Origin of the sequence: Aquisphaera insulae (assembly GCF_011064615.1) — a bacterium.
Lineage (GTDB): Bacteria > Planctomycetota > Planctomycetia > Isosphaerales > Isosphaeraceae > Aquisphaera > Aquisphaera insulae.
Map to the genome: position 1 here is coordinate 1 of NZ_JAALJH010000045.1, position 57,671 is coordinate 57,671.

The following is a 57,671-nucleotide window of genomic DNA, read 5'->3' on the forward strand; positions in this document are numbered from 1 at the left end:
GGCCGAGCCCCGGGCAGGCCGTCGATTGCGATCAGGGCCTTGGGGCTGCGGTGCCAATGATGAGACGCCGACTCGGCCCTCAGAGCAGCTCCCGCGGCGCTTGTCCGTTCTCGACCAGGCGGATCGGCCGGCCGTCGGGCGCCTCGAACTTGCGTTCGGGATCGATGCCGAGCTTGAGATAGATCAGGGCCGAAAGGTCGGCGGGGGTGATCGGGCGATCGACGGGGAGGTCCCCGCGCGCGTCGGTCTTCCCCAGGACCAGGCCGCCCGGGATGCCGGCGCCGGCGAGGATCAGGCTGGAGGCGCGGCCGTGGTGGTCCCGGCCTGCGTTGGGGTTGATCTTCGGGGTCCGGCCGAACTCGCCCATCATCACGACGAGCGTGTCCTTCAGGAGCCCCCGGTCCGAGAGATCCCCGAGCAGCGCCGTCACGCCCCGGTCCAGCGGCGGGGCGAGCGTGTCCTTCAGGGTCGGGAAGTTCTGCTGATGGGTATCCCAGCCGAGCGGCCCGGCGCCGCGGTCGTTGAGGGTGACGAACGTCACGCCGGCCTCGATGAGGCGGCGGGCGAGCAGGCACGACTGGCCGAACGGATTGCGGCCGTAGCGATCGCGGGTCTCCGGCTTCTCATCGGCGAGTCGAAACGCCGCCTGGGCCGCGTTGCTGGTCATGAGGGAATAGGCCCGCTCGGCGAACCGGTCCCGGCTGGTCGTCAGCGTGGTGGGGGGGACGTCGCGGGAGAAGTCGTCGAGCGCCTGGACCATCGCCCTGCGGCGGAGCAGGCGATCGAGCGTGAGCCGATCCGGGGGCGTCAGGTTCTGGACGCGGAAGGTGTCCAGGCTGGGATCGCCGCCGACCGTGAACGGATCATAGGCCGGCGACAGATATCCGGCGCCCGAGGCGGCCGGGCCGTCCGGGATCGCGACGTAGGGGGGCATGACGCCGCCTCCCGGCAGGGACTCGCGGACCCGGGCGACGACGCTGCCGTGGCTCGGGTAGACGAGGGCGGGGCTGGGGCGGTATCCGGTCAGCTTGTGGTGCGAGGCCCGGTCGTGATCGGCCTCCGGCGAGGTCATCGAGCGGATCAAAGTCAGGCGGTCCATCACCTTCGCCAGCTCGGGGAAGATCTCGCCGATCGAGACGCCGGGGACGGACGTGGCGATCGGCTTGAACTCGCCGCGGACGTCCGCCGGGGCGTCCGGCTTGGGGTCGAACGTGTCGATGTGCGAGGGGCCGCCGGCCAGCCAGATCAAGATGCAGTTCCGCGCCGGGGGCGTCGCGGCCGACGGCGACCCCGCCAGCGATCTCAGCCGGAGCAGGTCCACGAGCCCGAGCCCGAGCAGGCCGAGCGAGCCGGCGCGGAGCAGGTCGCGCCGATGGAGTCCGCGGCGATCCGTCGACTCGCGAGGTGTGAACATGGGGCCGGCTCCCGGGACGATCGGTGTCGCATTAATGATTGAACGCAAATTCACGCGAATTGAGGAGCGACCAGAACAGGTCCTCGGCCGCCTCGCCGCGATGGCCGGCCTGCTTCAGCTCCGCCGACCACCGCGATCGTTCCTCGGCGGTCGGGAACCGGCAGACCGTGCGGAGATAGAGGCTCTCGACGAGCTCGTCGGGCTCCAGGTCCAGCTTCAGGGCGCTGGCGAGATAGCCGTTCAGGTTCGAGACCTTGCTGTCGATCGCGTCGCCGCCGATCAGCAGGAGAGATTGCTTGAGGCTCAGGGGCGGGGTCTGGACCGGGGCGCAGGCCGTCGCGCGGGTGCAGCGGCCGAAGGTGTCGAGGATCGCGCTCGGGACGCCCGGGTCGGGGACGCGGATCGCCAGCCGGGTGCCGAGCGAGCCATACGTGTTGGGCACGTCCGTCGCCTGGGCCAGCGCGTCGGCCATCTGGTGGGCCGTGAGAGGGCGCGGGAGCTGGTGCGAGAAGAGCCGGGTATCGCCTTCGTTGCCCGGGACGGTCGCGGACGAGAGGCCGTAGGCGTCCGACACGGCGATCGTCCGGATCAGGTCGCGGAGGTTGAACTTGCCGGCGATGAAGTGCTTAGCCAGGGCGTCGAGGAGCTCCGGGTGGACGGCCGAATTGGACCGGCTCATGTCGTCGGGCGGGTCGACGAGCCCCTTGCCGAAGAGCTGCGCCCAGGCCCAGTTGACGGTCGCCCGGGCGAAGAAGGGATTGTCGGGGGCGACCATCCACCGGGCCAGCTCGCGGCGCGGGTCGGCGTTTTTCTCCACCGAGACGGCCTTGCCGCCGGGGAGCCTCGGCTCGGCCGGCTTCCCGGTCCGCAGGTGGCGGATCTCGCCGGCGGGGTTGATCGAGACGACCGTCCGGTTGTCCATCATCATCCCGGGCTGCATGCCGCCGCGGCCGATCCGGGCGAAGAAGGCGGCCAGTCCGAAGTAGTCGTCCTGGGTCCAGACGTCGAACGGGTGGTCGTGGCACTGGGCGCATCGCATCCGGAGCCCGAGGAATCGCTGCGCGGCCAGCTCCGCCTGGCCGGTCGGGTCGGGGGGATCGATCGCGTAATTGACCGGCCCCCCCTTCTCTCGATCGTTGGGGTCGCCGACCGAGGTCAGCAGCCGGGTCACCACCTGGTCCCAGGGCATGTTCTCCGCCAGGGAATGCTCGACCCATTCCTGGTATCGGTAGGCGCCGTTGCCCTGGCGGGCCTGGCTGATCTGAAGCAGGTCGCCCACCTTGATCCGCCAGAAGAGGACGAACTCCGGGCGAGCGAGCAGCCGGTCGACGAGCTTCGTCCGCTTCTCGGGATCCCGGTCGCCGAGGAATTCGCGGACCTGCTGCGGCGTGGGCTGCTCCCCCGTCAGGTCCAGCGAGACGCGGCGCAGGAAGGTCGCGTCCGGGGCCTGGGGGCTGGGCGGGACCTTGAGGGAGGCGAGGCGCCGGTACAGCTCGCGGTCGATCAGGTTGCGAGGCTTCAGCGCCCCGAAGTCGTAGGTCAGGTCCGGATTGAAGGCCGTGCTCAGCCGCACGGTGGCGACGGCCGACTGGTAGCGGACGATGACGTCGGCCTCGGCGCGGCGGGCGAGGGTGGCCAGGCCGGCGGGCGTGACGCGAGCCGCGGAGTCGTCGGTCACCCGGAAAGCCGCCTGGCGGGTGACGTCCCGCGCGTGACCGTCGGCGTAGCGGGCGATCACCCGGAGCTGGCAGGGGCCGGGCTCCTCGAGGAGGGCGGCGCTCGGCTCGACCTCGATCCCGGTCAAGGCGCCATGCGACTTGCCCTGGGTCCGCGGCGAGCCGGCGCGGAGCCAATCGAGCAGCAGGCGGAATTCGGGCGAGCCCTCGGCGACCCGCATTCCGCCGCCGTGGGGGCTGCGTCCCGTCGCCCGGGTGAGGAACAGGCTATCCTCCGGCCGGAAGGCGGAGACCCGGCGGGCCGCCCCGTCGCGGACGATCGCGGCGTAGTCGCCGTCGGGATCGTAGCCCAGGAAGGAGAGGTGGAAGCCGTTCTGGCCGTCGGCCTTGCCGTGACAGCCGCCGGCGTTGCATCCCGCCCGCGTGAGGATCGGGACGACGTCCTCGGAGAAGTCCCACGATCGCCCCTGGCGCGGCTCGATCGTGACTCGAGCGGTCGCGGATCGGCCTTCGTGCTCGGCGAGGACGACCACGCTCCCCGCCTTCAGGGGCCGGAGATACCCGCCCGGCTCGATCACGGCCGCGGCGGGCGGATCGACCTTCCAGGAGGCTCGTCGCGACAGGTCGCGGATCGCCCCGCCGGGCAAGGCGACCGCGGTCCGGAGTTGCACGCCGGGGTCGTCCGCCGTTATCGTGATGGGCTCGGGAGTGACCGCCAGCGGCGGCCCGGCCGGGACCTCGAGCGGCGCCGCGGCCGTGGCCGGCCCGGGGACGACCGGCGTTTCCGCCACCGGACGCGGTGCCGCGGGCCCGACACGGCGCCCGCAGCCCACCAGGGCCGGCGGGAATGCCAGGAGGGCCAGGGCCAGCAGGCGGCGGGACGTCACCACGGGCTCCTCCCGCACGGGCCGAAAAGGACGGGAACCCGACAAACGTCGGATGCTCGTATCCTAGCGGCGGCCCGTCGAGATCACAAGCGAAAAGCGACTCACCGGACCGGGCGAGCCGACGTCACGGCTCGACGATTCTCAGCAGAGGGAAGGGTTAGGACGATGGGCAAGGGCGACAAGCGATCCAAGCGGGGCAAGATCTTCAAGGGGACTTTCGGCAAGCGGCGGGTGAAGCCGCAGACGCTGGCCAAGGAGGCGAAGAAGGCCGCCGCGGCCGCCGCGACGTCGTAAGCCCGGCGCGCCCCGCCGAGGGATCGCGGCGGTCCTCGACAGGCCGGGCGGATTATCCTAGGATGTCCCTGACAGGTTCGGCCCGATGCATCGCCAGCGGAGAAGGAGGTTCCCCCGATGGCCAAGCTCCGACTGCTCAAGACCGGTCACGGAGACCTGACGCTCGCCGAGTGGGAGAAGACCCGGCCGGATACCGTGGCGAATGCCGAGGCGCTCTTCGCCGAGCACGTCACGCCCGGTCGGCTGGCCTTCCGCCTGGACGGGCCGGGGAAGTCGCGGGTGATCGACCGGTTCGACGCCACGGCGCCGGAGATCCTCATCGTCCCGGCCATCCAGGGCGGCTGAGTTTCGGCGGCGGAGGGCCAACGGACCCATGCAGCGAGCGGCCAGACGATGATCCGGACCGGCTATCTCCGCTGGGAGATCGAGGTGGAGGACGTCCGCAGCCCGGCGGATGCGCAGGCGCGCGAGGTTGTCTTCCTGGCCCGGCCATCCCACCGGGTGGTCCGGATCAAGAGCAACCGCCACGCCGAGGCCGCGGAGCAGTTCACCCGCGGCGAGGCGTCGTACGATGCGGTCCTGCGGTCGCTCGAGAAGGGGGCAAGCCAGGTCGAGCTGACCGTCCCCGACGTGGGCCCGCACCGGTTCCGCTACTCCGAGGCCGACCGCGCCAGGATGCTCCGCTACTGGCTCGAGAAGCTCCACCGCGAGGTCTCGGCCTTCGCGCACGAGGTGGTCCGGGCGGCGGCCTCGTTCCCCCAGCTCGTGATCGCCAGCCCGGCCCTGCGGGCCGGCTACGCGCGGATGGTGGAGGCGGAGACCTTCAAGGTCATCGAGGGGAAGAGCCGGCCCCAGCCCACCTCCGACGAGCCGATCGACATCGACGCGGCCGCGTATCAGCAGGGCGTGCCCGAGCTGGTCGCGGCGGAGCTGGTCCGCAACGTCGTGGAGCCGAAGGAGTTCCACGAGTTCTGCCAGTTCGACATGATCACCGTGAAGGCCGGCGACAACTACTACCGCATCCCCCGCCGGCCGCACGGGTTGATCGAGGTCTGGGACGCGAAGACGAAGCGGCCGGTGGCCCGACTCTGCGTGGTCTTCCAGGACGCCGGCATGCCCCCGTCGGACGAGGTCGTGATGAAGTACCTGCTGGCCAAGCACCAGCCGGACATGCTCTGGCAGGTGGGCGTCCGATTCAGCCCCCCCGCGGGCAAGTTCGAGATGACCGCCCCGAGGCGATGGACCGTGGATTGACGGCGGAATCGGGCGGGCCCTCCGGGGACGGAGCCCTCCCCGGCCCTCCTTGTCGGGCCGAGGCCGAACTCCTATAGTGCTAGGAAGATCGACGAGGCGGGACCGACCGACCTCGTCCCCGTGGGTCGGTGCGAGAACGACGCAGGGATCCTCAGGCCGGCGATCGACCGGCTCGCTCCAGGGATTGCGATGACCTTGATGAAGCCTGGCGATTCGCTCACGCGTGTGGTGATCCTGGGCTCGACCGGGTCGATCGGACGCAACGGATTGGACGTCATCGAGCACGACGCCGGCAAGCGGCTCCGCGCCTGGGGCCTGAGCGGGCACCGGAGCCGGGAGACCCTGCTGGCCCAGTGCCGGGCCCACCGGCCGCGATTCGTGGCCGTGACCGATCCCGATTCGGCCCGGGCGATCCGCGAGGATCTCCGGGGCCTGGACCTGGACATCCTGGAAGGCCGCGACGGCATCATCCGGATGGTCCAGGATCCGGCCACGGACCGGGTCCTGAGCGCCATCGTCGGCGTCGCCGGGCTCGAGGGGACCTGGGCGGCGCTCGAGGCCGGCAAGACCGTGGCCCTCGCCAACAAGGAGAGCCTGGTCGTCGCCGGGCCGCTCGTGATGGAGCTGGCGGGGCGTCGCGGCGGCCGGCTCCTGCCGGTGGACAGCGAGCACTCGGCCATCTTCCAGGCCCTCCGCTCGGGCGAGCACGCGGAGGTGAAGCGGGTGATCCTGACCTCGTCCGGCGGCCCCTTCCGGGGTCGGTCGCGTCGAGAGCTCCAGTCGGTCACGCCCGACGAGGCCCTCCGGCACCCGACCTGGAAGATGGGACCGAAGATCACGATCGACTCCGCCACGCTCATGAACAAGGCGCTCGAGGTCATCGAGGCCCGCTGGCTCTTCGGCCTGGAGCCGGACCAGGTGGAGGTCGTGATCCACCCGGAGAGCGTGGTCCACTCGATGGTGGAGTTCGTGGACGGCTCCGTGATCGCCCAGCTCAGCCCGCCGGACATGCGGCTGCCGATCCAGTACGCCCTGACCTATCCCGACCGGGTCCCCTGCCCCGGCCCTCGCGTCGACCTGACGAAGGCCCTCGCCCTCCACTTCGAGCCGCCGGACCGGGACACCTTCCCCTGCCTGGACCTCGGCTTCGAAGTCATGAGTCGCGGCGGGACCGCGGGCGCGGCCCTGAACGCGGCCAACGAGGCCGCCGTGGCGCGGTTCCTCGGCTCCGAGATCGGATTCCTCGACATCCCCCGGGCCTGCCGGGCCGCGATCGACCACCATACCTTTGATCCCAGTCCCTCGCTCGACCAGCTCTGGAAGGTTGACGCGGCGGCTCGCCTGGAGGTTCAGCGTTGGCAACCCTGAGCACGTTCTGGAACATCGCCCAGGTCGTCCTCGGCCTCGGTTTCGTGATCTTCTTCCACGAGCTGGGCCACTTCCTCCTGGCCAAGTGGAACGGCGTCAAGGTCGAGAAGTTCTCGATCGGATTCGGCCCCACGCTGCTGGGCTTCACGCGCGGCGAGACCGAGTACGTCATCGCCGCGATCCCCCTGGGCGGCTTCGTGAAGATGCTCGGCGAGGGGACCGAGGGCGAGGCGACGAAATCGACGGATCCCCGGGCCTTCCCGAACAAGTCGGTCGGGGCGCGGATGGCGATCATCTCCGCCGGCGTGATCATGAACGTCTTCCTGGGCCTGGCGTGTTTCGTCTTCGCCTACGGCCAGGGCATCTTCGAGCGGCCGGCGAAGGTCGGCAAGGTGGCCGCGGGCTCGCCGGCCTTCGCGGCCGGGATCCGGCCGGGCGATGAGATCGTCGCGATCGACGGCCGCCGCGAGATCAGCTTCGAGAATCTCATGCTCAAGGTCCGGCTCAGCGGCAGCGGCCAGTTGGTTCGGTTCGAGGTGAAGCGATCCGGTCGCGATGAACCCCTGGTGATGGACATCCAGCCCCGCCGCGAGCCCGGGATCGATTACCCGACGATCGGCGTCGTCCCCTCGTGGAGCCTGAAGGCCTTCCGCTACCGGCGCCCGGCCGGCTCGACCGGGACCGCCACGATCCCGGATGGGCTTCGGGAGCCGGATCGCGAATCCTACGAAGCCCTGGTCGCCGTCGGCCCCGAGGGCGAGGCGCCGACGCCCGTCGCCGATTACCAGTCCTACGAGCGGATCCTCCTGCGGTATGCGGACAGGCCGCTCGTCCACGTCTTCGAGCATCACGAGACGCTGGAGGCTCCGGCCTCGGGCAAGTCGGAGGTCATCCTCCCGCCCGCCCATTTCGTCGACTTCGGTTTCACCCTGACGACCGAGCCGATCGCGGCGATCCAGAAGGGCTCGATCGCCGACCAGGCCGGTTTCCGGATCGGCGACCGGATCGTCCAGGTGGACGGACGGGCGGACTTCGACCCGATGCGCCTGCCTTTCGACTGCGCCCGGAACGCCGGCAAACCCATGACTTTCGAGGTCGAGCGGGGCTCCGGCGCCGACGTCAAGCGGGTCACCCTGACGGCGACGCCCGACGACAGTCCGGTCTGGACCGTGCAGACCTCGCCGAGGGAGCCGCTCGATGTCCCCGGCCTGGGGCTCTGCTATCCGATCCGGGCGAAGATCCAGTCGGTGCGCCCCGAATCGCCCGCGGCCCGCGCCGGCCTCAAGGCCGGAGACGAGCTGACGGCGACCCGCTTCCCGGCCCTGAAACCGGAGGGCAAGGATCCCTCGGCGAAGGACGCAGGCAAGGCCGAGGAGGGGGAGACGATCCCGCTCGAGGGGGATCAGTCCGTGGCCTGGCCGGCCATCTTCTCGTCGATCCAGTTCCGCGGCGGGCCCGTGGAGCTGTTCGTCAACAAGGGATCCAGCCCGGTGAGCGTCACGGCGGAGCCCGTCGCCGACTGGTATCTCCCGGATCGCGGCCTCGTCTTCGGCGACCTGATCCGCAAGCTGCCGCCCCAGAGCATCGGCCCGGCGATCCGCCGGGGCTGGGACGACACCGTCGAGAACATGCTCAGCATCTACGCCATGATCCGCAGCCTGGCCCAGAAGCGGGTCGGGACCAAGAGCGTGGCCGGCCCCGCCCGGATCGCGGGGATCGCCTACCAGGCGGCCTCCTCGGGCCTCACCGACCTGATCCGGTTCCTGGGGCTCATCAGCATCAACCTCGCCGTCATCAACTTCCTCCCCATCCCGCCGCTGGACGGCGGCCAGATGGCCTTCCTGATCGCGGAGAAGGTCCGCGGCAAGCCGCTGCCGGAATCGGCCCTGACCCCATTGGTCGTCGCGGGGATCGTGATGATCCTCTGTCTCTTCGTCTTCGTGACGTATCAGGATATCCTCTCCTACTTCGGCAAGTAGGCGGGGCGATCGACGGATCACAACGGAGATGAGGCCATGCGGGACGATTACGCAGCGATCGGCCTCGGGCGGGACGTGGTCCTGAGCCATCTCGAGCAGGGCAAGCCCCTGAACGAGCTGATCACCTCGCCGGAGGCCACGCCGGTACTCGTCGTGGGCGGCATCGCCGCCATCGCGCTCGAGACGAGCGACGGCCTCGGGCCGACGCTCGTCCAGCACGCCCCGCCCCGCCCGAAGATCGAAGGCTCGCTGTCCGCGGACTCGCTCGCGGCCCTGTTCCCTCGGGGCTCACGCCGCGGCCTGCTGGCCCTCTCCGCCGGCCTGCTCCAGATCCACGATTTCTGGGACCAGAGCCACGCCGCCGCCCAGGAGGCCGACGACCTGGGCGAGCGGGAAAGCTCGGCCTACTGGCACGCCATCGCCCACCGCCGCGAGCCGGACGCCTGGAACGCGGCCTACTGGTTCCGCCGGGTGGGCCAGCACATCATCTTCCCTGTTCTTGGTAAGAGGGCACGGGACATCCTCAAGGACGATGCCGAGCCGGGTGTCCGCGGTCGGCTTCTCGACGCGACGATGTGGAACCCCTCGGCGATGATCGACCTCTGCACGACGGCCCGCCCGGGCACCACCGCGGAAGCCCTCGCCAAGCGGCTCCAGCGGGCCGAGATGGAAATCCTCCTCAAGTCGACGGCCGCGGCGCTTCAGGCCGATTGACGACGTCCCCGTAGGGACTTACGATCAGGGCCATCGCCCTTGACCATCGCGACGACCTCGCGCCCATGACCGGCTTGCGAGGCCGTGAGTTCGCGACCCGCGCCAGCCCCCCTTCCGAGCGAGGAGCCCGCACCATGCCCTCTCCCACCAGCAGTGGCGCCATCACGAGCGTCCTCCACGAGACGCGGGTCTTCCCGCCGCCCGCCGAGTTCGCCCGCAAGGCTCACGTCTCCAGCCTCGAGCAGTATCAGGAGATCTGGAACCGGGCCAAGGACGACCCGGAAGGCTTCTGGGCCGAGCAGGCCAACCGGCTGATCTCCTGGTACAAGCCCTGGGACAAGGTGCTCGACTGGAATCCGCCGTTCGCGAAGTGGTTCGACGGGGCGAAGGTCAACGCCAGCTACAACTGCGTGGACCGGCACTGCGAGGGCCCGAACCGGAACAAGGCCGCCCTGATCTGGGAGGGCGAGCCCGGCGACCGCCGCGTGCTCCGCTACCAGGACCTCCAGCGCGAGGTCGCCCGGTTCGCCAACGTGCTGAAGAACCTGGGCGTCCGCAAGGGGGACGTCGTCGCGCTCTATCTCCCGATGATCCCGGAACTCGTCATCGCCGCCCTGGCCTGTGCCCGGATCGGCGCACCCCACACGGTCGTCTTCGGCGGCTTCAGCGCGGAAGCACTCGCCGGCCGGATCCAGGACTGCAAGGCCAAGGTGCTGGTCACGGCGGACGGCGGATACCGTCGCGGCAAGGTCGTCCCGCTCAAGGAGAACGCCGACGGCGCCGCGGCCGTCTGCCCCACGCTCGAGCACGTCGTCGTCTATCGTCGAACCGGACTGGACGTGGCCTGGTCTCACGGCCGTGATCACTGGTGGCATGAGCTCGAGGCCAACGCCACGGCCGACTGCCCGCCGGAGCCGCTCGACAGCGAGCACCCGCTGTTCATCCTCTACACCTCGGGCTCGACGGGCAAACCGAAGGGGATCCTCCACACGACCGGCGGCTACCTCGTGGGGACCGCGCTGACGAGCGAATGGGTCTTCGACCTCAAGGACACCGACACCTACTGGTGCACGGCGGACGTCGGCTGGGTCACGGGGCACTCGTACCTGGTCTACGGCCCGCTCGCCCTGGGGGCGACCTGCGTCATGTACGAGGGAGCCCCCAACTGGCCCGACGAGGGGCGGTTCTGGAAGATCATCGAGGACTACCGCGTCACGATCCTGTACACCGCGCCCACGGCGATCCGGGCCTTCATGAAGTGGGGCGAGCATTTCCCCCGCCGCCATGATCTTTCAAGCCTGCGGCTGCTCGGCTCGGTCGGCGAGCCGATCAATCCCGAGGCCTGGATGTGGTACCAGAAGGTCATCGGCGGCGGGCGATGCCCGGTCGTCGACACCTGGTGGCAGACGGAGACCGGCGCCATCATGATCTCGCCGCTCCCCGGGGCGACCCCCGCGGTTCCCGGCTCGGCCACGCGACCGATGCCGGGCATCGTCCCGGAGATCGTCACCAAGGACGGCAAGGCCGTGGGCGCCAACGAGGGGGGCTTCCTCATCATCCGCCAGCCCTGGCCCTCCATGCTGCGGACCCTCTACGGCGACGATGCGCGGTACAAGGCCCAGTACTGGAGCGACATCGCGGGCGTCTACTTCACGGGCGACGGCGCCCGCCGGGACGAGAATGGCAACTTCTGGATCATGGGCCGGGTCGACGACGTGCTCAACGTCGCCGGCCACCGGCTCTCCACCATGGAGGTCGAAAGCGCCCTGGTCAGCCACAAGGCCGTCGCCGAGGCGGCCGTCGTCGGCAAGCCGGACGACCTGAAGGGGCAGGCGATCGCCGCCTTCGTCACCTTGGAATCCGGCTACACCGCCAGCGAGGAGCTCCGCAAGGACCTGAGGAATCACGTCGTCAAGGAGATCGGCGCCCTCGCCCGGCCGGACGACATCCACTTCACCGACGCCCTCCCCAAGACCCGGAGCGGCAAGATCATGCGCAGGCTGCTCCGGGACATCGCCGCGGGCGTCGAGAGCGGCGGAGACACCTCCACGCTGGAAGACCTGAGCGTCATGGTCCAGCTCCGCCGCCACGAGAAGGCCGGCAGCGACGAGGAGTGAGCCGCACCGGAAACGACGAGGCCCCGGGCGATCACTCGCTCGGGGCCTTAGTTTCGGGAACGTCGATCGAGCCGGATCCGCGCTCAGATCGGGTACAGGTTCTTGTTGGCCGATCGGGCCGCCTGGCTCCCCTTGGAAGCCTTGATCAGGGGGAAGGTCTGGACCTTGCCGTCGACCTCGAGGGTCAACTGGCCGGAGCGGATGACCGAGGTCGCCACCCGGACGTAACGGGTGGTGCCGTTGGGCAGCCAGACGTGGATCCACTGGAGATTCGGCTTGAACGTGCGGCGGCTGATGCCGGTGGTCTTCTTGCCGACGCCGCCGAGGTACTTGGCCTTGCCGCGCTCGGTCTTGTGATTGCCGAACGAGGTCTTCTTGCCGGACACTTCGCACTCGCGACCCATCGAACCGTCTCCTCACCGCCGCGCGATCCCGCGGGCTCGAAAACAGGGACCACCGCGGGCGGACTGACCCTCGCGGCCCGGCGCTCCCCGGGACTTACTTCTTGACCTTTTCCTTGGCGATCGGATTGTGCGGCTTGGAACGCTGGATGTTGCCGCATTCCTCCACGAGCTCGCACACCTTGTGGGGAGGGACCGCCAGCTTGCACTGCGGGCAGATGTTCAGCGCGGGAGCGACCAGGAAATCGTGGCTCCTTCGCATACCCTTCGCGGACTTTGACTTACGTCTCTTTGGTACGGCCACGAACCTGTTCTCCAGCACGAAACCACGGGCATCGGCATCGATCGAAAAATCCTATTATCCGTTTCCGGCCGCGGCTTTCAAGACGGACCTGCGGGAATTCACGGGGAGGCCGTCTCCTTGCGATCGCTCGCGTCGCGCCTCTATCCTACAGGCCAGGTTATGAGTTATGACGTGCGAGGCGGCCGCGGGAACGCCACGCATCTCGCCGGACGGAGCATGCGCCGATGGGAACGCGGAGGGAGCTGGTCCTCTTCGGGCTGACGCTGGGCGTCCTGGTGGCGGCGTTCTTCCATGAATCGCTCTTCCTGGGGAAGGTCCTCAGCCCGGCCGACGTGCTGCTCGTGGAGCGGACGTTCGGGGATGACGGCGCGGGCCGAGCCGTCGAGCATGAGCCGCTCAATCGGCTGCTGATGGATCCGGTCCTCCAGTTCCAGCCCTGGCTGGAGTTCAACCGGGCGATGCTCCGCCGCGGCCGGATTCCGCTCTGGAACCCGCATTCCGGCATGGGCGCCCCGCACCTGGCCAACGGCCAGAGCGCGGTCTTCGACCCGATCAACGCGATCGCCTACGCGACGACGATCCCCTTCGCGCTCGGCTGGATGGCGGCCATTCGGCTCTGGATCGCGGGCCTGGGTGCCTTCCTGCTGGCGAGGTTCTGGGGGCTGGGGGCGTGGAGTCGCTGGTTCGCCGGGCTCGCCTACCCGTTCTGCGGGTTCCTCGTCGTCTGGCTCCTCTATCCGGTCACGCCGGTGGCGATCTGGCTGCCGTGGATCTTGCTGGCGAGCGACCGCTCGCTCGAGGATCCGCGGCCAAGGTCGGCGGGGCTGCTCGCGATCGTGGTCGCCCTGGCGATCCTTGGCGGGCACATCCAGACGGCCGCCCATGTCCTGCTGGCCGCGCTGGCGTTCGCGGCCTGGCGGCTGGCGGTCTCGGTTCCCTCGTGGAGCGAGCGGACGCGGCGGTTGCTCGTATGGTCGGCGGGGATCGGCCTGGGAATCCTGCTGGCCTCGGCCCAGATCCTGCCGCTGGCGGGCTATCTCTCGAGGAGTTCGGTCTGGGGCGATCGGCGGCAAGAGACCCGGCCGTTCTGGGCCTTCTCGCGGCCGCGGATCCTCGATACCGCCTGCATGGCCTTCCCCTATGCGTACGGCAGCCAGCGGCGCGGGCAGCCGAACCTCGCCCGGGCGCTCGGAGTCCACAATCTCAACGAGTCGGCGGGGGCGTATGCGGGGCTCGCAACCCTGATCTGGCTGGCCCCGCTGGGGCTCCGTCGCCGCGGCTGGTCGCGCGAGCCGGGCTTCCTCGCGGGCCTGGCGGGCTTCGGGGCGCTGGCCGCCTACCGGCTGCCTCCGGTGGACAACCTGCTGAGGGCGATCCCGGTCCTGGACGTGACCGACAACCGCCGGATGGGCCTGTGGGTCGCCTTCGGCCTGGTGATGCTCGGTGCGGCCGGGATCGAGGCGCTGGCCCAGGGGACGCGGATCGCGCGGTGGTGGATTGCGGGATGGCTCGTCGCCGCGGCGGTGCTCGCGATCGTCGCCGGGACGATCCCGCGCCTTGAGGGCACGCTCCGCGATCGCGCGGGGCGGCACTTCCAGAAGGCCGTCGAGGCGAGGCGCGGGGATGAGGTGACCGCCAGGGAACGGGCGGATCGCCAGGTCCGATCCGCCGTCCGGTTCCTGCCTCGCTATTACGGGCTCTGCGCGCTGGAGCTTGCCGCGCTGGCCGGGCTGGCCCTCGCCGCGCGATCCGGCCCGCCGCGGAAGGCATGGCCGGCGGCCGCGGCGCTCTCGATCACGATCCTGGAGCTGTTCGCCTTCGGCCTGGGCCTCAATCCGGCGATCGACCGGGAGATTCAACGCGGGGAGCCGCCGGCGATCTCTCGACTGCGCGAGGTCCTGCCCCCGGGCGCCCGGGCCCTGGGCACCGGCGAGGAGCTGCCGCCCAACGTCCTGATGCGATTCGGCCTGTCCGACCCGAGGAACTACGACTCGGTCGAGCTGGCGCGCAGCCTGGGCTGGCTCGCCCCGCTCTACGAGCCCTCCGCGGAGTCCCCGAGCAGCCGGCGCGAGGTCACGTGGGAGGGGGTCGCCCGGGCCAGGGGCCGGCTGGAGGCGGCCTGCGTCGCCGCGGTCGTCGGAGCCTCGGAGCCGCCCGCGGGCGCCTTCCCCGCCGCGGAGCGGGCCGGCCGCGTCTGGATCGCCCGGCTGGATCCGGCCCCCTGGGCGTCGACCGCCTCCGGGTACGCCCCGGAGCCGGCCCCGCGCCAGCCCGGCCGCGTCCGCATACCCGTGCACATGGACAGGGATGAAGAACTGATCATTCGCGAATCATGGGATCCCGGCTGGCGGGCCCGGGTCGACGGCCGCGCCGTCGCGATCGCGCCGCGGGAGGGGACTTTCCTCTCCGTGTCGTGCCCGAAGGGCGATCATATCCTGGAGCTAGAATATCTGCCCTCGGAGTGGCTGTGGGGCTGCGTCGGGACGATCGCGGCGGCCGCCGTCGTGATAGTCGCCTTGACAGGATTGCCGCGTTTTTGAATTCCTGGAATGGCCAAGACGAGACAGGGCTTGGACGGATCCAATCCCTGTGGTTAGAATCGAGTTCGTGAGCTTGATGAGCGGGCGATTGGCACCGGCTCAACCAACCTGAGGATGAAACGCTGATGGTCCACTTCACGTGTGATCTCTGCGGCAAGGACATGACCGCCTCCGGGGACCGCCGGCACGTGGTGAAGATCGAAGCTTACCCCGGTTTCGACCCCAACGAGATCAAGGAAGACGACCTGGACGAGGACCCGATGGAGGCCATCACGAAGGTCCTGGAGCGCGACAAGGCGCTCTCGTCCGAGGAGATCACCGCCTCGCTCCACAAGAGCTTCCGCTTCGACCTCTGCCCCGAGTGCCACCGGAAGTTCGTCAGCGATCCGCTCGGCAAGGAGACGGTCCGGCTCTTCGACTTCAGCAAGAACTGAATCGACGCGACGCGACGCCTTGCCGACAAGACAGCACCTCACCGCTCGCCCGTTCGACCTCCTTCAAACGCCACAATCCGGATCGATGCAAGGCCGCCACCGCAGGACCCGGTGATTGGCTGCGCAGCGGAATCGGAACCCTCCGCGGGCGACCTCGCGAGCCTCGGCTCGCCCGGTCGCCGGACGGAGCAGGCCCCTCCGGCAGGGCCGTCGGACGAGGCTAGGGTAGGAGCGACCATCCGCTCGCTTAACGGACGGCGAGCAGGATCACGTTGGTGATCACGGACACCGCCAGCAGCATCGCGACGGTGGCGATGATCGTGTTCCGGTTGTTGACGATGCCGGCGAGCTCGATCATCTGCTCCTCGCTCGGGCCGGGCCCGACGCCTTCGAGCGCGTCGGATTCACCCTCGGCCAGGGCCTGGAGGCTCTCCGGCTTCTGGCCGGCGATCATCGGGCTCTCGCCCTGGGCAAGGCACTTCAGGTCCAGGATCAGGTCGTCGGGGTTGGCGTAGCGGTGCTCGCGATTCTTCATCAACATGGTCTCGATGACCATCCCCAGCCCGCTCGAGAGCCCGGTGTTCAGGTGGTCCGGCGGCACGAGCTGGACGCGCGGGTCCACGTGCTTGCGCATGACCTCGGAGGGGTTGTCCCCGCCGTAGGGGACCTTGCCGGTGACCATGTGGTAGAAGGTCGCGCCCAGGCTGTAGATGTCCGCCCGGATGTCGATGTCGGTCTGGCCCCGGACCTGCTCCGGGCTGATGTAGTAGGGGGTGCCGATGGCCATGCCCGCCTCGGACAGCCCCCACTTCTCGTCGTCGGTCAGCCGGGCGAGCCCCAGGTCCGCGAGCTTGACCCCGCCGTCCTTGGTGAGGATGACGTTCTCCGGCTTGATGTCCCGATGGATCAGCCCGCGCTGGCTCGCGTGCTTGAGGGCCTCGGCGACCGCGGTGACGATCCGGACGGCCTCGCGCTCCTCGAAGATCCGGTTCTTGTCGAGGAAGTCCTTGATCGTCGGCCCCTCGACGTACTCCATCACGAAATAGAAGCGGCCCCCCGCCTCGCCGGCGTCGATGGCGTTGACGATGTTATTGTGGGAGAGCTTGGCGGCGATCTTGGCCTCGCGCTCGAACCGCTTGATGAATTCCTTGTTCTGCGCCAGGGAGTCGAGCAGGACCTTGAGCGCGACCAGCCGATCGACGCTGATCTGCTTGGCCTTGTAGACGACGCCCATCGAGCCGCGGCCCAGCTTGTCCAGGATCTGGTAGCCGGGCACCTCGAGCTTCCGCGCCGGCTCTCCCTTTTCCTTGAGCAGGCGGACCATCTGGCTGCGGGTCAGGACCTTGGCGTCGACCATGACCTCGAGCAGGCTCGGGGAAGACTCCTTGTCCTTCACCGCGATCTTCGAGCGATGGGCCTTGCACGCCTGGATCTCCGCATCCGTGGCGAGCCCGCGCTGGATGATCGACTTCTCCAGGCTCGCCTCATCGACGGCCGAGAGGGCCTTGACGTCTTTCCCGCTGGTGCTGCCTTCGACAGATGTGGCCATCACGCCGTCTCCGTGCCCCACATTCACGAATCAGGACCGCGGACGGGGCGGAGCCCGTCCAGGACGAGCAACCCGATCGTTGTACCGGTTCTGTGGAGGTTTCGAGCGCTAACTGGACGTGTTCCGATTTCGCGCAGGAGCTTGCCCACGCTGCTTCTAAGTATGAGCCGTCGTCCTCGCGTGTCAACGGGTTTCTCAACGAAGCTTGTCGTGGACGACCGGCCTTTCGGCCCCTCCGGTCGGGTCGCGTCGAGGCGGCCGGGTTGCTTGTGATGGCATGCCCGGCCGGCTATCATCAGGCTCCGATCCGCCGTCCCCCATACGGGCGATGTGGCCCGCCGGTGACCGCGGATCGGGACTTATGGTGAATCCGGAAACACGAAGACGACGGAATTCGACGGCGCGTCGGCCGGGAGGGGATTTTGGTCAAGATCGGTGTCATCCCGGGCGATGGTGTCGGCCCCGAGGTCACGGCCCAGGGGCTGGCGGTGCTGGAGGCCGTGGGCAAGCTCGACGGTTTCCGCTACGAGCTCGAGAGCTTCGACCTGGGAGGCGAGCGCTACCTGGCCACCGGAGAGGTCCTCCCCGAGGCCGCGATCGGGAAGCTCCGCGGCTGCCGGGTGATCCTGCTGGGGGCGGTCGGGCACCCGGGCGTGCCGCCGGGGGTGCTCGAGAAGGGGATCCTGCTCAAGCTCCGCTTCGACTTCCAGCAGTACATCAACCTCCGACCGGTCCACCTCTACCCGGGCGTCCAGACCCCGATCCGGGACAAGGGCCCGGACGACATCGACATGCTGGTCGTCCGCGAGAACAACGAGGACCTCTACGTGGGCGCCGGCGGCTTCACCCGCAAGGGGACCCCGGAGGAGGTCGCGATCCAGACCTCCGTCAACACCCGGCCGGGCGTCGAGCGGTGCGTCCGGTTCGCCTTCGAGCAGGCGCGCAAGCGGGCCGAGGCCGGGGCCTTCCGCGGGCTCTCGAAGGCCGCCAGGGATGCCGGCCTGACGCGCCAGGTCACGCTCGTCGCCAAGACGAACGTGCTGACGTTCGCCCACGACCTCTGGATGCGGACGTTCGAGGAGGTCGGCCGCGACTACCCGGACATCCAGCGCGACTACCAGCACGTGGACGCCTGCTGCATGCGGATGGTCGTGAGCCCGGAGAAGTACGACGTCATCGTCACCACCAACATGTTCGGCGACATCATCACCGACCTGGGTGCGGTGCTCCAGGGGGGCATGGGCCTGGCCGCCTCGGGCAACCTGAACCCCGAGGGGACGGCGCCCAGCATGTTCGAGCCGGTCCACGGCTCCGCCCCGGACATCGCGGGCAAGGGGATCGCCAACCCGCTGGCCTCGATCCTCTCGGTCGCGATGATGTTCGACCATCTGAAGGTCCCGGCCGCCGCGGACCGGATCCGCCGCGCCGTCGCCAGGGTGCTCGAGCAGCCGGGCCCGCGGACGCCGGATCTCGGCGGCAAGGCCAGCACCGCCGAGGTGGGGCGTGCGGTCGTGGAGGCCCTCCACTGAGAGGCCCTCCGCTGATCGGCCGGGGCGGGACGAACGGGCCCGCCCGACGATTCCTCCATGCCTCGTTGGCATCGCCGCCGGAGTTTAGTATGCTGCACATAGGGTCGTCGTTCGAGTGCCCGTCCGGCGATCAGTTCAAATCTCCGGGCAGCCGCAGGTCAGGGGTGTGATGATGCATCGCAAACCGGTTTCGCGTCGTGGGGCGGGCTTCACGCTGATCGAGCTGCTGGTCGTCATCGCGATCATCGCGGTGCTCGTGGCCCTGCTCCTGCCGGCCGTGCAGTCCGCCCGAGAGGCCGGGCGCCGCGCCCAGTGCCAGAACAATCTCCGGCAGCTCGGACTGGCGGCCCAGCAGTATCACGACTCGTTCAGCTCGTTCCCCTCCGGCTGGTACTGCATGGTGCCGCAGTACGACCCGGCCAACGGCACGACCTTGCTGTCCGGCGACGTGAACTGCGCCACGCCATCCACGCCCTACCAGCCCAACATGTGGGGCCTGCTCCCCAGCCTCTTCGGCAAGCTCGAGGCGGGCAACCTGTACAACGAGATCAACGTCAACCTGCCCCCCAACAACATCGAGAACACGACGGCGGTCCGTCGCACGATCGACTTCCTGGTCTGCCCGTCAAACCGGCGGCCCGAGGCCCAGACCCAGGCGGGCACCACCGCCAAGACCGGCCCGTCCGACTACCGCGGCAACATGGCCGCGGGGATGGTCCTGCCGGGTTCCAACGCGAATTGCCCCACCCAGGACCCGACCAACGTCTACTGCCTCTACTACGACAACGGGATGGCCTATCAGAACTCGACCGTCACCATGGCGGACATCACCGACGGCACCACGAACACCATCCTGATGGGCGAGTCGCTCACCGGGAACTGGTCCCAGGCCACGAGCTGCTGCGTCCGCACCAACATCGACCGCACGATCAACAAGCCGATCGTGGTCGGCGGGCAGAACTACTACACGTACTGGATCAGCAAGCACCCCAGCCAGGTCAACTTCGTCAACTGCGACGGCTCCGTCCGGCTGGTCAACCAGACCATCAACAAGGTCGTCCTCAACAAGATCATGACCCGCAACGGCGGCGAGACGGTCTCGGCCGAGGAGACGCGCTGAGCCGGCCTCGGCCCGCGCCCAGAGACCACGCCCTTCCCCGCTCATGCCGGCTGCGTCGAGACCCCGAGCACCCGACGGATCTCGGCGGGCGAGGTGGCTCCGGACTCCACCGCCTCATAGGCGCGTTGCCAGCGGGTGACCATGCCCGCCTCGCGAGCGAGGCGTTCGATCTCGTGGACGTCCGCCTTGGCCAGGATGGCCGGGCCGATGGCCCCGAGCCGGGGCAAGAGGAGCTCGGCCAGGATGATCCGGCCCTGATAGCCGGTCCGGCCGCACGAGTCGCAGCCGACGGGGACATGGGCCTGGTTCACGGGCAGCCCGAGGTGCTGCTCCCGGGCGCCCGCCGGCACGGAGCAGATCGGGCAGAGCCGCCGGGCGAGGCGGAGCGAGAGCACGGCGAGGAGGCCGCTCCGGATCGCGTAGGGCTCGAGCCCCATGTCGAGGAGCCGGCCGACGACCTCGCCCGCGGATCCGGCGTGGAAGGTGGTCAGCGTCAGGTGGCCGGTCAGCGCGGCCTGGAACGCGAGCTCGGCCGTGGCCCGGTCGCGGATCTCGCCGATCGCCAGGACTTCCGGGTCCTGGCGGAGCAGCGACTTCAATCCCGTCTCGAGCGTCAACCCCGCGGTCGGATTCACCTGGGCCTGCGAGACCCCGGGGACGGCGGACTCGATCGGGTCCTCGATCGTCGCCAGGCTCCGCTCGCCCTTCGTCCGCGCGGCCAGCTCGCGAAGGCAGGCGTAGATCGTCGTCGTCTTGCCGCTCCCCGCCGGGCCGGAGAGCACCACGGCACCGGACGTCTCGTCGAGCAGGCCCGAGAGGGCCTCGCGGATCTCCCCCGGCAACCCGAGGTCCTCGAGCCGGAGGAATGAGCCGGGCGTGGCGAAGACGCGGACGACCGCGCGCTCGCCGTGGAGCGTCGGGAACGTGGAGATCCTCATCTCCACCTCGCCCGGTGCCGCGCGGATGCGACCTTCCTGGGGGACGTCGGTCCGGTACGAGAGCAGTTCGGCCAGCACCTTGAGCCGGGCCACCACATTGGGGGCGAGCTTCGCCGGCAGGATCGCGACCGGATGGAGCACGCCGTCGAGCCTCCATCGGACCTCGAGCCCGACCTGCCCCGGATGGAAATGCACGTCGCTGGCGAGGGCCTGGCTGGCGTGCGAGAGGACCAGCTCGACGGCATCGGTCGCGTATCGGGGACTCGTCGGGTCGAGCTTCCCGAGTCGTTCCGCGAGCGCCGCGGCCGCGACCGGAGATGACGCCGTCGACGAACCCGCCTTGCCCGCCGTGGTCATCCTCGCCCCCTCATCTCGGCCGAGAGCCGGCTCCGTCCGGCGACCGCGCCAGCCCGTCAATGCGTTCGCCGATCGGAGTCGGCTCCTACCTGGAGTCTTACGCGGTGAAACGGGCCGGATCAAGGCACTTCCTCCCGGGCACGAAATCCCGGCAGGGCCACGGCCCTGTCGTCCCCTTCTTCCAGGAGATACCCGGCGTCGGCCTTCAGATTCACGAATCGCGAGGACCTCCCCGACGGCCACGCGATCTCGACCGAGTCGACGACCGACGCCGTCCCCAGACCGAAATGGAGCCGCGGATCGGACGCCGAGAGGTAGCTGCCTCCGCCGGTGAGCCAGGCGGTTTGCCTTCGACCGGACACCTCGACGACGGCCCGTGCGCCGACCGGATCCCGGGCCCGGACCGATCCCCGGAGCTGAAGCGTCAGCGAGTGCCCCCCCTTCGTCCGATTGCGGGCGTACACGAGGGGCTCGTTCCGCGGCACGATCAGGACATCGAGCCGGCCGTCATTGTCGAGATCGCCGACGGCGAGCCCCCGGCCCAGGACGGGCCTGCGCCAGGGCGGGCCGGCGGCCTCGGAGGCATCGACGAGGCGGCCGCGACCGTCCCCCAGGTAGAGCCGCGCGGGCATGGCGTAGGGGACCTGCGGACGCTCGTCGTTGACGTGACCGTTGGCCGTGGCCAGGTCGAGGAGGCCGTCGTCGTCCGCATCGAGGAAGGCCGCGCCGAAGCCGAGGAAGAACCGGCTCGGTGCGGCCAGCCCGGCCGCCGCCGTCGCGTCGGCGAAGGCCCCGCCGCCGAGGTTGCGGTAGACCGTGGTGGACTCGCCGTAGAAATTGGTGACGGCCAGGTCGATCCGGCCGTCGCTGTCGTAATCGCCGCTCGCGACGCCCATGCCCGCGCGCGAGACGCCGTCGGCCGCGCACGCCGCCCCCGAGGTGAGTCCCACCTCCTCGAACCGAAGGCCGCCGAGGTTCCGGTAGAGATAATTGCGCGATTGATCGTTGGCGACATAGAGGTCGATCCGACCGTCGCCGTCGAAGTCCGCCGCGACGACGCCGAGGCCGCGGCCCTCGGACTCGAGCACCCCGGCCGGCCCGGTGACGTCGACGAAACGGCCGCCGTCGTTGCGGTAGAGGCGATCGGACTCGGCCTCGAACAGGAGGGGCAGGCACGAGACGCTCCGCCCGGGGATCCGTGCGGACGGACATCGCGGGGGATGGGCCTCATCCCATTTGAGATAGTGGCAGACGTAAAGGTCCAGGTCGCCGTCGCCGTCGAGATCCGCGAACGCCGCCGAGGTGGGGAAGCCGCGGTCGCCGTCGAGGCCGGCGGCGCGGGTGGCGTCCTCGAACGTCCCGTCGCCCCGATTGCGCAGGAGGGCATACGACCGCCAGCGAGTCACGAAGAGGTCGGGCTGACCGTCGCGATCGTAGTCCCCCCGCGCGACCCCGAAGCCGAAGCCGCCCGGCAACACCGAGATGCCGGACGCGTCCGAGACGTCCTCGAACGTGCCGTCGCCCCGATTGCGGTACAGGCGGTCGCCGCTCCGGCGGGGACCGGGATCGGGCGGGAACCGCGGGCCCCCCTGGACCAGGAAGACGTCGAGCCAGCCGTCCCCATCGAAGTCGAGCAGGGCGACGCCGCCGCCGATGATCTCGGGAATCGGGTGCAGCTCGCTCTCCGGCGCCTGGTAGCCGCCCGTCAGCCCGGCCGCGGCCGTCTCGTCGCGAAACGAGGGGCGCCGGAGATCCGATGCCGTCTCCGGGCCCCGGCCGCTCCTCTCGGGCAGCTCGGCCAGCAGCCCCGCGAAGCCGGCGGCGTCCTCGTGTCGCGGCTCCAGCTTGATGCGCTCGAGGGCCTCCCTCGCCGTCCCGTCCCCGCCGTCGAGCGACAGGGCCACGGTCCACCAGCCTCGCGCCTCGAAATACCGGCCGAGGGCCTCCGCCCTCGTGGCCAGGTCGACGACCTCCGGACGACTCGGTTTGGCGGCGACGCGGAGGATCCTCCAGCGATAGTCCTGCTTCCGGCGATCGATCTCGGCCTTTCGCCGTCGGAGCTCGGCCGCCGCGGTATCGTCGGCCCCGGCCGCGAGCGCGGCGAGCCGTTCGAGCGATGCGGTATCGGCAGGCTCGACGGCGACGACCCGATCGAGGAATCGGCGTTCGGACGCCGGGTCGCCCCTGGCCGATGCGAACGTGGCGCGGAGCCGGAGCATATCGGCGGTCGAGAGATCGCGCGGCGAGAGCCGCCTGATGGCCGAGGCGGCGTCCTCCGGGCGGTTGGCGACGAGGGCGATGGCCAGGCTGACTCGCCAGACGGCGACGTCGTCGGGATGGTCCCGCTCCGCCGTCCGCAGCGGCTCGCTCGCCTCGTCGAACCGCCCGTACGAGGCCGCCAGCCATGCCCGGATCAACCGGACGTGAGGGTCGTCGGGCGCGAATCGGGCCGACGCCTCGAGGACCGGCCCGACGTCGGATTCGTCCACGACCACGCTGTCCAGCCGCCAGTGCTCGCGGAGCAGCGCGATGCGATCGCCCTCGGGGCTGCGACCCCAGCCGGCCTCGAGGAGGTCACGGGCTTCGGCGGTGCGCCCCTCCCAGACGAAAAGCTCGGCGAGCGCCCAGCGAGCCTCGGAGGCGATTGTGGCGGGACCGCCGAGCGCGGACGCGAGGACGGTTTCCGCCTCGGAGACCCGCCCGAAGCCTCGGATCAGGAGTTTGCCTCGCCGCACGGCCGCCTGCAGTCCGAATCCCGAGCCCGGCGAGACCGAGGCGAAGGCCCTCTCGGCCGCCTCGGGCCGGCCGAGCGACTCCTCCGCGGATCCCAGGCGGAAGAGCGTCTCGTCGTCGTGAGGTCGAAGATCCGCGAGCCTCGCGAGGATCTCGCGAGCCGCGGCGGCGTCCGTCAGGGAGGCCGCGCGGGCCCGCTCGCTTCGGAACCGCCAGGCCGCGAGCGGTCGGTAAGCCAGGTAGGCCAGGGCCGGCGCGAGGAGAAGGACGGCGAGGAGCCGAGCACCCCTGCGGCTCACTTCGCCCCCTCTCCATCCTTCGGGGGCCTCGCCTCCGCGAGTCGAAGTCCGAGGCGATGAAACCCCTGCTGGGCCTCGGCGTCGACCGGGTCTCGAGAGAGGGCGAGCTTGTACCAGGCCCGGGCCTCGAAGAGCCGGCCGGCGGCCTCGCAGGCGGCGGCCAGTTGGTCGGGCAAGGCCCGGTCCTTCTCGCCTTCGTCCGTCGAGGCCCGCGTGATGAGGGGGGTAATCGCGTCGTGAAGTCGGACCGCCTCGAGATAAGGCGCCGCGGCCTCGAGCTGGCCGGCGAGCCGCAGCGCGTTGGCGAGCCCTGAGTTGAGGGAGCGATCCGCCGGCTCGGCGGCCTGGGCGATCCGGAAGAACCGGACGGCCGTGGGGCCATCCCCACGCTTGAGGGCGAGGTTGCCGCGGAGCTTGGCCAGCCTCGGGTCGTCCTGGGGGGAGTCCGCCAGGAATCGATCGAGCGCGTCCAGCTCCCCGCGGTCGAGCAGGAGCCAGCCGCGGAGGGCCAGGGCCTCGGGGTCGGTCGCCGGGAGGGGCTCGATGACCTTCTCCGCCTCATCAAGCCGGTGCATCCGGCGGAGGCCCTCGACGAGCGCGATCCGCGATCGCCGGTCGTCGGGATCGGCCTCGATGAACCGGGACAGCTCATCGCAATCGCGCTCGGGACTCCAGACGACGTTGCGGGTCTTGCCCCAGTGGTCCAGGTAGGCGAACTCCAGCGAGTCCCGCTCGGAGAGCTCGTGTAACTGGCGATCGAGATCGGCTTGCCGATGCTGGACGCTGTAGATGTAGACCAGCTCGCGACGCGCCTTCACGGCGTCCGGCTGGATCGCCAGGCAGGCCAGGTATTGCGCCTCGGCGGCGCCGACGCGTCCGCGTTGCATCTCGAGCCGCCCGGCGACCATCCGGGCCACGGGCGCGACGGGATCGTCGGCGGGGATGCGTGCCAGCTCGTCGAGCGCATCGATCGGACGAGAAAGGGCCTCGTCGATCTGGGCGTGGAGCAGGCGGTCGAAGCCGGTGGGAGGGCGTCTGGCCGCGAGCCGTTCGATGGCCGCGGCGGCCCGTTCGGGATGGCCGGCGGCGAGCTCGGTCCGGGCGCGATCGAAGAGCCGGTCGGGCGACTCTCCGCCACCTCGCCAGGCGATGGAAGCACCTACGGCCGCGAGCAGCAACCCGACGATCCAGAAGCGACGGCGCGAAGCGAGGGGCATGTTCGATCGATCAAGCATCAGGCGGTACGGGAGACCTCGATGCCCCGGCGATTCGGACGCCGGGACATCGAGCATGGCAGAGAGCGGGCGCGAAGCGGCCTCAGTTAGCCGGCTTCGTCGTCGCCGCCTTGTTGATGTAGTTCTTCGATTTCACGTTCTTGATCATCATCTTGCTCATGTCGTCGAACTGCTTGGTGTCGGTCGGCTTGAACTCGACCTCGGTCGGCTCGCCGCCGCAGCCGGCTGCGAGGATGCCGATCGGGACCAACGCGGCCGCCGCGATGAGAGAACGAAGGCTCCGCACGGGAACTCCTTGGGTAGGACGGATCGGGAAGGAGACGTCGGGCGCGGACCGATCCGGGCCCGACGCGGCGAATCGTCGCGTCGCGGTCAGTACGCGTCGGAGCTGATCACCTCGCCCATGTTGCGGGTGCCGAGGGCCCACCAGGTCGGGATGGCGATCGTGTCCTTGATGAATTTCACGGACCCGTCCGCGAACACGATGTTGACCCCGCCGGGGTGGTTGCTGCTGGGCGGGAAGGCGTCCTGGAGTGCGCCGTAACCTCCCGTGTTGCCGTCATTGGTGTTGTAGCAGCCCGCGCTGTTGGGAGGCATGAAGTGATTGTACGCATCCCAGAGCATGCATGAGCCCGGATTGCCCGCCAGCCAGATATTGCCGTTGGGCGGCACCAGTGTCCCGTATCCCGGGGTGTTGCCCGGCAGCCCCTTGCACTGGGTGACCAGCGCGGTGGCGCTGGCGATGCCGGCGGCGCCACCCTGATCCGGCGGGGCGTTGATGGTCGTCGGGAAGAGGTAGGTGCTCTTCCGCTTGGTGCTCCCGATCGTCACCTGGTTGGCCGGCAGTCCCGACCCGATCAGGGATTCGCTGATCAGGGCCGTGTTCGAGGTCCCGTCGATGATCGACGCCAGGTCCACGGGGCGGCCGGAATTGAAGTTGACGTAGACGCCCGCGTAGCCGTTCTCGTCGTCCTTGAGGGCGACGAACGTCCCGTTCCACGCCGAGATCATCGCCGGGCCGCCGACGTTCGCCATGTAGTTCTTGCGCGTCCCCGGCCCCTGGGCCGTCTGCTTCATGTTCTCCGACGGGCAGAGCAGCGAGGCCACCTGGGCCCGGAGGACGGTCGTGTTCTGCATGTCGCTGCCGTTGAATCCGGAGCTGACATTGAAGTTCAGCGCGTTGTACAGGGCCTGCTGCTCGATCTGGGGGAGGATCGACGCCGTCCAGTCGAGCGGCCAGGGATCCCAGTACGGCTGGCCGAGTCCAGCCGCGGCCCAGACGGACTTGCCGCCGTTCTGGACCTGCGGCGGCAGGGTCTCGTTGGTCGAGATGTAATTGTGCATGGCCAGGCCCAGTTGCTTCAGGTTGTTGACGCACTGCGCCCGACGGGCGGCCTCGCGCGCCGACTGCACCGCCGGCAGCAGCAGCGCGATCAATACGGCGATGATCGCGATCACCACCAGGAGCTCGATCAGCGTGAATCCTCGACGCCTCGCGGTCATGGACGACCTCCGGAACAGGACAGGAACCTGATGACGGGGAAAAACGAGATCATGCACATGCGACAAGATAGGAAAATCTGACGACCCGTCGGCGCAATCCCGGGGATCCCGGCCCTCGACTGCGGCGCGAGCCCACGGCAGGCGCGGAGGATCCCCCGGCGAGCATGGACTGGCCACCGACGAGGCTGTGCCCGGATTCCCGAATTCACTCGGACAGGTTCGATGGCACGCGGATGACCCTGAACGCCGCGTGCCCGATCGCATGTCATACTATCGGACAAAGGTGATAAGACCCCGGCATACTATTTACAAGCAGATTCAAGATCAAGCAGTTTTCGGATTTTCTTCTCGCCGGCCGCGAATGGGTCCTGTAGAAGGGATCTCGCCGTGCCGACGCCGAATCCGGGCGCCCCTCCCAACCCCGCAGCAAGGCAAGACATCAAAGTCATGAACACGCCTGATATCAATGAGAAACGACCGATGAAGCTCGCGGCGGCGGGGGGGGCGGCCGCCGCCCTCTCGCTCCTCGCCGCGGCCCTGGCCTGGGCCGCGGGGGAGTCGGGCCGCCTCGACTTCGCGCCGGCTACGGCCAAGGTCAACGTCATGGGGACGGTCGGCGACAGCACCACCTCGGAGACCCGCGCCGCGGCCCAGGTCCGGAGCACGGCCGTCGTGTATGCGATCTTCGGCGGCCTGCTCGGGCTCGGGATCGGCGCGGCGGTGGCGCTCGTGGGGCTGGTGGGGCGCGGAGGCCGCGCGGGTTACCTGCCGATGCTCGCCGGCCTGGTCGCCGGGGTCGTCGCGGGCGCGGCGGGCCCCATCGTCGTGCTGCCGCTCTATTCGCGCCTGGTCCTCGATCGGGCGGGAGAGTTCCTCCCCTCGATGGCCACGCACGCCGCCCTCTGGCTGGGCTTCGGGGTCACGGCCGGCCTGGCCTGGGGGCTGGGGGTCGGAGATCGGCGCGGACTCGTCCGGTCGGTGCTGATGAGCGTGCTCTGCGTCGCGCTGGGCGCGGTGATCTATGAGGTCCTCAGCGCGATCGCGATGCCGACGTCCGTGACGACCGACCCGGTCCCCGCGGAGGCTCCCGCCCGGCTGATGGCGCTCGCCTGCGCGGCCCTCTCGGCTTGCCTCGGGGCCGTCTTCTCCGGCGCCGGCCGGGCCGCGACCTGAACGGAGGCGGCCCACGGTGGTTCGGAAAGCAGGCCTTCGCGCGGTCTCACTCGCCCTGGTCGTCCTCGCGATGTTGGTCGGGACGTGGATCTCCTGGAAGGCTCGGCCCGCCCGCTGGCGCGGGCCGCGGGTCGGCCCCATCGTGGCCCGCCCAACCGCCGGGAGCTCGTCCTCGCCCTGGCTCAACGCGCGGCCCGGCGTCGCCTATGTCGGCGACGCCGCCTGCGCGCGATGCCATGGGGAGATCGCCGCCTCTTACAGGGCCCATCCCATGGGCCGATCGATCGCGCCCGCGGATGAATTCCCGGGCCTCGGGGCGATCCCTCGTTCGGGGGCGACCTTCGAGGCCGCCGGTTCGCATTTCCGGGTCGAGCGGTCCGGCTCGACGATGACCCACGTCGAGGAGCGTCGCGACGGCCAGGGCGGCCGTCCGGTCGCGTGCTCGGCCGAGGTCGCGTACGCCATCGGCTCCGGGGCACGGGCGACGTCCTTCCTCATCGAGCGGGACAATCGGATCTTCGAATCGCCCATCACGTGGTATGCGCGTGACGAGCGGTGGGGGCTCTCGCCGGGGTACGGCCGGATCAACTCCCACTTCGATCGGCCCGTGGTCCCCCAGTGTCTCTTCTGCCACGCCGACAACGTGCAGCCGATCTCCGAAACCGTCAACGCCTACGAGCCTCCCCTGCTCCGGGGCTCGTCGTCGATCGGTTGCGAGCGCTGCCACGGGCCCGGCGCGCTCCACGTCGGGTCGCCGGGCTCGGCCGGGGATATTGACCGGACCATCGTCAACCCGGGGCACCTCGAGATCCCCCTCCGCGAGGACGTCTGCGCCCAGTGCCACCTCCTTGGCGACCAGCGCGTCGAGACCTCTCGTCATGACGTCTTCGACTACCGGCCGGGGCTGCCGCTCTCGGATTACGTCGTCGTCTTCGACCGTCAGCGCGAGGGGAGCAAGCGATTCGGCGGCCACTTCGAACAGATGCGATCCAGCCGCTGCTACCTCGCGAGCGATGGACGACTCGGCTGCGTCTCGTGCCACGATCCTCACGCCACCCCGGCCGCCGCGGCGCGGTCGGCCTTCTTCCGGGGGCGGTGCCTCGCGTGTCACGACTCCAGGCCGTGCAGCCTGGCTGAGCCCGAACGGCGATCCCGGAGCCCTCAGGACGACTGCACGGCCTGCCACATGCCCCAGTTCCCGAGCACCGAGATCGCACACACCGCCACGACCGACCACCGGATCCTGCGCAAGCCCGATCTCGACGAGAAACCGGTGCCCCCCGCCCCCTCGGGCCGGCCACTTCGGGCCGTCCAGCTCGCGAACGAGCCCGCGCCGCGCCGCGAGTTCGCGATCGCCCAGGCGATCGAGGCGATGATGGCCCCGGACCAGGCCGACCGCGCGCGATTCGGCGCCGAGGTGCAGTCCGCGCTCGAGCCCGTGATCGCCGACGACGCCGACGACCTGCCCGCTCGCCTCGCGCTCGCTCGCTCCCTTCGTCTCCAGAATCGCAACGTCGAGGCCCTGGCCGCCTACGATGAACTGCTCCGCAGGTCGCCCGGGGCCGAGACCGCCCTCGATGAGGCGAGCTCGATCGCGCTCGACCTCGGGGACCGCGCGGCCGCCTCACGCCTCACGAAACAGGCGGTGCGGAAGAACCCCTGGTCCCCTGCCCTCCTCGAACGTCGGGCCCGGTTCCTCGCGGTCGATGGCCGCATCGCCGAGTCCGCCGGGGCCGCGTCGGCCGCCCTCGGGCTCAATCCGTTCCTCCCCCTGGCGCGGACCATCCGCATTCGCGATTCGCTCGAGCGCAGGGACTCCAGCCAGGCGAGGAGCGACCTCGACGCCCTGATCGCGATCAACCCCGCCAGCCGCCCGGTCCTGGAACGATGGTTCGCCGATCAGGAACGGCAGGTCCGCCCGCGATAACGAAGCAACCCCGATCAGCCCCGTCCCCCCTCGCAGCACGTCTCGCATATCGTCCGGCAGCGCGAGCAGATCAGCTTCCCCTTGCGCTCCTCGAGCTTGCCGCCGCAGACCGGGCACGCGGGGCGGCACGGCTCCGAGGGATTTGGAGGACGGTCCGGCTTGTGATCGTGGTCAGCCATGATGAACGGATCCGCCTGGTACGAGCACCGCGGGTCGACCGCATACAAGTGTATCATGGGGTCGGTCGAGGCTGACCTGCGAATCAGGGTTCATTTCCCGAGGAGCACCTGAGCCTTCGCCGCCGAGCCCGGCTGATCCTCGAGCGTGACGCGGAACGGGGCGGCCGAATCCCCGAGGCTGAGGGCCAGCCAGAGCGTGTGCGTCCCCGCCGAAAGGTCGGCCCGGATCGCTGCATCCCGGATGTCGACGCGGCGGTCGTCGATCCAGGCGGTCGACACCGGCCCGGACACGGCGATCCGCACGGGTCCGGGATCGATGACCTGGAGCTGGGTCCGCACCAGGCCGAGCTTCGCGGTCCCCCCGGCGGACTTCACGGCCGGGACGTCCGCCGACGGCAGGGAGCCGCCGACCGTCGTGTAGAGCGACGACCAGCCTTCCTGGATCGGCTTGCGGACCAGGGCCTCGGCGCCTTCCCGCGCAACGATCGAGGCGGCCTCGGCGCCCACCGTGGGGGTCTGCCAGCGGCGGAAGATCCGGTCCTTGCTCACGGAATAGGGGCCGATCTTGCCGAGCTCGGAAAGGAACCGGACCAGGTCCGCGAGCTCGCCGCGCGTGAGCGAGTCGGTCAAACCCGTCGGCATCAGGGATCCCCCGGGCTTCTGCTCCTCGATCTGGTTGAGCGGGATGGCGACCTCGCGGTCCTCGGCGTCGCGGAGGACGAGCTCGGTGTCGGTCTGACGGACGCGGATGCCCGTGATCAGGCGGCCGTCGTCGGTGGCGACGACCGTGGCGTGGAAGTTCTCCTTGACCGCCTTGCCGGGCTCGAGGATGGAGTCGACCAGGTAATCCGGCTGGGCACTCGCACCGATGCTCTCGAGGCCCGGCCCGACCTGCCCCCCGGCACCGGCGATCGAGTGGCATTTCAGGCAGGTCATCTCCTTGCTCCGGAAGATCCGCTCCCCCCGCGCGGGATCGCCCGAGTTCGCGACCTCGGCCAGGAAGGCGGCCATCCCGGGGGCGTCGATCCGGCGCGTGCCGGCCTCGAGCTTACCGGCCTTCGCGACCGCCGCGACGAGGTCCTCGACGGGCCGGCCCGTCGCCCGGGCGGCTCGCACGCACAGCCGCGCCACGTCGGGCGCGAGGGCCTTACCCGCCAGGGCCTTCGCCAGCAGGTCCGGACCGTCCTTCCGTTCCAGGACGCGATCCAGGACGGACACCGCGACCGCGCCCTGATCGTCGGCCAGGCCGGAGAGCCAGCCCGCGGCGCGCGAGACCGCCGCGCCGTCGTGGGCGGCCAGCGAGCCCAGCGCCAGGGCCTGCCCGGCCCGATCGGCGGACTTCGAGGCGATCTCGTCGACCACCGTGCGCGCCTCGGACGTCCCGATCGCGATCAGACTTTCGATCGCCTCGGCCCGGACCTCGGCGGGCGTGGAGGGGTCGCGGGCGAGCTCGACCAGCCTCGGCACGGCGGACTTCACCTTCCAGAGTCCGGCCGCCCGCACGGCCGCGACGCGGAGGGGGACCTCGGGGGCGTCGATCAGCCGGCCGAGCCTTCCCAGGTCGCCCGAGGGCACGACCTTCCGGTCCCGCGTCGCCCGCGTCAGCGCACCGAGCAGGGTCGCCCGGCGCGAGGCGTCGAGCTTGGGCTGATTCTCGGCCAGGTCCAGCACCAGGGCGAGCTCCGGGGGGCCTCCCAGCGAGGCGATGAGCGTCTCGACGCTCTCATCCTGGTCGGCTGGCACGCGGCCCTCGCGGAAGAGCCTCAACAGCGGCTTGAGCACGTCCGTGGAGCCCGCCGCCCTGAGGGCGAACACGAGCCGGCGGGCATTCCCCTCGAAGGTCCCCTCACCGGCCTCCACCGCCGGTAGCCAGTCGCCGCGGAGCTGCCGGGCGGTCAGCCAGAGGGCGTAATCCAGGAAGACATCCGTGGGCCTGTCGAGCGCCCGCAGCGCGACCTCGGCCGACCGCCGCGACGGCAGCATGACGAGGGCTCGGACCGCTTCCAGTCGGACCCGGGGATTCTCGTCCTCGACCCGCCGGGCCAGGAGGTCGGGGGCATCGGGGAAGCGATCGTGCCGCAGGCTGAGCATCCGGACGGCGGCGGCCCGCGCCCGGGCGTCGGGGGACTCGATCACGGCCCGCAACAGGTCGGGGTCGATGGCGTCGATCGCCTGGTAGGTCCAGAGGGCTTCCAGACGGAGCAGCTCGAATTCCGGTGCCTTCGGGTCGAGCCGCTTCACCCAGGCCTCCAGCGCCGGGGCGACCATCGCCGCGCCTCGCTCCTTGAGGACGCGACGGGCCTGGTGGCGGGTCCAGCCCTCCGGGGCCTTGAGGGCATCGAGCAATTCCGCCACGGCGGCGGCGACGAGCTTCGGCCGGGGGACGAGCGGGCGGCCCTTGGCGGTGACCCGCCAGATACGGCCGCGGGTGTGATCCCGGCGGTCGTCCCGGAAATCGACCTCGCCGTGCTGGATGATCGGGTTGTACCAGTCGGCGATGTAGATCGCGCCATCGGGGCCCATCTTCACGTCGATCGGCCGGAAGGCGACGTGGCGGGTCTTGATGAGCTCCGACTGCTCGCGGGCCGCGAACCCGGCGCCGGCGTCGCTGACGACGAACCGGCAGACGCGGTTGCCGCGGAAGTCGTTGGTGACGAGGCTCCCCTGGTAGTCGTCCGGCAGGTGGCGGCCGCCGACGATCTCGAGCCCGCAGTACTTCGGGCTCCCCGGGTTGAGCCCCCGGAGGATCCGGACCGCGTCCGGGGCCGTCGTGTAATACGCCCCGGGGAGGCAGTAATTGATGCCCTCTCCCCCTGCGCCGTCGGTCGCGAACGACTGGCCCCAGCGGTCGACGTGATGGCCCCAGGGGTTGACCAGGCCGCGGATGAAGACGTCGAGCTCCATCGTCTCGGGCCGGAATCGCCAGATCCCGCCGCCCCCCAGCCGGCGGACGCCGTGCGGGGTCTCGATGTGGCTGTGGATGTAAATCGACTGGTTGAAGTAGAGCATGCCGTCCATACCCCATCGCAGGGTGTGGACGATGTGGTGCGTGTCCTCCGTGCCGAAGCCGGAGAGCATCACCCGGGTCTGATCGGCCTTGCCGTCGCCGTTGGTGTCCTTGAGGTGGAGCAGCTCCGTGCTGTTCCCCACGTAGCAGCCGCCGTCGCCGGGCTCCACGCCGGTCGGGATCAGCAGGCCGTCGGCGAAGACCGTGGTCTTCTCGGCCCGGCCGTCGCCATCGGCGTCTTCCAGGACCAGGATCTTGTCGTTGGCCTTCTGGCCCGGCTGGATCTGGGGGTAGACCTCGGAGCTGGCGATCCAGAGCCGGCCCGCGGGGTCGAAGTTCATCTGGATCGGCTTCGAGATGAGGGGGTCCGCGGCGTAGAGATTCACCTCGAATCCGTCGGCCACGATGAAGGACTTCCGCTCGATCTCCGGGTCGGGATCGGGGATCGCGAACGGGGCGCGCTGGGCCTTCGAGGCGGCCGGGGCCAGGAGGACGATCATCGCGACCAGCGCGGGTCGAATCGGGTTGATCTTCATCGGGCAACCTCCCCCTCGCGGACGATCTCGTAGACGTGGCTCACCGGCTTCTTCAGCTCGGCGATCTCCTTCTCCTTCGCCGCGACGAGCGGATCGAATCGCGGGATCTCGACGGCGTTGTTCCCCTGCTCGTGCTTGCGAAAGCCGAACAGGTAGGTCTGGTTCTGGGGCCGCCAGCGGTGGAAGAAGAGCTCGTTCTTGGCGTTGATCGTCTCTCGGAGCTTCTCGACGCGTTCGAAGTCGGCCGCGCGATCGAGCCGGATCCCCTTCGCCAGCGCCTTGGGGTCGCCGCGGAACGCCACCTTGCCGTCGATCCGGAGGAGATAAGTCCCGGCCGGCAACTCCTCGACGCGGAAGTTGGGCGAGCGGTCCCTCGCGAAGTGCGGGCCGTCCGGAATCTCGACCGGGGGCGAAGGGATCGGGAGATACCGGTCGCGTAGGACGAGCCGGTAACCGCCCGGTACTTCCTTCCGCTCCAGCACCTCGACGTTGAACCGCCTGCGGGGCTGGCCGTCGGGTCCGAGGGCGAGGTCCCAGCCGAAGCCGGCCCGGCGAAAGAGGCCCAGCCGCTGGGCGACCAGCATGCCGAACTCGCGATAGCTCGCGGGCGTCAGGTGAATGCCGTCGTCGGTGTAGTGCCAGGCCGGGTCGCTCGGCCTGAAGCTGTCGAGCTGAGAAACGTAGAGGCTGTCCGCCCGCGCCTCGGCGAGTCTCCTGATGACGTCCGAGTAGCGGACGAGGTCCCGATTGTGGGGGGCCGGATCGGGGAGCGGGGGGCCGAGTCGCTCGTGGGGGATCGGCGAGAGGAGCAGCAACCGGCCCGGCGCCGGCGCGATCGCCCCGAGGAGCCGGTTGAATCCGGCCTCGAAGCGGCTCAGCCCCGCCTCGCCGTCGAACGAGTCGGCCATGCCGTAGCCGACGATCAGGACCGTCGGCTTCGCGGCCTTCACCTGCTCGACGAGCGCCTTGAAGCCTGCCTCCGGGGGATCGAACCCGGCCCGCGACAGGCCGGCCACCGTGTCACCGCTCCAGCCGAGGTTGCGGAACGTCAGGTTCAGCTCGGGATTCAGGAGCGTCAGGCAGGTCTCGAGGTAGCCGTAACGCTGGTCGCGCTCGACGAGCGTGTCGCCGACGAGGACGATGCGATCGCCGTCCCGGAGGGGCCAGGGCTCCGGCTCGGAGAAGCCCTGGACGCAGGGAGTCATTCGCCAGAGGGCCAGGGCGAGAACGAGCCAGGCTCCGCCCCTACGAGCGCGAGTCGAGTCAAATCGCGATGTCGACAAGGTCGATCTCCGGGGGCGAGGCGGGGCGGGGGTGGACCTACCGCGTGCTGGCGACCATTGGAGGCGGGTTCATGTGCGGGCTATCATGATACTCGTGTGGATCGACGATGCAACCCGCGCGGGCCGTTCCGACGATGATGCTTCCCCACCTGCGAATCCCGGCCCGACTTCGCGTCTATGCCCGGTTCAACCGCTACCTGCTCTGGGAATTCCGCTGGGCGCTCGGCGTTTTCGCCTCGCTGGTCGTCGGCGGCGGACTGCTGCTTCACACCTGCTACCATCATGAACCGCTGAGCTTCCCGCGCGCCTGCCACGCCGTCTTCCTGATGATCTTCCTCGAGAGCTCGATCGAATTCCCGGACGAGTGGTATCTCCAGCCCCTCTTCTTCCTGATCCCGATCGTCGGCCTGGGCGCGATCGCGGACTCGGTGATCCGCCTCGCCTTCCTGATGTTCAGCCGCAAGCAGAATCAGCCGGAGTGGAACCGCATGCTCGCCTCGCTCTGCCGGGATCATTTCGTCGTCGTGGGCGTCGGCATGGTTGGCTATCAGGTGATCCGCGACCTGCTCGAGATTCGCGAGTCCGTGGTCGCGATCGACAAGGCGACCGACGACCCCCTCCTGACCGACCTCTTCGATCGCGGGATCCCCGTCATCCTGGGGAACGCCCGGATGGAGACCATCCTGGAGCAGGCGAACGTGGCGCAGGCGAAGGCGATCATCCTCACGACCGCGGACGACCTGACCAACATGGACATCGCCCTGACCGCCCGCGACATGAACCCGACGGCCCGGATCGTCCTCCGCCTGTTCGACGAGACGCTCGCCGCCAAGGTGGTCGGCGCCTTTGCCATGCCGGTGATCTCGACCTCGCGAGTCGCCGCGCCGGCGTTCATCGCCGAGGCCATGGGCCGCAAGGTCTATCACCCGTTCCAGCTATCCGGCAAGTCCGTTCACCTGACCGACCTGGTCGTTTCCGAGGACGGAGGGCTCGTCGACCTGACCGTCGGCGACCTCCAGGGTGACAAGATCGTCAACGTCGTGATGCATCAGGGACGATCGGGCGTGCAAGTCAATCCGAACAACGACATCGTCCTGTCGCCGGGGGACACCATCCTCGTGATCGCGCCGATGGAGCCGCTGCTCCGCCTCGAGTCCCTGAATCGGCCGGGTGCAGGAGGTCGAAATTAGGTCGAGCCCGGCGCAGGCCGGTGATCCCCTCCGAACTTGGTTCCCGACCGCGGTTCGGGCTGGCGGACGTTCGAAATAAAAAACCGGCCAGTGAACCAACACGGTACGGCTGCCTCTCCCTCAGCCGTACTGTGATGAGTCAACTGGCCGGTTAGACTCGGGCGGGTCTTCGGGAACCCACCTTCGTGTTCACTCGGCTGGTTGCCGGTGTTTTAAAACCGACCAGAGAACCAGCAGGGTACGACTGCCTCTCCCTCAGTCATACCCTGATGAGTCAACTGGTCGGTTAGCTCGGTGCGGATCGTCGAGACTCCGCGATTGTGTCCTTCGGATTTCCTGCGTGTTTTGAACCGGCCAGCGAATCGGTGCAGTACGGCTGCCTCTCCCTCAGCCGTACGGTAACGATTACACTGGCCGGTAGCTTGGGAGATCCTGCCAGACCGGTCGTCGACCGATCGAGGATCGCGGTGGAAAAAACCGGCCAGAGAATCAGCAGGGTACGACCGCCTCTCCCTCGGTCGTACCTCACCGAGTCAACTGGCCAGTTGGCTTCTGGCCGGCATCCGGGCCTATCGGGCCCGGTGCCACTGCGTGTGAGAAAGGGCGAGCGGGGGGTCGTGCGAGGCATCCCGCTCGCCCTTTGGCGGTGAGCCAGTTCACCGAGGTGAACCGACCGTCGCCAGTGGGGTGGTTCCTTGTAAGTTGTCAAGTGCGGCGAGGACTTCGATTCGCTAGCTGCTCATCTTGTCGTCCCCTGCGTCACACGGGATAGGTAAAAAGCAAAGCCAGTGCCAGATCGATTTCAGCCCCCGTCGGACGCCCGAATTCCTCCAAAGCCGGCCCTGTCCTCGGGCCGATCATTCAAGAGAACTCAGCACTTACGTCGAGCGGAAAATTCCAGGGAAATCGCCCGCGGCGGCCAGCTCCCGGCCCCTGTCGAGTCCAGGCTCCAGCCCAGGGCGTGTGTTTCCTAGGCAGGCCCGCTCAAGAATCCAGCAGCTTCCTGTTCCGTGATTCCTGTTGCGGATCAAGGTCTGCCAGCCCCCCTGGAAAACCCGCTCGTGGACGGCATAACGTCTCTCGATTCTCGTCTCTCGAAGGCGCTCGAGGCCTGGACCGACCGAAGCCGATCGTCGCCCCTCGAACGATGGCTGGAGCAGCAGCTTGACGACGATGGCGGCCCCGGCCGGCTCCCTCTCCCCTCTCTGGCGCCCGTGATCCGTCGGCTGCTCGAGGCCCGCGATCGACGGCCGGGATGGCCGGGCCGGATCGACGACGGCCTGACGAACCTCGTCCGCATCCTCCTGAGGACCTCCACGATCGACCGAAGGCCCGCCACGGGCGATTCGGCCGGGGCCGAGAGGGATCTGGTCCAGGATGTCCTCCATCGGTTCGCCCGACTCTTCCCGAAATCCGCGGAGGCTCGGGTCATCGCCTGGTGGGTCCCCGGGGTCGCCTCCGCACACGTCCCGCCGCCGCTCCCGGCCTGGTCGAGCGAACGCAGGGTGCTCGCCGTCCTCCGGCCGGGCTGGCAGAAGGGCGACGACCTGATCGCGGTCGATCACCGCCAGGCCGGGCCGAGCACCCAGTTCGGTCTCGTCGGTGCGGGGGTCTCCTGGCTGGGTCACGACTGGAGCCCCTCGACGGCTTCCGAGGGGAAAGCGACCGCGGCCCGGCCCACCTGCTGGCAGTCCTCCTCGGCGGCCGACCTGGCCGAGTGGACCTACACGGCCGGCGGACTCCGCCATACGAGGACGGCCCTCCTCCTCCGGGGCCGTTCCCTGGCCCTGTTCGCCGACCAGGTCGAGGGGATCCGGGCCGCCCAGCCGGATGCGCCTCCCATCGAGTCGACTTGGCAGATCCCCGAAGGAATCGTGACCGCGCCCATCCCCGGCTCGCGCGGCCTGCTGCTTCGCCCGACGGGGCCTCGAAAGTCCGCCCAGGTCCTCCCGATCTCGCTTCCTTCGCTGGATTACCATACCGATCGCGGAGCGTTCTCGATCACTCCCGAGCGGAGGCTCTCCCTATCGGTCGCGCCGGTGGGTCGACGGTGCTGGCTCCCCCTCCTGGTTTCCTGGGATTCGCAACGGAATCGCAAGCCGTTGAGCTGGCGGGTACTGACGGTCTCTCGGGATTCCAAGGTCTGCGGAAGGGACGTCGCCTTCGCCGTCCGCGTAAGTTGGGGGCGCGAGGAGACCCTGGTGATCTACCGGAGCCTGGCCGCGCCGGCGTCGCGCGTCTTCCTGGGACATCAGACGACGGCCCGGTTCTTCGTCGGCCGATTCACGAGCGACGGGGACGTGGAGCCGATCCTGAGCGTGGACTGACGGGACGATGAGGACGAGGAAGTCCGGGCTCCGGCTCGCCCGACCTCAGTTGATCCGCGGTCTGGTCAAGAGGGAGGTTAGGGAAAGGGCGATGTAGGCGAGCGTGACCAGAACCATCAGGGTCCCGGAGTGGAAATGCGCCGTCCGGAGGCCGACCGAGGCCTCGCCGGTGCGGATCAGCATGCCCATGACCAACTGGGCCACGACCAGGATCGCGGACAGGACGCCGAGGAGAATCGTCGCGGCTCTCATGAAACGCAGGTCCTCTCACGATGCGGGGAAAGCAACGAAGGGAAGCCCCGTTCATCCGGGGTTGAGTCGCCAGGGGATCGCCTTGACGGCCGCCCCCGGGCATCATGGAGAATAGTCGATCGTCGTGCCCTCGTCACCTGCCGGCCCCCCAGTCGCCATGCCCGAGCTATCCTCCGAAAACGACTCCCGGATCGTCCAGAACCTCGCCCGGGTCCGCTCGCGAATCACGGATGCCGCCCGCAGATCCGGACGCGCCTCGGATTCGATTCGGCTCGTCGCCGTCACCAAGAAGTCCCCCGTGGAGCACGTCCGCCCCCTGCTTGCGGCCGGCGCCGTGGACCTGGGAGAGAACTACCCCCAGGAGCTCTGGCGGAAGGCCGAGGCCCTTTCCGGGTCGGCGCCCGCCCCGCGCTGGCACCTGATCGGCCATCTCCAGTCGAACAAGGCCCGGCGGACCATCCCCCTGGTGAACATGGTGCACGCCGTCGATTCGCTCCGCCTGCTCCGGGCCCTGGACGAGCTGGCGGCGGACCTGCCGCGGATGCCCGGGATCTGCCTGCAGGTCAATACCTCGGAGGAAGAGGCCAAGCACGGCTGGTCGCCGACGGCGATCATCGAGGAGGCGGACGCCATCGCCTCCTGCCGCGCCGTGCCGATCGTCGGCCTGATGACGATGGCCGCCTGGGGGACGGATGCCGAGACGGCCCGGCCGTCATTCGTGCTCCTTCGCCGGACCCGGGACACGCTCCGCGAGCGGACCGGGCTGGAACTTCCGGAGCTCTCGATGGGCATGTCGGGCGACTTCGAAACGGCCATCGAGGAGGGTGCCACGCTCGTCCGGGTCGGCTCCGCGCTCTTCGAGGGAGTGGAAGCATGATCGGCCTGACGCCACACGCAAACGGGACGATCGTCCCCGTCCACGCCCAGCCCGGCGCGAAGCGGAACGCCGTGATCGGCGAGCGGGCCGGGTCCCTCCGCGTCGCCGTGACCGCCGCGCCGGAGAAGGGGAAGGCGAACGCGGCCATCGGCGAGGTCCTGGCCGAAGCGCTCGGCTGCCGGTCGTCCCAGGTCGGGCTCCTCTCGGGCGAGACCTCGCGGCAGAAACGCTTCCTGATCGCCGGCATCGACCCCGACGAGGTCCGCCGCCGCCTGGCCCCCCTGCTGCCGAACCCCGAACCGGGTCCAACTCTCCCCCTGCATTGAACCGACAGAAAGCCGACTCCCACGATGCCCGACTATCCGAGCGAGCTGACGATCGAACCCTGGACCGGCGAGCCCCCGAAGGCCGCGATCCGCGTCCCCGGATCCAAGAGCCTGACCAACCGCGCCCTCATCGTCGCCGCCATGGCCGAGGGCCCGAGCACCCTTTCCGGGGCGCTCGACAGCGACGACACCCGGGTCATGGTGCAGGCCCTCCGCGCGCTCGGCGTGGACGTCCAGCATGGCACGAAGGCCGCGACGATCCGGGTCCTGGGCTGCAACGGCCGGCTGCCGGCGCGCGAGGCGACGCTCCACCTCGCCAACTCCGGGACGAGCCTCCGCTTCCTGACCGCGATGGTGGCCACGGGGGTCGGGACCTACCACCTGGACGGCTCGCCCCGGATGCGCGAACGGCCCGTCTCGGACCTCATCGAATCGCTGAACGGCCTGGGCGCCCGGGCGAGCAGCGACCTCGGCACGGGTTGCCCCCCCGTCACGGTGGCGGCCCGCGGGCTGGAAGGGGGCTTCGCCATGGTCCGCGGGGATGTCTCCAGCCAGTTCCTCAGCGGGCTCCTCATGGCGCTTCCTTACGCCCGCACGCCGACCACGATCGAGATCCAGGGCGAGCTCGTCTCGAAGCCCTACGTGGCGATGACCCTGGCCGTCATGCGCGACTTCGGCGCGAAGCCGAGCGAGCGGAAATTCCGCCGGTTCGACGTCTATCCGTCGCGTTATCAGGGGCGCGAGTACGCCGTCGAGCCGGACGCCTCCGCCGCCAGCTACTTCATGGCCCTCGCCGCGATCACCGGCGGCACGGTGACAATCGAGGGCCTGGGCACGCGGAGCATCCAGGGTGACGTCGCCTTCGCCGACATCCTGGAGCACATGGGATGCACGGTCGTCCGCGAGCCCGAGCGGATCACGGTCACCGGCGGCCCGCTCCGGGGGGTGGACGTCGACATGAACGCGATCAGCGACACGGTCATGACCATGGCCGTCGTCGCCCTGTTTGCCCGGGGCTTCACGCGGATCCGGAACGTCGGCCACATTCGCCACAAGGAGACCGACCGCATCGCCGCGATCGCCGCCGAGCTCCGCAAGCTCGGCGCGACGGTGGAAGAGCTGCCCGACGGCCTGGTCATCACGCCGCCCGACGCCGGTGCGACCGGCCCGGCGACGATCGCCACCTACGACGACCACCGGATGGCCATGTCGTTCGCCCTCGCCGGGCTGAAGGTCCCGGGCGTGACGATCAGGGACCCGGGCTGCGTCGCCAAGACCTATCCGGGGTTCTGGGAGGACCTGGGGGCGTTGCGGCGGTCATCATCCTGAGCGGCGGGATTCCTGGCGTGGGACTTGCCCCATCGGAGGGCGACTTCGGTTACGAGCTGGGCCGTGCGATCGAGGGCGCCGGGGTCGATCGTCGCCGTTTCGCCCTCGAAGTGACCGTCCCCGAGGATCACGGCGGACATGGGGAGAAGCGTCGTGATCACCCGGTTCCTGCGATGGGGAATCCAGAGGTCTCTTGCGGCCTCGAGGACGAGGTCGCTCCGACGACCGGCGATCAGGATCCCCCGGCCCACGCCGGGCGCGAGTACATCCAGGAGAAGGGTCGGCCTGGGGTCCAGTTCGGCATCTGTCATGTCGCGGTCTCCTTCCGGGACGGCCAGGATCAGGTCCACGCGACTCGATCGCGAGCCGGGCCACGTCCTGGCCAGCTCCATCAGGAACCCGAGCCCGGCGCACGTCCCGAGATCGCTGCGGTCCGGCGCCTCGATCTCGCGCCCTTGAATCCAGGCGAGCGCTCGACCGAGGCGCCATCGCCACATCCCCAACCGCGTCGTCACGTGCGGGATCTGCACCACGACCCGAGCCGGAGCCGATGAGGGACGAGAGGCGACCACGAACCCGCCGGGCCGATTCACGCTCCAGCCAAGGTCACGGAATCCCTCCTCGACAAGCCGCACCAGTTCCTCCTCGCGGCCGTCGTTTCGTCGCCGGAAGCCACCGAGCCATTCGGCCATCTCGATCACGCGAGCCGCGTCGAATCGCATTCGTCTCCCTCCGCGCCCGGCATGCCGCCTCCTCTCCAGAACATCGATGACTGGGCGATGTCCACGGACTCGCATTGCGCGGCCGACCTGCTATCGTAAACGGAAGCATGCCGATTCTCCCCCCGAACGATCCTACCTCTTCCCCCAGATTCACTCCGATGCGTCTGAACACACTCTTCACGGCGGCTTGCCATGCGTTCCTCCTGGCCCTCCCTTTCCCCGCGGCACTCGCCGCCGATCCGCTGACCGTCCGCGTGGACGCGGCCCATGGCGCCCCGCGGATCGTGGTCAACGGCAAGCCCGTGAGGCCCCGGATGTTCTTCGGCATCCCCGGCTCGGCGCCGATCGCCGCGGCGGCCGGCCCGCGCGAGGTCGCGTTCGAGTTCCGGGCCCGGGACACGGCCGACACCGCGACCATGCACTTCCGCTTCGGCTCGAAGCCCGGGACCATCGACCTCGACGACATCCGCGTCGTCGACCTGGCCGACGGCCGCGAGATCCTGCCGCGCCGCGGATTCGAGGACGGCCCCGGCTCGTTCGCCGCGGACTGGTCGGCCTGGCCTCCCGACGAGAAGAACACCGTGGGCAAGATCGCCGTGACGCCGGGCGCGGGGAAGGACGGATCGGCGGGCCTGCGGATCGAGCTGACCGCGCCCTCGAAGCCGGGCGACGCCTGGCCCGACTTTCATCTTCATCACCATGCGAACCTGCATTTGAAGCGCGATCATCGCTACCGCGCGACGTTCTGGGTCAACGCGCATCAGGCTCGCGACCTGATGGTCGCCTTCTATCGGCCGGGCGAGACCTACGTCCACCTGGGCGGGCCGGAGGATCCGTTCGCGAAGCAGATCAAGCTCGCGGCGGGCGTGGGCGTCGATTTCGTCAGCTTCCCGTTCGAGGTCCCGTGGCCCCGCCCGGGCCGGCCGGCGGACTGGTCGGCCGTGGACCTGGCCTGCCGGGAGGTCCTCGACGCCAACCCTCGCGCGCTCCTCCTGCCGCGGATCGGGATGATGCCCCCGGAATGGTGGCTCGACGAGCATCCGGGCGAACGGATGCAGTGGGAAGACGGTCGCCGGGCCCTGGTCGTGGTCGCCTCGCCGGAGTATCGGCGCGATGCGGCCGAGCGGCTGCGTGCCCTGGTCGAGCACATCGAGGCCACCTTCGGCGAGCACGTCGCCGGCTATCATCCGTGCGGCCAGAACACGGGTGAGTGGTTCTACGAGGGGACCTGGAACCCGGCCCTCTCCGGCTACGCCCCCGCCGACCTCGCCGCCTGGCGACGCTGGTTGACCGGTCGCTACCAAACCGACGCTCGCCTGCGAACCGCCTGGAATGAGGGCACGGCGAGCCTGAAGGAGGTCCTCGTGCCGTCTCCGGCCCTCCGCCATGCCTCGCCCTCGGGCGTCTTCCGCGACCCGTCGCGCGAGCAGGCCCTGATCGACTGGGCCGACTTCCAGCAGTATGCGATGAGCGACTGCGTCCGCGACCTCGCCCACGCCGTCCGGGTGGCGTCGAAGGGGAGGAAGCTCGTCCTCTTCTTCTACGGATACCTGTTCGAGTTCGGCCCGGTGGCGAACGGGTCGGCGGTCTCGGGTCACTACGCCCTCCGGCGGATCCTCGATTCGCCGGACGTCGACATCCTCTGCTCGCCGATCTCCTACTTCGACCGGGGCCTTGGCCAGAGTGCCCCGGCCATGACGGCGGCGGAGAGCGTGGCCCTGGCCGGCAAGATGTGGCTCTACGAGGACGACACGCGCACCTACCTCGGGACCGGCGATTTCCCCGGCGCGATCGACGCCGTCTCGACCCTCGAGGACACCAACCGGGAGTTGCTCCGCAACGTCGGCCAGGAGGCCGTGCGGAACTTCGCCACCTGGTGGATGGACCTGGGCGCCACGGGGTGGTTCAACGACCCCGGCATGTGGCGTGAGATGGATCGACTGCGGGCCATCGATCAGCCGTTGCTGGACCGCCCCGGCCCGTACCGGCCGGAGGTGGCGGCGGTGATCGACGAGCGGATGATGATCATGACCGCGCCGGCCGGCGTGGAGGTCACCCGCCCCGGCCTTTACGAGGTCCGTGCCGCGCTCGGCCGCCTCGGGGCGCCGTACGGCCAGTATCTCCTCGACGACGTCCTCGCCGGGCGGGTCCGGGCGAAGCTCTACGTCATCCTCAACGCCTGGCGCCTGAGCGAGGCGGGGCGGCAGGCGCTCGTCAACCAGCTCCGCGGCGCCGCGGTGATCTGGTGCTATGCCCCCGGCTATTTCGACGGAGCCCGGCCCTCCCTCGGGGCGATGAAGGACCTCACGGGCTTCGACCTGGTGACCGTCCCGGCCCACGCGAAGTCCGTCCCGACGGACGCCGGCCGGAGGCTTGGCCTCGTCACTGCGTTCGGTCCCGACCGGCCGATCCGACCGCTTTTCGCCGCGACGGGCCTCGATCACGCTGGGAGCCTGGCAACCTATGCCGACGGTTCCGCGTCGGTCGCCAGGGTGGATTCGCCCGACGGCCCGCGTTACTTCGTCGGCACGCCCGGCCTGTCCACCGAGATCCTCCGGTTAGCGGCCCGCGCGGCGGGGGTCCACCTCTACACCGAAACCGACTGCAACGTCTACGCCCGGGCGCCGTTCGTCGTCCTGCACGCCTCGCAGGACGGCCCGATCACCGTCCGGGGGCCGGTCCGTCCCGTCGGCTCGGCTCGCGGCTCGTCCTGGACGTGGACCGATGCGCTGACCTCGGAACGCCTGGGCGACGGGCCGAGTCTGAAGCTGGAATTGAAGCGCGGGGATACACGGATCCTCCGGCACGAATGAGCCCCGTCCAGCAGGAGCCGGCGCCTCCAACAAACGAACCGAGCCCGCTTCCCCTGGCGAGGAGGCGGGCTCGGTATGGTCTGCGGCGGCTTGCGGCCGCTCAGGACTTCGGCAGCGGCGGTAGGCCGATGTCCGCGGGAAGCTCGGGCAGCTCTTCCGAGGCCGCCGGGGCCGGAGCGGCCGGGGCGGACGCCGGAGCCGGCTCGGCCGTGGCCGGGGGCAACGGCGGCAGGGCGGGCTCGGCCGCAGGCTGGGCGGCGGGGGCCGTGGGCGTCGAGGCCGCCGGCGGGGTCTCCGCCCGGGCCGCCGCGGGGATGGACGCGGGCGTGGTCGCCGCGTCGGCCGCCGGCCGCAAGGTCGGGAACATGGCCGGGGCGCCCGTCGGTGAGGTCGGGATGCCGCCTGCGCCGGGGATGCCTTCGCCGCCGCCGTTGGCCGGCTTCTGCGAGAGGATCGGCGGCTCGCCGGCCGGCCGGAACGGGGCCGACGGGGTGGGCGGCGGGCCGAGCGGGCCGACCGGGGCCGGCATCGCCGGGACGGGCCCGGGGTTCACGCCCGGGGGCGGGTTCGGCGGGACCGTGTCGGGATTCACCGGGCCGGAAGGCTTGGGATCGTACATCGGGCCGTCGTGCGGGATCGGCAGCTTGCGGTGGGCGTTCTGGATGTCTCGGGCCTGGACATACGCCTTGCGAGGCAGCGGGCCCTCCGCGACGGCGATGTTGTTGTAGGCCAGGAGCGTCCCCTTGGACTCCTCGAACACGATGATCGAGATGTTGTAGAGAGTCTTCCACTCGGCCTCGGTCGCGACGGCCTGTGCGTATTGGCTGACGGCGTCGAGGAACCGGTCGATCGTGATTCGGCCTTCCTCGTAGTAGGCCCGCTGGGCGTCCAGCCGCTGGGCGGCCGCGGCCCGGAGTCGAGAAGCCGTCTTGAACTGCTTGTAGTTGGCGTCGATTTCCAGGTAGTACCGGCTGAGCTGGTGGACCCGCTGGTGGACCATCTGCTGGAGGAAGGCCCGCTGCCGCAGCAGGCCGTACTGGGCATACCGGGTGTTCGCCAGCGGCGACCGATTGCCCAGCGGCATCTGGAAGGTGAAGCCCACCTGCCAGGTGTGGAAGTTGTTGTAGAGGCCGGCATTGCCGGGCAGGCCCGCGGCCCGCTCCTTGGCGGCCACGACCGGCTCCAGGGCCTTCATCGTGGCACCGGTCATCACCGCCTCGGCGCTGTCGAGCTGCTCGCCCAGGCCGTTGAGCTGGTAGAGCAGGTTCAGGTTCAACTGCGGGAGCAACTGGTTGCGGGCGATGACGAGCTGGAGCTCCGCCACCCGGACGGCGATCTGCTGGCGGACGATGTCCGGGTAGAACGTGAGCATCTGGGCCACGCTGGAATCCCAGTCGGGCTCGAGCCGGGCCTCCGTCGGGGGCGTCACCGGGATGATCCGGCGATTGTCGGCCGGCGGCAGCCCCAGCAGGTTGCGGAGCTGACGCTCGGTGGTCAGCAGGTCCGAGGTCCGCGTCACCAGCTCCAGGCTGAACTGCTCGAGCCGTTGCTGGGCCTCGGCCACGTCCGCCACCGTCCCCTTGCCGACGACGAGCTCGGCCTGCTCGCGATTGACGATCTCGCGGGCCAGGTCCACCGCCTTCTCCGACGACCAGAGCTGGACGTGCTTGCGGGCGAGGATCCAGTACTGCTGCTCGATCGAGCGGACGTGCTCCATCACGTTGAGCTTGAAGTTCCAGACGCTCTCATCCGCTTGCAACCTCGCGATCACGATCGGCGCCCGGTTGGCCTCGAGGCCCACCAGGTTGCTGAAGTTGTTCACCGGCTGGCCGGGGAGCGGGGCCGAACCCAGGAGCGGCTGGGTGATGCTCATCTGCAGGTTCGTGGTGTAGACCGACGGCGTGACCAGGAACGTGCTGTTCTGGTAGAGCCAGTTGATGTTGTGCACGATGCTCATCTGGGTGCCGGTCGCCCCGCGCTTCTGCAGGCCGAACTGGTAGTTCACCGTGTCCTGGATCGAGACGACCGGGGTCTTGGGCCCGGAGAGCGTCAGCGATCCGCCCTGGATCGCGTTATTGAAAGGCTGCGTGTTCTTGCCCCAGTTGATCTGGGTCGTGAACGCGGTGTCGAAGACGGAGAGCGCCTGGGCGATCTGGGTCTCCTGCAGGGCCGGGTCGTAGACGCTGGCAAGGCCGCCGCCGCCGAGGACCGCCTGGCCGGCGGAGCCCGCGGCGAGCGCCGGCGACAGGAACGTCGGCTCGAAGCCCTCGATCGGGATGCCCTGGGCACCGAGGTTGATCACGCGGATGACCTCGGCGTTGTCGAGGCCGATCCGGATGGCCTCCTGCAACGTCAAGGGCCAGAGCTCCTGCGCCTCCGGGTCGTTGGTCGTGCGCGGCTTTGCGATCTTCGGGAGCTGCATGGGCAGGCTGCTGCTCAGGAAGTCGGCCTGCTTGACGTCCCGGTCCTCCAGCGCGATCTTCCCCATGTTGTCGTGGGGGACCTGCTTGGACTGGTCGATGTAAGGAAGCCTCTGGCAACCGGAGGAGAACAACCAGACCGCCGCCAGGGCAGCAGGAGTCCACCGGTTCGTGCTTAGAGTCAATCGCATGGCCCGCCGTCCTTGACAAAGTTCGCCATGTGACGCGTCACTCAAGCCGCGGGATCGCGCCGCGCCGTCCTTGGCTTGGCTCCTCGCCGGTTTTCTTGTCCCTGCTCCGAGATCCCTGCTCGATGGATCTCGAATGCCCCGCATCGAACGACTCGCGGAACCGCCGAGGGCCGGGAAGACGTGCTGACTCCGGCCCAGAGCCTGACCTGATCGGGACTGTCACCAGAGCGACGCATCACACCCTGGCGATGATCTCCGGCCACTGGCCGGAAGATCCTGACATCGGTTTGTATCGGAACTACGAGTCGTGGGACTTGAATCGATGCGGGGGATCTTACGGATTATCCGGATTCTCTCCTAGTCCAAACTTGTCGTCAGTCGAAATCGGCTGAAGACACGAGCCGACCGGCCGCGCAGGCCACGCGCCGCGAACTCAAGGGGACGGGCCGAGGCGCGTTCTTCCCGATCGCTTTTCCGGCCCGCGGAGCCACGACCTGAGCGGGAGGGAGGACTCGTCGAGACTCAACCCGCGGCGGCGGCCGGCTTGCCCGTGCTACGGTCGGCCGCGGAGGGCGGCGCCGGGGCCGCACTGCCACGCTGGGTGGCGAACTCGACATAGGGGAGCCCGAGCTTCTTCTTGAAGAAGATGACCTCGCCGGGATCCGTCCCTTCCAGGAGGTGCCCCGCGAACTGGAGGGCAAAGCCGCCGAAGAAGAGCGACAACGACAGGATCATGATCGGGACCGAGAGCAGCCCCACGTAGATCGAGAAGAGCAGGACGCCCAGGATCGTCGGCGGGATGCCGATCAGGTGGAAGACGAAGCTCACCGGGTGGCGATGACGCTCCATCCAGTGGGCGATCAGGGGGCTGGGCTCCTGGGGGGGGTAGACCATTGAGGCTGGCTCCGGAAGCGTCCCAAGCGCGCGGCTTGACGGGCCTGGCGGCCTCGTTTAGCCTGTCGGCCCGTCCTCAACATGGTAACCCTGGCGGGACGTGAATGCCAGCGTTCTTGAGGAAATCCGGGCGAGTCGTCAACGGTTCGGGGCGGATCGCCGTCAGGACCGAAATGGGGCAGCGTGAGCAGGCTTGATCCGCAATGGTTCCTGCGGTTGGTGCGGGGCGAGATCCACAACCCCGCCGCGGCCGTCGCGCGGCTGGGCCTCGGTGCGGTTGCCGTCGGGTACGGAGCAGCCGTCCGCGCCCGGAACCTCGCCTATGATCGGGGCTGGAAGCCGGCATCTCGCGCCCGGGTCCCGGTGATCTCCGTCGGCAACCTCACCCTCGGCGGGACGGGCAAGACCCCGATGGTGGAATGGCTGGCCCGCCGGTATCGACGCGAGGGCTGGCGCGTCGCCCTCATCAGCCGGGGCTACGGCCACGAGGGGGGGATCAACGACGAGGGGCTGGTCCTCGAGGAGAACCTCAACGACGTCCCCCACCTCCAGGATCCGGACCGCGTGAAGCTCGCGGAGATCGCCGTCGAGGAGCTCGAGGCCGAGCTGATCCTCCTCGACGACGGCTTCCAGCATCGCCGCCTGGCGCGCGACGTCGACCTCGTCATGCTCGACGCCCTCGATCCCTTCGGACTGGACCGGCTCTTCCCGCGGGGCTTGCTCCGCGAGCCGGTGAGCTCGCTCCGGAGGGCGTCGGCGGTCATCCTCTCGCGGGCCGACACGATCGACGCGGCCGCGGTCGAGGCCATCCGCCGCCGGGTCGAGCGGGCGGCCCCGGGCATCCCGTTCATCCGGACGCGGCACGCCCCGATCGACCTGCTGGACGCCGAGGGCCCGGCCGGGCCGATCGGCGATCTCGCCGGCAAGCATGTGCTGGCCTTCTGCGGGATCGGCAACCCGATGGGCTTCCGGCGGACGCTCGAGCCGCTCTGCGAGCTGGGCGACCTGGAGGTCTTCCCCGACCACCATCCCTACGGCGCCGGCGACGTGGCCGAGCTCACCGAGTGGGCCCGCCGCGGCGGGGCGGATCTCGTCTTGACCACCCAGAAGGATTTCGTCAAGCTCCGCACCTCGACACTCGGCGCCGTCCCTCTGCGCGCCCTCCGCATCGGCCTGGAGATCACGGAAGGTCTCGAGTCCCTGGAGCAGGTCCTTGGCAAGGTCCCCCGCCCCGCCCCCTGCGGCTGAGCGGGCGGGACCAGCGGACGCCGCGTGTCGCCGGAGGCCGACGGAATGGCCGGAAGGCATGCCTCGCCGATGAAGATCGTGGTCTTCTGCCCGAACCTGATCGGCGACACCGTGATGGCCACGCCGACGATCCGCGCCTTGCGGGAGCACTTCCCCGCGGCCCGCCTCACGGCCGTCATCCGGCCCCAGGTCGCGCCCGTCCTCGACGGCAATCCCTGGTTCGACGAGGTGATCCGGGCCCATCACAAATCCAACCGGGTCGAGGAACGATCGCGGGCCGTCCTCGGCCGGCTCCGAAGCGGCCGGCATGACGTCGCGGTCCTGCTGCCGAACTCGTTCCGCTCGGCCTGGACCGCCTGGCGTGCGGGGATCCCCCGGCGGATCGGCTATGTCCGCTACGGCCGCGGCCTGCTCCTGACCGACCGGCTACAGCCGCCTCGGGATGGGGCAGGCCGCTATCTGCCGACCCCCATCGTCGAATACTACCTCATGCTCGCGGACGTGCTCGGCGGCCGGGGAACCTCGGTGCGGCTCGAGCTCGCGACGACCAGCGAGGACGAGGCCGAAGCCGATCGGGCCTGGGCCGCACTCGGACTGACGACGGATCGGCCGGTCGTGTGCCTGAACACGGGGGGCGCCTTCGGACCGGCGAAGAACTGGCCCGCGGAGTCCTTCGCCGGATTGGCCCGGCGGCTCATTGAGGAGCGAGGCGTCTCCGTCCTGGTCCTCTGCGGGCCGGCCGAGCGGGATTCGGCCCGTGCGATCGTCCGCCTGGCCGATCATCCCGACGTCGTCAGCCTGGCCGACCTGCCGCCCAGCCTGGGCCTCTCCAAGGCGTGCGTCCGCCGCGCCGCGTTGCTGGTGACGACGGATTCCGGCCCGCGACACTTCGCCGCGGCCTTCGGCACGCCCGTGGTGAGCCTCTTCGGCCCCACCCACGTCGCCTGGACCCGGACCTACCACCCGCGGGCCGTCCACATGATCCGCCCGGTCCCTTGCGGCCCCTGCCAGCGCCCGGTCTGCGCCGAGGGCCACCACCGCTGCATGCGCGAGATCGACGTGGAGTCCGTGTTTCGCGCCGCGTGCGGGTTGCTCGATCGGGAACGGGAGAAGTCATCCGGCGAGGGCTCGCGAAGTCGGCCCTGCACGCTCCCCGAATCGAGCTACGTTTCTCATTAGGGAAGTCCTCCTGAGGATTGGAGCCTGAAGCGATGGCGACGTGGCTGATCACCGGTGCGACGGGCTTCCTGGGCCGCCACGTGGTCAAGGAGCTCGAGCGGACGCTGGCCGCGAGCGGCCACGCCGAGGACGTCGTCCTCACGATCGGTCGGCAGCCCCTGCCGGCGATCTACCCGGCGCGGTCCCTGGTCGCGGACTTAACCAGGCCGGACCAGGTCCGCGAGGCGATCCGGGCCGCCTCGCCCGATTTCGTGATCCACACCGCCGGCCGCACGCCGCCGGCGCCGGACGAGGAGATCTACCGGGCCAACTTCTGGGGGACGATCCACCTCCTGAAGGCCCTGGGGACGCTCAGGAAGCCCGTGCGCTTCGTCCTCGCGGGTTCGGCGGCCGAGCTCGGACCGGTCCCCGAGGCGGACCTGCCGGTCGCCGAGGGCTACCCCTGCGACCCGATTGGCGCCTACGGCCGGAGCAAGCACATGGCGGCGGTCGCGGCCCTGGCGGAACCCGCGCCGCTGGAGGTCTGCTGTGCCCGCGTCTTCAACCCGATCGGCCCCGGCATGCCGGAGTCCCAGGCGTTCGGCGAATTCGCCACGCGGCTGGCCGCCGACCCCGGCGATCCGCTGATTCTCCCCGTGGGCGAGCTCCAGTCCCGCCGCGACTTCGTGGACGTCCGCGACGTCGCGCGGGCGATGGTCGCGCTGGCCGTCCGCGGCAAGCCCGGCAACGTCTATCACGTCGGCACGGGCCAGTCCCGGACCGTCACCGAGGGCCTCGAGCACCTCGTCCATCTGAGCGGCCGGGCCATCAGGATCACCAGCGACCCCGCCCGAATGACCCGCCGCGGCCCGGCCGACTCCCGGGCGAATATCCGCCGCATCGGGGAAGACGTCGGTTGGAGTCCCGAAATTTCGTTCGAAAAGAGCCTTGGGGACCTCTGGACCGAACGGCAGGGAAAGGTCGCAACGGTCCGTGCGGACATCAGGCCCGTGGCGTCCCTGTCGGCGTAGCCGGTAGAATGATCCAGTCAGAAGGCGAGATGCGTGTTTCCTTTGCTCAGCCGCGCCGAGATGCGCCATTCGCGATAGGATAGCCCCCCATGGAGCCGTCTCTCGGTCATTTTCACGAGGTCCCTCCCTTGACGGGCACACTGCCCGTCATCCGAGAGCACATCGTCTCGACGCCTGACATCTGCGGCGGCAAACCCCGAATCGCGGGGAGCCGCATCCAGGTCAAGCACGTGGTCATCATGCACGAGCGAGAGAGCAAGAGTCCCGAAGAGATCGTCTCCGAGTTTCCGCACCTCACCCTGGCATCGATCTACGCGGCACTCGCGTTCTATCACGACCATCGCGAGGCGATCAACGCCGAGATCGCCTCCGATCGTGCGTGGTACGAGGAGCAACGAGAGAAGCAGCCCTCCAAGCTCAAGGATGCTCTCAAGGCACGGACGGCCAATGCCCAGGACGATACGCTTCCACCTGGATGAGAACTGTACCAAGGCCATCGCCGCGGGCCTTCGTCGGCATGGCGTCGAGGTGTCGACGACACCAGAAGCAGGCTTGCTCGGCGCCGTCGATGATGATCAGGTCGCGTTCGCACTATCGCAAGGTCGTGTCATCTTCACTCAGGACCGGGATTTCTTGAAGATCCACGCAACCGGCACACATCACCCGGGTATCGCGTATTGCGAGAAAGACACTCGAAGTCTCGGTGAGATAATCTCGTCACTGGTTCTCGTCTGGGAAATCTACGAGCCCGAAGAGCTGGCCGATCGAATCGAGTACCTGTGAGGCTTCACGATGTTCATGGCGAGCCCGTTGTGACCCTGCCGCCCTGATGCTGGTTGACTCCCGATAGAGCCTCGCCAGCTCGCCCGGGCTGACGAGCACGTAGTCCGGCGGCAGCTTGCGCTTCAGGTCCATGATCCAGGTCGGGTTGTATCGCCAGCAGAGGCCCACCACGTTCAGGAAGGCCGGGCGGCGGGAAGGGGGAAACCGACGCAGCTCGTCGAGGATGTAGGCGTTCTCGCCGTCCATCGTCCAGGTCCGGAAATCCTCGTTGGCGGCCCAGGTGTGGATGCTGTTCACCGTGTGGAAAACGACCGTGTCGTCGAGCTTGTAGGTGCATTCATCGGTCGGGATGTCGGCGCGGGTGCCGCGGCCGATCTCGGCGACGATGTAGTTGAGATTCTTGACGCCCTGGGTGTACCTGCGGAGGACGCCCTCGCGGGGGAGATTCGGTCGGCGGACGCCGCTCCAGAGGAGCTCCACGCCGTCGAGGTCGAGGAGCCGGCAATGTTCGTCCACGTAGGCAATCCAGCGAGCCCAGATCCGCTCGCGATCCTCCTTGCGGAACCGATTGGCGAAGAGGGGCTCGTTGAAGTAGACGAGGCCGTAGAAGGTCTCCGCCGGGGTCATCCGGTCGTAATACCAGCGCTGGACCAGGGGCATCAGGTCGATCGTGCCGAGCTGCATGCCGCAGCCCATCGGCACGGCCCCGCGGAGCGGGTCGGCGAAGATCCGCTGCCAGAAGCCCTGCCAGCAGCCAATGCCGTCGCAGTCCATGATGCTGAAGGCGACGTAGACCTTGTCCGGCTCGAGCTTGGTGCGTGGTGGCTGTGCCCGGGACTTCTGGCGGAAGACCGCGTCCTGGCCCTCCAGTTGGATCGCGCCGTGGACGCTCGCGTTGGACATCAGGTCGGTGCCGGGGATGAACTTGCCGTACTCCGAGCAGAGGTGTGCGAACGCGTATTCCGTCAAGTAGGCCTGCTTCGGGTCGTCCCCCGCGACCCAGCCGAACATCGGGATGGCGCCCGGCGTCGCCGCCAGGATCTCGTGGGCGAAGTCCATCTCGGCGGCCGGGTCTCCCCCCTTCTCGCGGTCATCCGGGCTCGAGACCCAGAGCTGGAAGATCCGGTGCTCCACCAGGTAATCCTGGGTGCCGAACCGCCTGCTCGGCGGGAACTGCCAGGCTAGCGCATGGTGGCTCATCCGGTCCCAGTAGTTCTCATAAACGAACCGGTACGCGTCCACGTTGCGCTTCCAGCGGCCGCGGAGGTCCATCACGACCGGCAGGTTCAGCGCCTTGCCCAGGGCTGAGGCCGTCTCGGGCGAGGCGGGGAGCGCATCGAGCAGGCCGGCCAGCATCCATGAGGCGTTGATCGACCCGGGAAGGTCCGGATCGATGACGATCAGGCCGCGGACGCGGTCGCGGAACCGACGGACGATCTCGACGGGATCGCCGAGCCGCTCCTCCTCGTCGGTGTAGCCCTTCTCCTTCATGTACGCGAGCCACATCTCGTCGATGAGCGCGGGGTCCGTCGTCCGGCTGATCAGGTAGAGGCTCGGATCCTCGCGATTGACGATCCCCTGGAGCGCGACGAGCGGGCGGATCAGCTCGTCGGGGAGCTTCGTCGTGTCGCAGACCAGGAGGTGGCGGCCGACCTTCCCCCGCGACCGCGGGTACATGCCGGAGAAGTCCCGGGGATAGGAACGCTCGACGAGCCCGGCACGCCTCCGCGCGGAGATCGTCATGGAGACGTCGTCGATCCAGAGGGCCTCGGTCGGGCCGTCGGCGAGGATGTGGATCCTCAGGGTGTGCTGGCCGGGCTGGGTCGCGGCCGTCAGCGTGACCTCGCGCCAGTCGTACGTGCCGGCTGGGAGTGGCTCGCGGAAGGTATCGCCGGCCTCCATGTCCACGCCGATCGAGCAGTTCGCGAGCTTTCGCGCCTTCGCGAAGAGGCGGATGTCGTAGGTCGTCTCGGGCTCGACGGGGATCGCGGGGGAGCGGAGGAAGGCGTAGATGTTGGGTGCGGTCGGAGAGCGGTCCTCGATCCGGACGGAGAATCTCCCGGAATGACGCGTCTCCCCATCGCGGACGATCGCGGCCCTCGTCCCCGAGCTAATGCCGATCTCCCAAACGACGGGGACGCTCGCGAGGGGCGCGGCGTCCTCGAAGCCGGCGTTCGGGATCGGGATCGAGGGCGGCCCGGATTCCGCCGACGCAGGGCCCGTCGCCAGGAGGATCGATCCGAGGAATGCACTCACAAGGGGAGCGAAGGGGGCAGGCGAAACGTCCATGGTGTGACCAACGGCTTTCAGGCTGGCATGGGTCCGGTCTCGGAAGTCGAATGATACCTCCATTCTCGACGAACGCCCCCCCCTGCACCAGCGACCGCCGTCGGCCCGGGCGCGACGCATGAGTCACGGTGGCGCGGGAGCCTCTCACGTCCGCTCCGAACAAGCCCCGGAGGGTCGGTCCTCGCCGCCGCGGCCCGGCATGGATCCGACGCCCGGGTCGGTCGTCCACGAATCGCCGCCCCGATACCGTCGACAGGCGACCGGGGGGAGGGCCGCGACCTCGGACTCCCAATCCTGAAATCATCATGCATCGATCTGAAATGATCACAAGTCGTTCGAAGCGACCTCAGTTCAAGAGAAGACGTGGCGACTTCGGTCTCCTCGTGATGCAAGCAGTCGTGGTGGTCACGCTCGCGAGCACCGGCTCCTCTCGCTGCCCCTTGCGGGGCCGCTGCGATCCCGCGGGATCGCAGCGTTCCACCGGGACATTCGGAATCGTGCCGATTCCCGCGAGATTCGGGTGGTCGTCGGAGGGCCATGCGGGGGCTCCTCGACTCGGAACGGTCTTCGTGCAGGAAGCGCCGCCGAGAAAAAGGCTCACCGCAAGATTTTTAACTTGACTGGCGACGGGAAGTGTTCCTAGATTCACATTTCAGGTGACGGTCAAGAATAACACGTCCCGTCTTTAACGTGAGATCTCGCTTCTTCGGCTCGCAGGACGTACCGAGACGATTCGAGGCCGGGCATTCCAGGAAGCCTCATTTTCCTGCCGCCCGCCTTGAAAGGAAGACGTGTACCGTATCGCGCGAGACCCGGACGCCACGGAAGGCGACGGCCCAGAAGATCCGCAAGAGGGTGGTGCAGCGACTCGCCGCCGTCTTGAATCGATCGGACTTGATTCACAGTTTTCTGCAACGAGAACCCGCATCGGCAATCGGTTGAGATCGGCCGGGAGCCGAGTCGGACGGGTCTCGTCTCTCGTGATTCTGTCGTCGTGCGCCCTTGAGTGACGTGGGCCCCGCGGGAGGCTTCCTCGTCGCAACCCGTGGCCGATGCACCGCCCGTCGGAGGTGATCGACCGAATCCGGCTCGCGTGCTCGTCACGTGCATCGATCCCCCAGCGCCATCGATTTCGGACGGGGCCGGGATCCGGCCCGAGCTCGCATCTTCTTCGACTTCTCCCGGAGGAGGCACCCTTGAAGACCCTGATCATCGCCCGTCGTCATCCGGTTCGGAGGAATCGAAACGGTCGATCGAGGTGCCCATTCCTCCCGGACCTGCTGGTCCTCGAGGGGCGGGCCCTGCTCGCGAGCCTCACGACGATCGACTTCGATAGCCTGGCCGACAGCGCGGTCGTGACCGATCAATACAAGTCAATCGGTGCGAAGTTCAACGGGACGGCCACGATCCTGAATCAGGCCACCACGCTGAACCCGCCCTTCCCTCCCCGCTCCGGGGCGCAGGTCATCTACGACTCCACGGCGACGATCCGCGTCGACGCCGTGGGCGGGGTGTGGTCGGAGGTTGGCGGGTATGTCACGGGGAATCGCGATATCGTCATGACGGCCTATTCCTCCAACGGGACCTCCCTGGGGAGCGATTCGCTGGGGGGGGCGAATTACACGGGAGTCGGGACGCCGAACAAGAAGCTCGACGTCACGGCCAGCGGGATCGCCTACGTCCAGTTCGTCGGCGGCGGCAACACCTTCACCATCGACGACTTCTTCTTCGCCCTCAACAAGATCAACCTGCAATCGGTGACCTACGCCGGCGCCGGCTACAACACCATCACGTCGGATCCCACGCCGAGCGGGGCGACGAAGGACTACAGCGCGGATCATTGGCTCGACAACAACCTGAACGGATCGACGGCCGACGCGGGCGATCATCGGTATCCGGTGCTCTATGCCTCGGCCGGGACCATGAGCGTCGCCGGCAAGTGGAAGCTGGGATCCGCCGACTCGGTGGGGACCAAGGTGAAGGTCCGGGGCGACGGGCCGGGGAACCTGGACCTGCCGGCCACGGCCGCGACCCAGGCGGGCGACGTGCTGACGCTCGCCGCGACCGCGCTTTCCAACAAGTTCGACGCCTCCGCCAAGTACTTCGACCACTTCACGATCAAGTGGGAGATCTCCTACGACGACGGCAAGACCTGGTCGGACGCCGGTTCGAGCGACAACACCGTCTATGTGTCGGCCGGGACGCCCATACCCGACAAGGACTCCGGCGATTTCTTCGAGACGGTCGTCCACCTCGCGATCACGAAGACGGACAGCAAGTCCGCCGAGGCGGATCTCATCGCCGGCGCCTGGAGCGCGTTCACGGGCCGATCCGTGTCGCGCGTCGACGGCAAGGCGCTCCACTACTACCAGAGCTATAACATCCGGAACACGACCGTCGAGACGCTCCTGAGGGACCTGGACGGCCAGTGCAGCACCTTCACCCTGCTCTTCATCGACCTGCTCAAGGTCAACGGGATCAGCAAGACGGACAATTACGTCTTCGTCAGATCGACGACGGACGACGGCTTCATCGTGAAGGACTGGACCTTCACGGGTGCCGGCAAGAGCGGCGATGCCACCTATCCGTACCTGAATCTCGGGTTCCAGAAGAAGGACACGAGTTACAAGTGGGACTACGCCGACGTCAACGACGACCCCGGGATCGCCGGCCAGAACAACGTGAATCCGGCGTCGCTCTTCAACAACCACCAGATCGCGCTCATCAACGGGACCTACTATGATGCCAGCTACGGCGTCACCTACACGGACCTCAAGGACATGGAGAAGAAGTCGATCGCGGGCTACTTCAAGGTCCAGGCGGGCTATCGTGCGAAGGAGGCGGATCTCGGCGTCGACCTGGACGGCAACGGGTCGAAGACCGACGTGATCCGCTACCCCCAGGCGTACCTGTTCCGGAAGGTGGACCTCACCAAGCCCAGCCTGAAGGAAGACAAGATCACCATCTGACGACGACGGACGCGGGCGGAGAGATACCCGGCGAGAACGACGGCGATGATCGTGACCATGCTCATGATGATGCTGCCGGCGCTCCCCGGCCCCGACGGGGCC

At 69.1% G+C, this 57,671-nt stretch carries 44 protein-coding genes (1 of these 44 running past the window's edge); 26 read left to right on the top strand and 18 right to left on the bottom strand.

The features are described 5' to 3' along the window. Positions 1–79: 79 nt before the first annotated feature. Entirely contained in the window at positions 80–1,414 is a 1,335-nt protein-coding gene (locus tag G6O54_RS21665) for a DUF1501 domain-containing protein (RefSeq protein WP_165227930.1), read from the bottom strand. A gap of 31 nt (positions 1,415–1,445) precedes the next feature. Further along, positions 1,446–3,980, bottom strand: coding sequence for a DUF1549 and DUF1553 domain-containing protein (locus G6O54_RS21670; protein WP_250847018.1), 2,535 nt, complete (start codon positions 3,978–3,980; stop codon positions 1,446–1,448). A 162-nt stretch (positions 3,981–4,142) separates the two neighbouring features. On the opposite strand from G6O54_RS21670, the gene G6O54_RS21675 reads away from it, so the two are divergent. From G6O54_RS21675 to acs, 7 genes are all read left to right on the top strand, one after another. Next, the gene (locus tag G6O54_RS21675; RefSeq protein WP_165227932.1) at positions 4,143–4,271 is read left to right on the top strand and encodes a 30S ribosomal protein THX; all 129 of its coding nucleotides are present in this window, start codon (positions 4,143–4,145) and stop codon (positions 4,269–4,271) included. A 117-nt stretch (positions 4,272–4,388) separates the two neighbouring features. Then, complete coding sequence (locus tag G6O54_RS21680; protein WP_165227934.1) at positions 4,389–4,616, top strand: hypothetical protein; 228 nt, start codon at positions 4,389–4,391, stop codon at positions 4,614–4,616. Between the two features lie 48 nt (positions 4,617–4,664). Continuing rightward, entirely contained in the window at positions 4,665–5,525 is an 861-nt protein-coding gene (locus G6O54_RS21685) for a hypothetical protein (RefSeq protein ID WP_165227936.1), read from the top strand. A gap of 198 nt (positions 5,526–5,723) precedes the next feature. Then, on the top strand, positions 5,724–6,893 hold the full coding sequence (locus tag G6O54_RS21690) for a 1-deoxy-D-xylulose-5-phosphate reductoisomerase (protein WP_165227939.1): 1,170 nt from the start codon (positions 5,724–5,726) through the stop codon (positions 6,891–6,893). Beyond that, positions 6,881–8,872 carry a site-2 protease family protein gene (locus G6O54_RS21695; RefSeq protein ID WP_165227941.1) on the top strand — a complete coding sequence of 664 codons (1,992 nt, stop codon included), beginning with the start codon at positions 6,881–6,883 and terminating at the stop codon, positions 8,870–8,872. Before G6O54_RS21690 ends, G6O54_RS21695 begins: the two co-directional genes overlap by 13 nt. Positions 8,873–8,908: 36 nt before the next feature. Further along, complete coding sequence (locus G6O54_RS21700) at positions 8,909–9,586, top strand: hypothetical protein (protein ID WP_165227943.1); 678 nt, start codon at positions 8,909–8,911, stop codon at positions 9,584–9,586. Between the two features lie 134 nt (positions 9,587–9,720). Then, on the top strand, positions 9,721–11,703 hold the full coding sequence (gene acs, locus G6O54_RS21705) for an acetate--CoA ligase (RefSeq protein ID WP_165227945.1): 1,983 nt from the start codon (positions 9,721–9,723) through the stop codon (positions 11,701–11,703). Positions 11,704–11,786: 83 nt separating this feature from the next. On the opposite strand, the gene rpmB is transcribed toward acs, so the two are convergent. Both rpmB and rpmF read right to left on the bottom strand, forming a co-directional pair. Further along, on the bottom strand, positions 11,787–12,107 hold the full coding sequence (rpmB, locus tag G6O54_RS21710; protein ID WP_165227947.1) for a 50S ribosomal protein L28: 321 nt from the start codon (positions 12,105–12,107) through the stop codon (positions 11,787–11,789). 94 nt (positions 12,108–12,201) lie between these two features. Further along, on the bottom strand, positions 12,202–12,366 hold the full coding sequence (rpmF, locus tag G6O54_RS38025) for a 50S ribosomal protein L32 (RefSeq protein WP_250847019.1): 165 nt from the start codon (positions 12,364–12,366) through the stop codon (positions 12,202–12,204). 266 nt (positions 12,367–12,632) lie between these two features. Here rpmF and G6O54_RS21720 point away from each other — a divergent pair, with 266 nt between their 5' ends. Both G6O54_RS21720 and G6O54_RS21725 read left to right on the top strand, forming a co-directional pair. Then, on the top strand, positions 12,633–14,948 hold the full coding sequence (locus G6O54_RS21720; protein WP_165227951.1) for a YfhO family protein: 2,316 nt from the start codon (positions 12,633–12,635) through the stop codon (positions 14,946–14,948). A 125-nt stretch (positions 14,949–15,073) separates the two neighbouring features. Beyond that, entirely contained in the window at positions 15,074–15,382 is a 309-nt protein-coding gene (locus tag G6O54_RS21725; protein ID WP_165227953.1) for a hypothetical protein, read from the top strand. Between the two features lie 247 nt (positions 15,383–15,629). On the opposite strand, the gene G6O54_RS21730 is transcribed toward G6O54_RS21725, so the two are convergent. Next, positions 15,630–16,931, bottom strand: coding sequence for a serine/threonine protein kinase (locus G6O54_RS21730; RefSeq protein WP_165227955.1), 1,302 nt, complete (start codon positions 16,929–16,931; stop codon positions 15,630–15,632). Positions 16,932–17,353: 422 nt separating this feature from the next. Here G6O54_RS21730 and G6O54_RS21735 point away from each other — a divergent pair, with 422 nt between their 5' ends. Continuing rightward, the gene (locus G6O54_RS21735) at positions 17,354–18,460 is read left to right on the top strand and encodes a 3-isopropylmalate dehydrogenase (protein WP_165227958.1); all 1,107 of its coding nucleotides are present in this window, start codon (positions 17,354–17,356) and stop codon (positions 18,458–18,460) included. Between the two features lie 172 nt (positions 18,461–18,632). Then, positions 18,633–19,580 (top strand): DUF1559 domain-containing protein, encoded by a 948-nt coding sequence (locus G6O54_RS21740; RefSeq protein WP_250847020.1) that lies wholly within the window; start codon positions 18,633–18,635, stop codon positions 19,578–19,580. Between the two features lie 41 nt (positions 19,581–19,621). Here G6O54_RS21740 and G6O54_RS21745 read toward each other — a convergent pair whose 3' ends face one another. From G6O54_RS21745 to G6O54_RS21765, 5 genes are all read right to left on the bottom strand, one after another. After that, the gene (locus tag G6O54_RS21745) at positions 19,622–20,875 is read right to left on the bottom strand and encodes a GspE/PulE family protein (protein WP_165227962.1); all 1,254 of its coding nucleotides are present in this window, start codon (positions 20,873–20,875) and stop codon (positions 19,622–19,624) included. A 119-nt stretch (positions 20,876–20,994) separates the two neighbouring features. Next, the gene (locus G6O54_RS21750; RefSeq protein WP_165227964.1) at positions 20,995–23,907 is read right to left on the bottom strand and encodes an FG-GAP-like repeat-containing protein; all 2,913 of its coding nucleotides are present in this window, start codon (positions 23,905–23,907) and stop codon (positions 20,995–20,997) included. Continuing rightward, complete coding sequence (locus G6O54_RS21755) at positions 23,904–25,124, bottom strand: tetratricopeptide repeat protein (protein ID WP_165227966.1); 1,221 nt, start codon at positions 25,122–25,124, stop codon at positions 23,904–23,906. Before G6O54_RS21755 ends, G6O54_RS21750 begins: the two co-directional genes overlap by 4 nt. A 100-nt stretch (positions 25,125–25,224) precedes the next feature. Further along, a complete protein-coding gene (locus G6O54_RS21760) occupies positions 25,225–25,428 on the bottom strand; it encodes a hypothetical protein (RefSeq protein ID WP_165227968.1) in 204 nt (67 codons plus the stop codon). A gap of 86 nt (positions 25,429–25,514) precedes the next feature. Next, positions 25,515–26,645 carry a DUF1559 domain-containing protein gene (locus G6O54_RS21765; RefSeq protein WP_165227970.1) on the bottom strand — a complete coding sequence of 377 codons (1,131 nt, stop codon included), beginning with the start codon at positions 26,643–26,645 and terminating at the stop codon, positions 25,515–25,517. A gap of 447 nt (positions 26,646–27,092) precedes the next feature. Between G6O54_RS21765 and G6O54_RS21770 the strand changes: the two genes are divergently transcribed. Further along, the gene (locus G6O54_RS21770; RefSeq protein ID WP_165227972.1) at positions 27,093–27,818 is read left to right on the top strand and encodes a hypothetical protein; all 726 of its coding nucleotides are present in this window, start codon (positions 27,093–27,095) and stop codon (positions 27,816–27,818) included. Positions 27,819–27,834: 16 nt separating this feature from the next. Continuing rightward, on the top strand, positions 27,835–29,745 hold the full coding sequence (locus tag G6O54_RS21775; RefSeq protein WP_165227974.1) for a tetratricopeptide repeat protein: 1,911 nt from the start codon (positions 27,835–27,837) through the stop codon (positions 29,743–29,745). Positions 29,746–29,759: 14 nt separating this feature from the next. Here the strand turns inward: G6O54_RS21775 and G6O54_RS21780 are convergent, their stop codons facing one another. The 3 genes from G6O54_RS21780 to G6O54_RS21790 form a co-directional block, all read right to left on the bottom strand. Next, complete coding sequence (locus G6O54_RS21780) at positions 29,760–29,924, bottom strand: hypothetical protein (protein ID WP_165227928.1); 165 nt, start codon at positions 29,922–29,924, stop codon at positions 29,760–29,762. Between the two features lie 90 nt (positions 29,925–30,014). Then, on the bottom strand, positions 30,015–33,467 hold the full coding sequence (locus G6O54_RS21785) for a PVC-type heme-binding CxxCH protein (RefSeq protein WP_250847021.1): 3,453 nt from the start codon (positions 33,465–33,467) through the stop codon (positions 30,015–30,017). Continuing rightward, a complete protein-coding gene (locus G6O54_RS21790; RefSeq protein WP_165227976.1) occupies positions 33,464–34,750 on the bottom strand; it encodes an SGNH/GDSL hydrolase family protein in 1,287 nt (428 codons plus the stop codon). The genes G6O54_RS21785 and G6O54_RS21790 overlap by 4 nt, the downstream gene beginning before the upstream one ends. A gap of 134 nt (positions 34,751–34,884) precedes the next feature. Here G6O54_RS21790 and G6O54_RS21795 point away from each other — a divergent pair, with 134 nt between their 5' ends. Together G6O54_RS21795 and G6O54_RS21800 are read left to right on the top strand one after the other, a co-directional pair. Continuing rightward, positions 34,885–35,940 carry a potassium channel family protein gene (locus G6O54_RS21795; RefSeq protein WP_165227978.1) on the top strand — a complete coding sequence of 352 codons (1,056 nt, stop codon included), beginning with the start codon at positions 34,885–34,887 and terminating at the stop codon, positions 35,938–35,940. A gap of 1,061 nt (positions 35,941–37,001) precedes the next feature. Beyond that, a complete protein-coding gene (locus tag G6O54_RS21800; RefSeq protein ID WP_165227980.1) occupies positions 37,002–38,267 on the top strand; it encodes a hypothetical protein in 1,266 nt (421 codons plus the stop codon). Positions 38,268–38,312: 45 nt separating this feature from the next. Here G6O54_RS21800 and G6O54_RS21805 read toward each other — a convergent pair whose 3' ends face one another. Continuing rightward, positions 38,313–38,519, bottom strand: a complete 207-nt coding sequence (locus tag G6O54_RS21805; protein ID WP_165227982.1) for a hypothetical protein — start codon at positions 38,517–38,519, stop codon at positions 38,313–38,315. Positions 38,520–38,676: 157 nt separating this feature from the next. Between G6O54_RS21805 and G6O54_RS21810 the strand changes: the two genes are divergently transcribed. Genes G6O54_RS21810 through aroA form a run of 3 tightly spaced genes read left to right on the top strand, consistent with a single transcriptional unit; the run spans position 38,677 to position 41,051 of the window. Beyond that, positions 38,677–39,396 carry a YggS family pyridoxal phosphate-dependent enzyme gene (locus G6O54_RS21810; RefSeq protein WP_165227984.1) on the top strand — a complete coding sequence of 240 codons (720 nt, stop codon included), beginning with the start codon at positions 38,677–38,679 and terminating at the stop codon, positions 39,394–39,396. Next, positions 39,393–39,722 (top strand): DUF167 domain-containing protein, encoded by a 330-nt coding sequence (locus tag G6O54_RS21815; RefSeq protein WP_165227986.1) that lies wholly within the window; start codon positions 39,393–39,395, stop codon positions 39,720–39,722. Before G6O54_RS21810 ends, G6O54_RS21815 begins: the two co-directional genes overlap by 4 nt. Before the next feature lie 24 nt (positions 39,723–39,746). Then, a complete protein-coding gene (gene aroA / locus G6O54_RS21820; RefSeq protein ID WP_165227988.1) occupies positions 39,747–41,051 on the top strand; it encodes a 3-phosphoshikimate 1-carboxyvinyltransferase in 1,305 nt (434 codons plus the stop codon). Here aroA and G6O54_RS21825 read toward each other — a convergent pair. Then, positions 41,000–41,773, bottom strand: a complete 774-nt coding sequence (locus tag G6O54_RS21825) for a hypothetical protein (protein ID WP_165227990.1) — start codon at positions 41,771–41,773, stop codon at positions 41,000–41,002. The genes aroA and G6O54_RS21825 overlap by 52 nt on opposite strands. A 158-nt stretch (positions 41,774–41,931) precedes the next feature. Between G6O54_RS21825 and G6O54_RS21830 the strand changes: the two genes are divergently transcribed. Next, the gene (locus G6O54_RS21830; RefSeq protein ID WP_165227992.1) at positions 41,932–44,586 is read left to right on the top strand and encodes a beta-galactosidase; all 2,655 of its coding nucleotides are present in this window, start codon (positions 41,932–41,934) and stop codon (positions 44,584–44,586) included. Positions 44,587–44,686: 100 nt separating this feature from the next. Here G6O54_RS21830 and G6O54_RS21835 read toward each other — a convergent pair whose 3' ends face one another. Together G6O54_RS21835 and G6O54_RS21840 are read right to left on the bottom strand one after the other, a co-directional pair. Then, a complete protein-coding gene (locus G6O54_RS21835) occupies positions 44,687–47,197 on the bottom strand; it encodes a TolC family protein (protein ID WP_165227994.1) in 2,511 nt (836 codons plus the stop codon). Between the two features lie 522 nt (positions 47,198–47,719). Continuing rightward, positions 47,720–48,091, bottom strand: coding sequence for an Mpo1-like protein (locus G6O54_RS21840; RefSeq protein WP_165227996.1), 372 nt, complete (start codon positions 48,089–48,091; stop codon positions 47,720–47,722). Positions 48,092–48,274: 183 nt separating this feature from the next. On the opposite strand from G6O54_RS21840, the gene lpxK reads away from it, so the two are divergent. The 5 genes from lpxK (at position 48,275) to G6O54_RS38905 (ending at position 52,311) form a co-directional block, all read left to right on the top strand. Next, a complete protein-coding gene (gene lpxK / locus G6O54_RS21845) occupies positions 48,275–49,339 on the top strand; it encodes a tetraacyldisaccharide 4'-kinase (RefSeq protein ID WP_165227998.1) in 1,065 nt (354 codons plus the stop codon). Positions 49,340–49,384: 45 nt separating this feature from the next. Then, on the top strand, positions 49,385–50,518 hold the full coding sequence (gene waaF / locus G6O54_RS21850) for a lipopolysaccharide heptosyltransferase II (RefSeq protein ID WP_250847022.1): 1,134 nt from the start codon (positions 49,385–49,387) through the stop codon (positions 50,516–50,518). Between the two features lie 32 nt (positions 50,519–50,550). Then, the gene (locus G6O54_RS21855; RefSeq protein ID WP_165228000.1) at positions 50,551–51,528 is read left to right on the top strand and encodes an NAD-dependent epimerase/dehydratase family protein; all 978 of its coding nucleotides are present in this window, start codon (positions 50,551–50,553) and stop codon (positions 51,526–51,528) included. 128 nt (positions 51,529–51,656) lie between these two features. Next, positions 51,657–52,007, top strand: coding sequence for a DUF433 domain-containing protein (locus G6O54_RS21860; protein ID WP_205678980.1), 351 nt, complete (start codon positions 51,657–51,659; stop codon positions 52,005–52,007). Further along, the gene (locus G6O54_RS38905) at positions 51,976–52,311 is read left to right on the top strand and encodes a DUF5615 family PIN-like protein (RefSeq protein ID WP_165228004.1); all 336 of its coding nucleotides are present in this window, start codon (positions 51,976–51,978) and stop codon (positions 52,309–52,311) included. The genes G6O54_RS21860 and G6O54_RS38905 overlap by 32 nt, the downstream gene beginning before the upstream one ends. Here G6O54_RS38905 and G6O54_RS21870 read toward each other — a convergent pair. Beyond that, entirely contained in the window at positions 52,246–54,600 is a 2,355-nt protein-coding gene (locus G6O54_RS21870; RefSeq protein WP_165228006.1) for a GxGYxYP domain-containing protein, read from the bottom strand. The genes G6O54_RS38905 and G6O54_RS21870 overlap by 66 nt on opposite strands. A 1,196-nt stretch (positions 54,601–55,796) precedes the next feature. On the opposite strand from G6O54_RS21870, the gene G6O54_RS21875 reads away from it, so the two are divergent. Continuing rightward, positions 55,797–57,569 carry a hypothetical protein gene (locus tag G6O54_RS21875; protein WP_165228008.1) on the top strand — a complete coding sequence of 591 codons (1,773 nt, stop codon included), beginning with the start codon at positions 55,797–55,799 and terminating at the stop codon, positions 57,567–57,569. A 45-nt stretch (positions 57,570–57,614) separates the two neighbouring features. Beyond that, on the top strand, positions 57,615–57,671 hold the beginning of the coding sequence (locus G6O54_RS21880) for a hypothetical protein (RefSeq protein ID WP_165228020.1). Its footprint extends 906 nt past the window's final position; the window shows 57 of its 963 coding nt (coding positions 1–57); it begins with the start codon at positions 57,615–57,617; its stop codon lies off the right edge, out of view.

Coding starts and splice junctions, on each gene's coding strand:
- G6O54_RS21665 (WP_165227930.1), bottom strand. CDS start 1,414: ATGTTCACACCTCGCGAGTCGACGGATCGCCGCGGACTCCATCGGCGC.
- G6O54_RS21675 (WP_165227932.1), top strand. CDS start 4,143: ATGGGCAAGGGCGACAAGCGATCCAAGCGGGGCAAGATCTTCAAGGGG.
- G6O54_RS21680 (WP_165227934.1), top strand. CDS start 4,389: ATGGCCAAGCTCCGACTGCTCAAGACCGGTCACGGAGACCTGACGCTC.
- G6O54_RS21685 (WP_165227936.1), top strand. CDS start 4,665: ATGATCCGGACCGGCTATCTCCGCTGGGAGATCGAGGTGGAGGACGTC.
- G6O54_RS21690 (WP_165227939.1), top strand. CDS start 5,724: ATGAAGCCTGGCGATTCGCTCACGCGTGTGGTGATCCTGGGCTCGACC.
- G6O54_RS21700 (WP_165227943.1), top strand. CDS start 8,909: ATGCGGGACGATTACGCAGCGATCGGCCTCGGGCGGGACGTGGTCCTG.
- acs (WP_165227945.1), top strand. CDS start 9,721: ATGCCCTCTCCCACCAGCAGTGGCGCCATCACGAGCGTCCTCCACGAG.
- rpmB (WP_165227947.1), bottom strand. CDS start 12,107: ATGGGTCGCGAGTGCGAAGTGTCCGGCAAGAAGACCTCGTTCGGCAAT.
- rpmF (WP_250847019.1), bottom strand. CDS start 12,366: ATGCGAAGGAGCCACGATTTCCTGGTCGCTCCCGCGCTGAACATCTGC.
- G6O54_RS21720 (WP_165227951.1), top strand. CDS start 12,633: ATGGGAACGCGGAGGGAGCTGGTCCTCTTCGGGCTGACGCTGGGCGTC.
- G6O54_RS21725 (WP_165227953.1), top strand. CDS start 15,074: ATGGTCCACTTCACGTGTGATCTCTGCGGCAAGGACATGACCGCCTCC.
- G6O54_RS21730 (WP_165227955.1), bottom strand. CDS start 16,931: ATGGCCACATCTGTCGAAGGCAGCACCAGCGGGAAAGACGTCAAGGCC.
- G6O54_RS21740 (WP_250847020.1), top strand. CDS start 18,633: ATGCATCGCAAACCGGTTTCGCGTCGTGGGGCGGGCTTCACGCTGATC.
- G6O54_RS21745 (WP_165227962.1), bottom strand. CDS start 20,875: ATGACCACGGCGGGCAAGGCGGGTTCGTCGACGGCGTCATCTCCGGTC.
- G6O54_RS21755 (WP_165227966.1), bottom strand. CDS start 25,124: ATGCCCCTCGCTTCGCGCCGTCGCTTCTGGATCGTCGGGTTGCTGCTC.
- G6O54_RS21765 (WP_165227970.1), bottom strand. CDS start 26,645: ATGACCGCGAGGCGTCGAGGATTCACGCTGATCGAGCTCCTGGTGGTG.
- G6O54_RS21770 (WP_165227972.1), top strand. CDS start 27,093: ATGAACACGCCTGATATCAATGAGAAACGACCGATGAAGCTCGCGGCG.
- G6O54_RS21780 (WP_165227928.1), bottom strand. CDS start 29,924: ATGGCTGACCACGATCACAAGCCGGACCGTCCTCCAAATCCCTCGGAG.
- G6O54_RS21785 (WP_250847021.1), bottom strand. CDS start 33,467: ATGAAGATCAACCCGATTCGACCCGCGCTGGTCGCGATGATCGTCCTC.
- G6O54_RS21795 (WP_165227978.1), top strand. CDS start 34,885: ATGATGCTTCCCCACCTGCGAATCCCGGCCCGACTTCGCGTCTATGCC.
- G6O54_RS21805 (WP_165227982.1), bottom strand. CDS start 38,519: ATGAGAGCCGCGACGATTCTCCTCGGCGTCCTGTCCGCGATCCTGGTC.
- G6O54_RS21810 (WP_165227984.1), top strand. CDS start 38,677: ATGCCCGAGCTATCCTCCGAAAACGACTCCCGGATCGTCCAGAACCTC.
- G6O54_RS21815 (WP_165227986.1), top strand. CDS start 39,393: ATGATCGGCCTGACGCCACACGCAAACGGGACGATCGTCCCCGTCCAC.
- aroA (WP_165227988.1), top strand. CDS start 39,747: ATGCCCGACTATCCGAGCGAGCTGACGATCGAACCCTGGACCGGCGAG.
- G6O54_RS21825 (WP_165227990.1), bottom strand. CDS start 41,773: ATGCGATTCGACGCGGCTCGCGTGATCGAGATGGCCGAATGGCTCGGT.
- G6O54_RS21830 (WP_165227992.1), top strand. CDS start 41,932: ATGCGTCTGAACACACTCTTCACGGCGGCTTGCCATGCGTTCCTCCTG.
- G6O54_RS21835 (WP_165227994.1), bottom strand. CDS start 47,197: ATGCGATTGACTCTAAGCACGAACCGGTGGACTCCTGCTGCCCTGGCG.
- G6O54_RS21840 (WP_165227996.1), bottom strand. CDS start 48,091: ATGGTCTACCCCCCCCAGGAGCCCAGCCCCCTGATCGCCCACTGGATG.
- waaF (WP_250847022.1), top strand. CDS start 49,385: ATGGCCGGAAGGCATGCCTCGCCGATGAAGATCGTGGTCTTCTGCCCG.
- G6O54_RS21855 (WP_165228000.1), top strand. CDS start 50,551: ATGGCGACGTGGCTGATCACCGGTGCGACGGGCTTCCTGGGCCGCCAC.
- G6O54_RS38905 (WP_165228004.1), top strand. CDS start 51,976: ATGCCCAGGACGATACGCTTCCACCTGGATGAGAACTGTACCAAGGCC.
- G6O54_RS21870 (WP_165228006.1), bottom strand. CDS start 54,600: ATGGACGTTTCGCCTGCCCCCTTCGCTCCCCTTGTGAGTGCATTCCTC.